Source organism: Pseudochrobactrum saccharolyticum, assembly GCF_008801715.1.
Taxonomy (GTDB): Bacteria; Pseudomonadota; Alphaproteobacteria; order Rhizobiales; family Rhizobiaceae; genus Pseudochrobactrum; species Pseudochrobactrum saccharolyticum.
Window position 1 is genome coordinate 632,105 of record NZ_VZPG01000001.1, and the last position, 57,671, is coordinate 689,775.

Annotated in this window: 49 protein-coding genes (2 of these 49 running past the window's edge); 33 read left to right on the forward strand and 16 right to left on the reverse strand. The window is 52.6% G+C overall.

The genetic code is table 11. From position 1 onward, the window contains the following. Nucleotides 1–561, reverse strand: partial view of a GntR family transcriptional regulator gene (locus tag F7P81_RS02875; RefSeq protein ID WP_246722464.1) — the 5' portion only. The gene continues 150 nt to the left of window position 1, outside the view; the window shows 561 of its 711 coding nt (coding positions 1–561); it begins with the start codon at nt 559–561; its stop codon lies beyond the left edge, outside the window. Nucleotides 562–794: 233 nt separating this feature from the next. Here F7P81_RS02875 and uxaC point away from each other — a divergent pair, with 233 nt between their 5' ends. From uxaC to F7P81_RS02905, 6 genes are all read left to right on the forward strand, one after another. Beyond that, nucleotides 795–2,195 (forward strand): glucuronate isomerase, encoded by a 1,401-nt coding sequence (uxaC, locus tag F7P81_RS02880; protein WP_151158500.1) that lies wholly within the window; start codon nt 795–797, stop codon nt 2,193–2,195. After that, nucleotides 2,192–3,688 carry a mannitol dehydrogenase family protein gene (locus tag F7P81_RS02885; protein WP_151158501.1) on the forward strand — a complete coding sequence of 499 codons (1,497 nt, stop codon included), beginning with the start codon at nt 2,192–2,194 and terminating at the stop codon, nt 3,686–3,688. The genes uxaC and F7P81_RS02885 overlap by 4 nt, the downstream gene beginning before the upstream one ends. A 119-nt stretch (nt 3,689–3,807) precedes the next feature. Then, on the forward strand, nt 3,808–4,986 hold the full coding sequence (locus tag F7P81_RS02890; RefSeq protein ID WP_151158502.1) for an ABC transporter substrate-binding protein: 1,179 nt from the start codon (nt 3,808–3,810) through the stop codon (nt 4,984–4,986). A gap of 59 nt (nt 4,987–5,045) precedes the next feature. After that, nucleotides 5,046–6,125, forward strand: a complete 1,080-nt coding sequence (locus F7P81_RS02895; protein WP_151158503.1) for an ABC transporter ATP-binding protein — start codon at nt 5,046–5,048, stop codon at nt 6,123–6,125. An 8-nt stretch (nt 6,126–6,133) separates the two neighbouring features. Beyond that, nucleotides 6,134–7,033, forward strand: a complete 900-nt coding sequence (locus F7P81_RS02900) for an ABC transporter permease (protein WP_151158504.1) — start codon at nt 6,134–6,136, stop codon at nt 7,031–7,033. A gap of 1 nt (nt 7,034) precedes the next feature. After that, nucleotides 7,035–7,874 carry an ABC transporter permease gene (locus tag F7P81_RS02905; protein ID WP_022710252.1) on the forward strand — a complete coding sequence of 280 codons (840 nt, stop codon included), beginning with the start codon at nt 7,035–7,037 and terminating at the stop codon, nt 7,872–7,874. A 186-nt stretch (nt 7,875–8,060) separates the two neighbouring features. On the opposite strand, the gene F7P81_RS02910 is transcribed toward F7P81_RS02905, so the two are convergent. Next, nucleotides 8,061–9,248 carry an ROK family transcriptional regulator gene (locus tag F7P81_RS02910; RefSeq protein ID WP_151158505.1) on the reverse strand — a complete coding sequence of 396 codons (1,188 nt, stop codon included), beginning with the start codon at nt 9,246–9,248 and terminating at the stop codon, nt 8,061–8,063. Nucleotides 9,249–9,461: 213 nt separating this feature from the next. Between F7P81_RS02910 and F7P81_RS02915 the strand changes: the two genes are divergently transcribed. The 5 genes from F7P81_RS02915 (at nt 9,462) to F7P81_RS02935 (ending at nt 16,631) form a co-directional block, all read left to right on the forward strand. Continuing rightward, nucleotides 9,462–10,211: a glucosamine-6-phosphate deaminase gene (locus F7P81_RS02915; RefSeq protein WP_151158506.1), complete on the forward strand. Its 750-nt coding sequence runs from the start codon at nt 9,462–9,464 to the stop codon at nt 10,209–10,211. Continuing rightward, entirely contained in the window at nt 10,193–11,203 is a 1,011-nt protein-coding gene (locus tag F7P81_RS02920) for an N-acetylglucosamine-6-phosphate deacetylase (protein WP_151158507.1), read from the forward strand. Before F7P81_RS02915 ends, F7P81_RS02920 begins: the two co-directional genes overlap by 19 nt. A gap of 58 nt (nt 11,204–11,261) precedes the next feature. Next, on the forward strand, nt 11,262–12,443 hold the full coding sequence (locus F7P81_RS02925) for an ABC transporter substrate-binding protein (protein ID WP_151158954.1): 1,182 nt from the start codon (nt 11,262–11,264) through the stop codon (nt 12,441–12,443). 106 nt (nt 12,444–12,549) lie between these two features. Beyond that, the gene (locus tag F7P81_RS02930; RefSeq protein WP_151158508.1) at nt 12,550–13,782 is read left to right on the forward strand and encodes a Gfo/Idh/MocA family protein; all 1,233 of its coding nucleotides are present in this window, start codon (nt 12,550–12,552) and stop codon (nt 13,780–13,782) included. A gap of 275 nt (nt 13,783–14,057) precedes the next feature. Continuing rightward, the gene (locus F7P81_RS02935; RefSeq protein ID WP_151158509.1) at nt 14,058–16,631 is read left to right on the forward strand and encodes a sel1 repeat family protein; all 2,574 of its coding nucleotides are present in this window, start codon (nt 14,058–14,060) and stop codon (nt 16,629–16,631) included. Between the two features lie 45 nt (nt 16,632–16,676). Here the strand turns inward: F7P81_RS02935 and F7P81_RS02940 are convergent, their stop codons facing one another. The 3 genes from F7P81_RS02940 to F7P81_RS02950 form a co-directional block, all read right to left on the reverse strand. Next, nucleotides 16,677–17,609 (reverse strand): glutaminase, encoded by a 933-nt coding sequence (locus tag F7P81_RS02940; RefSeq protein ID WP_116086730.1) that lies wholly within the window; start codon nt 17,607–17,609, stop codon nt 16,677–16,679. A gap of 147 nt (nt 17,610–17,756) precedes the next feature. Further along, nucleotides 17,757–19,067, reverse strand: coding sequence for an MFS transporter (locus F7P81_RS02945; protein ID WP_151158510.1), 1,311 nt, complete (start codon nt 19,065–19,067; stop codon nt 17,757–17,759). Between the two features lie 27 nt (nt 19,068–19,094). After that, on the reverse strand, nt 19,095–20,297 hold the full coding sequence (locus F7P81_RS02950) for a M20 aminoacylase family protein (RefSeq protein WP_151158511.1): 1,203 nt from the start codon (nt 20,295–20,297) through the stop codon (nt 19,095–19,097). A gap of 123 nt (nt 20,298–20,420) precedes the next feature. Here F7P81_RS02950 and F7P81_RS02955 point away from each other — a divergent pair, with 123 nt between their 5' ends. Both F7P81_RS02955 and F7P81_RS02960 read left to right on the forward strand, forming a co-directional pair. After that, nucleotides 20,421–21,329, forward strand: a complete 909-nt coding sequence (locus F7P81_RS02955) for a LysR family transcriptional regulator (RefSeq protein WP_151158512.1) — start codon at nt 20,421–20,423, stop codon at nt 21,327–21,329. 89 nt (nt 21,330–21,418) lie between these two features. Further along, the gene (locus F7P81_RS02960; RefSeq protein WP_151158513.1) at nt 21,419–22,009 is read left to right on the forward strand and encodes a 3'-5' exonuclease; all 591 of its coding nucleotides are present in this window, start codon (nt 21,419–21,421) and stop codon (nt 22,007–22,009) included. A gap of 163 nt (nt 22,010–22,172) precedes the next feature. Here the strand turns inward: F7P81_RS02960 and F7P81_RS02965 are convergent, their stop codons facing one another. From F7P81_RS02965 to F7P81_RS02985, 5 genes are all read right to left on the reverse strand, one after another. Next, on the reverse strand, nt 22,173–23,366 hold the full coding sequence (locus tag F7P81_RS02965; RefSeq protein WP_151158514.1) for a M20 aminoacylase family protein: 1,194 nt from the start codon (nt 23,364–23,366) through the stop codon (nt 22,173–22,175). A 134-nt stretch (nt 23,367–23,500) separates the two neighbouring features. Further along, the gene (locus F7P81_RS02970; RefSeq protein ID WP_374828050.1) at nt 23,501–24,286 is read right to left on the reverse strand and encodes an amino acid ABC transporter ATP-binding protein; all 786 of its coding nucleotides are present in this window, start codon (nt 24,284–24,286) and stop codon (nt 23,501–23,503) included. Further along, on the reverse strand, nt 24,283–25,203 hold the full coding sequence (locus tag F7P81_RS02975) for an amino acid ABC transporter permease (RefSeq protein ID WP_151158515.1): 921 nt from the start codon (nt 25,201–25,203) through the stop codon (nt 24,283–24,285). Before F7P81_RS02975 ends, F7P81_RS02970 begins: the two co-directional genes overlap by 4 nt. Continuing rightward, a complete protein-coding gene (locus F7P81_RS02980) occupies nt 25,200–26,084 on the reverse strand; it encodes an ABC transporter substrate-binding protein (RefSeq protein ID WP_075654301.1) in 885 nt (294 codons plus the stop codon). The genes F7P81_RS02975 and F7P81_RS02980 overlap by 4 nt, the downstream gene beginning before the upstream one ends. Before the next feature lie 132 nt (nt 26,085–26,216). Then, the gene (locus F7P81_RS02985; protein ID WP_151158516.1) at nt 26,217–27,179 is read right to left on the reverse strand and encodes a substrate-binding domain-containing protein; all 963 of its coding nucleotides are present in this window, start codon (nt 27,177–27,179) and stop codon (nt 26,217–26,219) included. 102 nt (nt 27,180–27,281) lie between these two features. On the opposite strand from F7P81_RS02985, the gene F7P81_RS02990 reads away from it, so the two are divergent. The 6 genes from F7P81_RS02990 to F7P81_RS03015 all read left to right on the forward strand — a co-directional run bounded on the left by F7P81_RS02990 (nt 27,282) and on the right by F7P81_RS03015 (nt 36,634). Then, on the forward strand, nt 27,282–28,613 hold the full coding sequence (locus F7P81_RS02990; RefSeq protein ID WP_183956622.1) for an aminotransferase-like domain-containing protein: 1,332 nt from the start codon (nt 27,282–27,284) through the stop codon (nt 28,611–28,613). Between the two features lie 205 nt (nt 28,614–28,818). Beyond that, nucleotides 28,819–31,005 (forward strand): OmpA family protein, encoded by a 2,187-nt coding sequence (locus F7P81_RS02995; protein ID WP_151158517.1) that lies wholly within the window; start codon nt 28,819–28,821, stop codon nt 31,003–31,005. A gap of 153 nt (nt 31,006–31,158) precedes the next feature. Continuing rightward, a complete protein-coding gene (locus tag F7P81_RS03000) occupies nt 31,159–32,280 on the forward strand; it encodes a porin (protein ID WP_151158518.1) in 1,122 nt (373 codons plus the stop codon). A 305-nt stretch (nt 32,281–32,585) separates the two neighbouring features. Next, complete coding sequence (locus F7P81_RS03005) at nt 32,586–33,116, forward strand: RNA polymerase sigma factor (RefSeq protein WP_151158519.1); 531 nt, start codon at nt 32,586–32,588, stop codon at nt 33,114–33,116. Then, complete coding sequence (locus F7P81_RS03010) at nt 33,113–34,072, forward strand: FecR family protein (protein WP_151158520.1); 960 nt, start codon at nt 33,113–33,115, stop codon at nt 34,070–34,072. The genes F7P81_RS03005 and F7P81_RS03010 overlap by 4 nt, the downstream gene beginning before the upstream one ends. Nucleotides 34,073–34,237: 165 nt before the next feature. Then, a complete protein-coding gene (locus tag F7P81_RS03015) occupies nt 34,238–36,634 on the forward strand; it encodes a TonB-dependent receptor (RefSeq protein ID WP_151158521.1) in 2,397 nt (798 codons plus the stop codon). A gap of 117 nt (nt 36,635–36,751) precedes the next feature. On the opposite strand, the gene F7P81_RS03020 is transcribed toward F7P81_RS03015, so the two are convergent. After that, a complete protein-coding gene (locus F7P81_RS03020) occupies nt 36,752–37,432 on the reverse strand; it encodes a lysozyme inhibitor LprI family protein (RefSeq protein ID WP_151158522.1) in 681 nt (226 codons plus the stop codon). Nucleotides 37,433–37,702: 270 nt separating this feature from the next. On the opposite strand from F7P81_RS03020, the gene F7P81_RS03025 reads away from it, so the two are divergent. Then, a complete protein-coding gene (locus tag F7P81_RS03025; RefSeq protein WP_151158523.1) occupies nt 37,703–38,446 on the forward strand; it encodes a hypothetical protein in 744 nt (247 codons plus the stop codon). Nucleotides 38,447–38,578: 132 nt separating this feature from the next. Continuing rightward, a complete protein-coding gene (locus F7P81_RS03030) occupies nt 38,579–40,366 on the forward strand; it encodes a monovalent cation:proton antiporter-2 (CPA2) family protein (protein ID WP_151158524.1) in 1,788 nt (595 codons plus the stop codon). Nucleotides 40,367–40,386: 20 nt separating this feature from the next. Here F7P81_RS03030 and F7P81_RS03035 read toward each other — a convergent pair whose 3' ends face one another. Further along, nucleotides 40,387–41,100: a DUF6683 family protein gene (locus tag F7P81_RS03035; protein WP_151158525.1), complete on the reverse strand. Its 714-nt coding sequence runs from the start codon at nt 41,098–41,100 to the stop codon at nt 40,387–40,389. Between the two features lie 224 nt (nt 41,101–41,324). On the opposite strand from F7P81_RS03035, the gene F7P81_RS03040 reads away from it, so the two are divergent. Then, complete coding sequence (locus F7P81_RS03040) at nt 41,325–41,888, forward strand: hypothetical protein (RefSeq protein ID WP_151158526.1); 564 nt, start codon at nt 41,325–41,327, stop codon at nt 41,886–41,888. 99 nt (nt 41,889–41,987) lie between these two features. Further along, complete coding sequence (locus F7P81_RS03045; RefSeq protein ID WP_151158527.1) at nt 41,988–42,800, forward strand: arginase family protein; 813 nt, start codon at nt 41,988–41,990, stop codon at nt 42,798–42,800. Between the two features lie 31 nt (nt 42,801–42,831). Here F7P81_RS03045 and F7P81_RS03050 read toward each other — a convergent pair whose 3' ends face one another. Genes F7P81_RS03050 through F7P81_RS03065 form a run of 4 tightly spaced genes read right to left on the reverse strand, consistent with a single transcriptional unit; the run spans nt 42,832 to nt 46,958 of the window. Further along, on the reverse strand, nt 42,832–44,106 hold the full coding sequence (locus tag F7P81_RS03050) for a F390 synthetase-related protein (RefSeq protein ID WP_151158528.1): 1,275 nt from the start codon (nt 44,104–44,106) through the stop codon (nt 42,832–42,834). Then, nucleotides 44,103–44,963: an MBL fold metallo-hydrolase gene (locus F7P81_RS03055; protein ID WP_170265205.1), complete on the reverse strand. Its 861-nt coding sequence runs from the start codon at nt 44,961–44,963 to the stop codon at nt 44,103–44,105. The genes F7P81_RS03050 and F7P81_RS03055 overlap by 4 nt, the downstream gene beginning before the upstream one ends. Then, a complete protein-coding gene (locus F7P81_RS03060) occupies nt 44,947–45,924 on the reverse strand; it encodes an NAD-dependent epimerase/dehydratase family protein (protein WP_151158530.1) in 978 nt (325 codons plus the stop codon). Before F7P81_RS03060 ends, F7P81_RS03055 begins: the two co-directional genes overlap by 17 nt. Next, nucleotides 45,924–46,958 carry a 3-oxoacyl-[acyl-carrier-protein] synthase III C-terminal domain-containing protein gene (locus tag F7P81_RS03065; RefSeq protein ID WP_210246197.1) on the reverse strand — a complete coding sequence of 345 codons (1,035 nt, stop codon included), beginning with the start codon at nt 46,956–46,958 and terminating at the stop codon, nt 45,924–45,926. The genes F7P81_RS03060 and F7P81_RS03065 overlap by 1 nt, the downstream gene beginning before the upstream one ends. 164 nt (nt 46,959–47,122) lie before the next feature. Here F7P81_RS03065 and F7P81_RS03070 point away from each other — a divergent pair, with 164 nt between their 5' ends. The 10 genes from F7P81_RS03070 to F7P81_RS03115 form a co-directional block, all read left to right on the forward strand. Continuing rightward, on the forward strand, nt 47,123–47,743 hold the full coding sequence (locus tag F7P81_RS03070; RefSeq protein WP_151158531.1) for a phosphatase PAP2 family protein: 621 nt from the start codon (nt 47,123–47,125) through the stop codon (nt 47,741–47,743). After that, a complete protein-coding gene (locus F7P81_RS03075; RefSeq protein WP_151158532.1) occupies nt 47,740–48,873 on the forward strand; it encodes a sterol desaturase family protein in 1,134 nt (377 codons plus the stop codon). The genes F7P81_RS03070 and F7P81_RS03075 overlap by 4 nt, the downstream gene beginning before the upstream one ends. Nucleotides 48,874–48,974: 101 nt before the next feature. Next, nucleotides 48,975–50,030, forward strand: a complete 1,056-nt coding sequence (locus F7P81_RS03080) for a LacI family DNA-binding transcriptional regulator (RefSeq protein WP_151158533.1) — start codon at nt 48,975–48,977, stop codon at nt 50,028–50,030. Between the two features lie 109 nt (nt 50,031–50,139). Next, a complete protein-coding gene (locus F7P81_RS03085; RefSeq protein WP_075654766.1) occupies nt 50,140–51,156 on the forward strand; it encodes an ABC transporter substrate-binding protein in 1,017 nt (338 codons plus the stop codon). 210 nt (nt 51,157–51,366) lie between these two features. Further along, entirely contained in the window at nt 51,367–52,194 is an 828-nt protein-coding gene (locus F7P81_RS03090; RefSeq protein ID WP_022709509.1) for an ABC transporter permease, read from the forward strand. Next, nucleotides 52,191–52,988 carry an ABC transporter permease gene (locus F7P81_RS03095; protein ID WP_151158534.1) on the forward strand — a complete coding sequence of 266 codons (798 nt, stop codon included), beginning with the start codon at nt 52,191–52,193 and terminating at the stop codon, nt 52,986–52,988. The genes F7P81_RS03090 and F7P81_RS03095 overlap by 4 nt, the downstream gene beginning before the upstream one ends. Continuing rightward, nucleotides 52,981–54,003, forward strand: a complete 1,023-nt coding sequence (locus F7P81_RS03100; protein WP_151158535.1) for an ABC transporter ATP-binding protein — start codon at nt 52,981–52,983, stop codon at nt 54,001–54,003. Before F7P81_RS03095 ends, F7P81_RS03100 begins: the two co-directional genes overlap by 8 nt. 8 nt (nt 54,004–54,011) lie before the next feature. Further along, nucleotides 54,012–54,938 carry a nucleoside hydrolase gene (locus F7P81_RS03105; protein ID WP_151158536.1) on the forward strand — a complete coding sequence of 309 codons (927 nt, stop codon included), beginning with the start codon at nt 54,012–54,014 and terminating at the stop codon, nt 54,936–54,938. After that, nucleotides 54,935–56,716, forward strand: coding sequence for an adenine deaminase (locus tag F7P81_RS03110; RefSeq protein ID WP_151158537.1), 1,782 nt, complete (start codon nt 54,935–54,937; stop codon nt 56,714–56,716). Before F7P81_RS03105 ends, F7P81_RS03110 begins: the two co-directional genes overlap by 4 nt. Nucleotides 56,717–56,721: 5 nt before the next feature. Next, nucleotides 56,722–57,671, forward strand: the 5' portion of a protein-coding gene (locus F7P81_RS03115; protein ID WP_151158538.1) for an amidohydrolase. Its footprint extends 232 nt past the window's final position; only the first 950 of its 1,182 coding nucleotides appear in the window; its start codon is at nt 56,722–56,724; its stop codon lies beyond the right edge, outside the window.

Here is a 57,671-nt window from a genome sequence, read left to right on the forward strand (position 1 = left end):
CATACGCCCCAGCACCGGAACGGTCATGCGCCGTGCACGGTCGATCTGGATTTTCACAAGCTTCAGATGCTGCCAGATGCCGGGATAACCGGCGATTTCCGCAACCGCCTCATGGAAAGCATCGTCTGCTTCATGAAACAATCCGAGCTTTTCACGGCTGGCATGGAATTGCTGCATATCAATCAGCTCATCCAGCTTAGCGACTGCTTCCGGTGTTGATGATAATGCCGCGTGTTCCGCCGTCGCTCCTTCCAGCGCCTGACGGATCACCACAGATTCCGGTATCAGATCAACCGGAATGCGCGCCACGAAAGTGCCGGACTGCGGGAAAATATCGACCAGCCCTTCTTCAGCCAGACGAATAAGCGCCTCACGCACCGGCGTTCGACTCACACCGAATTGCTCAATAAAAGTTTTCTCGTTCAGCGCCGTGCCAGGCAGCAGCTTCATTGCAACAATATCCGCCTGTAATGCGCGGTAAATCAGCTTTGCTGCGGTTTCACGTCCTGCGGCAGGCCGCCGTCCTGAGGATATCTGCCCGAATGTCGGCTGCGTGTTCAATCTTGTTCTCCTGCCTGAATCTCAAGTCTTCAGGTCTTGTTTATCCGCTCGCAACTGCGATCCGAAACAAAAAATCCATGCGCTGTTGACATACTAATATATTATTATTTACTGTTCGCCAAGCGCCGGATGCAAATTCTGTACAAGACGGATCAAAAACCGCGGACAGAAAAAGCCGGACGGCAATGACGGAAAACAGACCTCAAAGTCTGTCAGGGAGGAAAAGACCAGCAATGGCACTCAATCCGGATCGCCTTCTGCCTGCGGAGGCAGACAGCCGCGCCATAGCGCGACGCTTGTTCGCATCGGTCGAAAAACTGCCGATCATCTCCCCGCACGGGCATACCGAACCGTCATGGTATGCGACAGATGCCGCTTTTCCCGATCCGGCAACCCTGTTTGTCAAACCCGATCATTATATCTGCCGTATGCTCTACTCACAGGGCATTCCGCTGGAGCAATTAGGCATTGCCCGTCTGGATGGCACAGCGGTGGAAACTGACAGCCGTACCATCTGGCGATTATTTGCAAAACACTGGCCTCTGTTTCGCGGCACACCGTCCCGCCTCTGGTTTGAACATTCTCTGGAGAGCGTTTTCGGCATCACAGAACGTCTCAGCGAGAACAATGCCGACCGGCTTTATGATCTGATTTCCGAGAAGTTGGCGACACCGGAAATGCGTCCGCGTGCGCTATATGACCGCTTCAATATTGAGGTGATCTCCACTACGGATTCCGCCAATGACCCGCTAACACATCATGATGCGATCCTTAGCTCAGGCTGGCACGGACGCGTTGTCCCCGCCTACCGGCCGGATGCAGTGGTTGATGCATCCCGTCCTGATTTTCAGAGTGAACTGGAAAAATTTATAGAACTGACAAATAATCCTATGACCTATCAGGGGTATTTGCAGGCGCACCGCAACCGCCGCGCCTATTTCAAGGCACGCGGCGCGACATCCACCGATCACGGTCACCCGACTGCACAGACAGCCAACCTTTCGGCAGGGGAAGCGGAAGCGCTGTTTGAACGCATCATCAAACAACCGGTCAAACCGGAAGATGCAGAACTGTTTCGCGCGCAGATGCTGACCGAAATGGCGCGCATGAGCATTGATGACGGGCTGGTCATGCAGATCCATCCTGGCTCATACCGCAATCATAATCCGAAGATTTTTTCCGCTTTCGGTTTTGACAAAGGTGCGGATATTCCGAACCAGACCGGCTATGTGAAAGAACTCAAACCATTGCTTGATGCGCATGGTAATGATCCACGCCTGACGCTTATTCTGTTCACGCTGGATGAGACGGCTTACAGCCGCGAACTCGCACCGCTGGCAGGGCATTACCCTGCCCTCAAGCTCGGCCCCGCATGGTGGTTTCATGACAGTCCGGAGGGGATCAGACGCTATCGTGAACTGACAACGGAAAGCGCCGGTTTCTACAATACTGTCGGCTTCAATGACGACACCCGCGCTTATCTCTCCATTCCCGCCCGCCATGATATGGCACGCCGTGTGGATTGCGCTTTCCTTGCCCGTCTTGTTGCTGAGCACCGCCTTGATGAGGAAGAAGCCTATGAAGTCGCTCATGACCTCAGCTACCGGCTGGCGAAACAGGCTTATAAATTATGACCGGAATACTCAATTCTCTATCCGATAAAACCCTGGCCGATCTGCCTGCAACTGTGGGCAAACCTGCCTATGACCGTTCTGATCTGAAAACAGGGATTATCCATTTAGGTATCGGTGCATTTCACCGTGCGCATCAGGCGGTGTATACAGAAAATATTCTGCAGGATGACCCGAGTTGGGGCATTACCGGTGTTTCTCTGCGTAGTCCCGACACCAGAGATGCGCTCGCCCCGCAGGAGTATCTCTACAGTGTTGCCGTGCGTGATGGTGCCGGTGAAAAACTGCATGTTATCGGCTGTCTCACCGATATTCTGGTCGCACCGGAAAATCCGGAAGCCGTGCTTCAAGCCATGTGTCAGCCGGATATCCGCATTGTCACGCTGACTGTGACCGAAAAAGGCTATTGCTACGCCCCCGCCAGTCGCACGCTGGATGAGAGCAACAGCGATATTATCCATGACCTGAAACACCCGCATGCACCACGCTCTGCACCCGGCTTTCTGGTCGAGGCTATCAGGAGAAGACACGCATCAGGACTACAGCCTTTCACAGTTCTCTCCTGCGATAATCTGCCAGCCAATGGTGAAACACTGAAGCGTGTGACTGTCCGGCTTGCCGAACTGACCAATCCGGAACTTGGCAGCTTTATCGCGGAACATGTTGCATTCCCGTCCAGTATGATTGACCGCATTGTACCGGCAACCACCAATCAGGATCGTGAAAGTGTCAGCCGTGCTTTGAACATGAAAGATCAATGGCCGGTCTGCACAGAACCGTTCAGCCAATGGGTGGTTGAAGATCATTTCCCTTCCGGTCGCCCTTCATGGGAAAAATCCGGCGCAAGTTTTGTCCGCGATGTCGCCGCTTTTGAGCTGATGAAGCTGCGTCTGCTCAACGGCAGTCACTCCACACTTGCCTATCTTGGCTTTCTCGCCGGTCATGAAACCGTATCCGCAACCATGGCTGCTGCCGGTTTTAAAATATTCATCCGCGCCATGATGGATGAAGAAATTACGCCGACACTACCCGCTCTGCCGGATTTTGATCTTTCAACCTATAAAGACCAGCTGATTGAACGGTTTTGCAATCCGGCCCTGCATCACCGGACTGCACAGATTGCTATGGACGGTTCGCAGAAACTGCCGCAACGCCTGCTGAATACAATTCAGAACCGTCTTCTGGCCGGTCAGTCTTTTGACCGCCTCGCACTTGGTGTCGCCGCATGGATGCGCTTTGTGACCGGTAAAGATGAACACGGACAAGCTATCGACATTCGCGATCCGCTGCGTGATCAACTCTTGCAGGCAACGGCGGGGCTCACCACTGCGCAGGATATACTGAATGCATTGCTGGCTTTTGACAGTATTTTCGCGCCCGAACTCGCCCAAAATGCACATTTCAAAGCCGTCACTTTACAGCAACTTGAAACATTACTGACAAACGGCGCGGCTAAAACAGTTCAGGATTTCAAGTCCGTAAATACCAAGGCGTAAAAACGGGATATTTTTTGCTTGCCCTGCAAAATTGATAGACTAATATATTAAAATAAAAGAGCGGCCTTTCTGAGGAGGCAGGCCGCACTACCAATAAAAAACAACGGGGAGGAACAGTCATGCATTTCACACGCAGACAGACATTGGGTGGTCTGGCAGCTCTTGCTACACTTCCGGCAACAAAGCTCTGGGCACAGAGCAAACTGGCACTGCCGACATCGCCGGTCGCAATCAACATTGTTGACGTCGCCGGCAATCTGGCGCTGACCCAGAAAGCAATTGAAAATTATGCTGCAGCTAAACCGGAACTGGTTTCAAAAATTACTTTCACCAAAGCACCGGCACCCGAACTTCCGGGCAAGCTGAAAGCGCAGCAGGCCGCCAAGCGCCTCGATATTGATCTGGTTTTGACCGGCGCGGATGCGCTGGCTGCCGGACTGGAAATGGACCTGTGGGTCAAGCTGTTTCCTGACCACACCGCAGCCTTACCTGACCTGCAATCCATTTATCTGGAACCGGCATGGCGCATGCAGGCCTTTGCCAAAGATCACGGCGTTGCAGTCGTCTATTATCCGTCGGGCCCGCTGCTCGAATATATGCCTGAGCATGTGAAAAAAGTACCTGCCAATGCGGAAGAATTGCTCGCATGGGCAAAAGAAAATCCGAATAAATTTGCCTATGCCCGTCCGGCCAATTCCGGCCCCGGCCGCACATTTCTGATGGGACTGCCATATCTGCTCGGCGATACAGACCCGCGCGATCCGGTCAAAGGCTGGGATAAGACATGGGCTTATCTGAAAGAGCTGCATAAATATGTTGAATATTACCCGACCGGCACCGGCGCTCTGATGAAAGAGCTCGGCGAAGGCACCCGTCATATGACTGTGACCACAACCGGCTGGGACATCAATCCGCGCGTGCTTGGCGTGGTGCCGAAAGAAGCAGCCGTTGCCAAACTGGATGGCTTCCATTGGGTTGCCGATGCGCAGTTCATGAGCGTGCCGAAGGGTGTCAGCGATGAAAAACTCGCTGTTCTGCTCGATCTGATGAGCTTCCTGCTCACCCCTGAGCAGCAAGCCTATACCTATGATGAAGGCTATTTCTATCCGGGTCCTGCGGTCAAAGATGTGCCGCTCTCCATGGCGCCGCAATCCAGTCAGGATGCCATCGCGGAATATGGCCGCGCAGAATATGCCGACTGGATCGCCAATAATCCGGTGGAGCTGCCGCTTGATCCGGATGCCATGGTCGTCGCGTTCCGCCGCTGGGACGAAGAAGTCGCCAGCCAGCCAAAATAAAACCGGTAAACGACGGATGTCATCTGCCTGTCAGGTGACATCCGGCAATGAGGTATTTCATGCAACTTGCGTCACTACCCTTTGAGGAAATCCGGCTTGAAAAGCTCAGCCGGTCTTTCGGAGCTCATCAGGCATTAAAAGGCATCTCCCTTTCGATCAGGAAAGGCGAATTTATTGCCCTGCTCGGCCCGTCCGGCTGCGGAAAATCCACAGCATTGAACTGTATCGCCGGACTGCTCGCGACAACGGGTGGTGGTATTTTTATTGATAAAACCCGTATCGACACTCTGAAGCCGGAAGATCGCGGTTTCGGCATGGTGTTTCAGAATTATGCGCTGTTTCCGCATATGACTGTACGCCAGAATGTCGGTTTCGGTCTGAAAATGCGCGGCACCCCCAAAGCGGAAATGAACAGTCGTGTGGAAGCCGCCATTGCCATGGTGCGCCTGCATGGTCAGGAGGACAAATTACCGGGGCAGCTATCGGGCGGCCAGCAGCAGCGTGTTGCCATTGCCCGCGCCATCGTGATTGAACCGCCTCTGGTTCTGATGGACGAACCATTGTCCAATCTTGATGCCAAGCTGCGTCTGGAAATGCGCGCTGAAATTCGCCGCATTCATAATCAGCTTGGTGCAACAACGATTTATGTGACCCACGATCAGGATGAAGCGCTGTCGCTGGCCGACAGGATTGTGGTGCTTCGCGATGGTGAAATCCGTCAGGTCGGTTCACCGGTCGAGCTTTATGAACATCCGGATCATCTGGATGTGGCCGAATTCATGGGCTACCGCAACCGACTTTCCGGTAAAATCATCGCCGAACAGAACGGCAAGGTGACACTCGATATCGGCAATGCCCATGTTTCCGGTACCGCACGGGTGCCGCTGGCCGTCGGGCAAAATGCTGTTCTTGCAGTGCGACCGGATGATGTGAGCACCACAGCTGCAAATGCATCAACCATCCAATCAAATATTCTGGCTAAAGTTGAGACAATTGAATATCGCGGCCGCGATTTTGTCGGCACTGCCAGTACCGATAATGCACATGAGCTGGTGTTTCACGCTTCAGCGAATGCAGCACCCGGCAGCGCTATCGCGCTGGCTATCGACCCTGCCCGTGCCCTTGTGTTTCCGGCGTGAGGTGACACATGAACACCTCTTCCGATCTTGAAAAACTGTCACTGCGACAAAGGCTCGCTGTCAAAGGGATCGACGGCACAACCATGCTGGTTCTGCCTGCGGTCATCTTCCTGCTGGGGGTCTTTATCTATCCGTTCATCTATGGCTTGCTGCTCTCCTTCACCCCGCAAGAGGGGGAAGGTATGCTAGCCAATTATATCAAATTCTTCTCCGATCCGTTTTTGTATAAAACCATCGGAACGACTTTGTGGCTGGCCATTCCTGTCACGCTGATCAGCCTGCTGATTGCTGTGCCGGTGGCATTCCGTGTCCGGTTGATGCGCCGTCAACGCCTGCTCACCACCATTCTTGTTCTGCCGGTCACATTAGGCACGGTGCTGGTGGCCGAAGGTTTGCTCAATTACCTTGGGCCTCAGGGCTGGTTCAGCCGCACGCTGATGTTTATCGGCCTTGTCGACAGCCCGTTAAAGCTGACCAATAATTACTGGGGCGTCTTTGCTTCCTTGATTATTACCGGCTTTCCTTTCACCTTTTTGCTCACTTTGTCTTATGTCACCGGTATTGATCCGGCACTGGAACAGGCTGCAGCAACCCATGGTGCTAAAAGCTGGCAGCGCTTCCGCCACGTCCTTCTGCCGCTGCTGATGCCGGGACTGGCAATTACCTTCTGCCTGTCTTTTGTGCTGGCTTTCGCAGTCTTCCCGTCCGCCGTATTGCTTGGCGCTCCGGCAGGGCCGACACGCGTCATTTCCATTGCCGCCTATCAGGCAGCCTTTGAGCAATATGATTATTCAATGGCATCCGCCGTTGCCATGATTATGGCCACTGTGCAGTTGGCGATTGTTGCGGCAGTCCTTGGCATACGCAGTCTGTTTTATCGCGGCGCGACCAGCGGAGGTAAAGGCTAATATGATCAGAGATACCTCTATCGGATCCAAATTATGGATCACCGCCGTATGGGTCATTGTTGCCTTTTTTGTCATCAACCTGCTGGCAATGATTGCAACAGTCGTGCTCTCGTCTTTTTCAACGCGATGGCTCGGCACATGGCTGCCGCAGGCACTGACGACGCGCTGGTACTTCACCGCTTGGCGGGAGTTCCAGCTCGGTGATGTGCTGATTGTCACCTTCCAGATCGTCTTCACAGTTGTGGCTCTATCCGGTCTGCTCGGCGTTACAGCAGCCTATGCCATGGCGCGCCGCAATTTCCCCGGTCGCAATCTGGTGATGCTGTTGTTTTTGCTGCCATTGCTGGTGCCACCGATCACCTTCGGTATTCCGTTGGCCACTGTGCTCTATCAGGCGGGTGTCGGGGGGACATTCTGGGGCGTTGTACTGGCCAATTTGGTGCCGACCGTTCCCTTTGTTATTCTGGTGATGATCCCGTTTATCGAGCAGATTGACCCGAAAGTGGAAGCAGCTGCCCATGTCTTTGGTGCGAATAAATTCCAGCTGTTTCGCTATGTGCTGATGCCTATGCTGCTGCCCGGCATTCTGGCTGCATTGCTGCTGGTGCTTGTCCGCACAGTTGCCATGTTTGAGCTAACATTCCTCACCGCAGGACCAACCAGTCAGACCCTTGTTGTGGCGCTCTACTATTCCGTTTTTGCCTCGGGTGTACGCTCAGTCCAGTCTATTGATGCCATGGCAGTGATCTATATGATTACAACTCTGGTATGGCTGCTGCTGGCACTGCGCTTTGTTAATCCGACACAGATTGTCGCCCGCGCCAAACAGTCTAACAATTAAAAATACACCCGCCGTCAGAGCATATGATCTGACGGCGGGTTTAGAGCGGTTCCCGTTAAAATTAAATCGGTAAAATCGCTCTAAATCTTTGTTTCAACGCGTATCTTATCTGATCGAAGCGGGATTTAGAAATCAGTCCGGTGGACTGATTTCCCCGCGAAGGCGCTTCACACTTTTCGGGATACGCTATAATTCTCCCGCTGCAATGGCGGGTAAGTTTCCGAGAGCGCTCTCAATCAACGGACGAATAGCGCTGTGCAAAATGTCCTGATTTTCGGTTTGCACCATAATCACATCAGGCAGTTTTAAAGCACCAACCAGCCCTTCTGCCTGAAACTGACTGCATAACTGAGTAAAAACAGCCTGATTAGAAGTAAACGGCCCTGTCAGATAGACTCTGTCAGGAAACAAAATGCGGCACATATTGCCCAGTGCCCGCGCCACAAGACGGGTTGCCAGCTGCATATCAGCATGATCTGCAAGTGATGCATCCTGCAAATATCCGCCGATATCCTGCTCTTGGCCCAAACATGTCAGCTCATCCAGCCCCAATTGCTGCAACAAGACCGGCAGGGCAACGGCTGTTTCCAGACAACCTCGGTTTCCGCAACCGCAGGGGCGATCCTGTAATGTATCGAATCGCCAATGGCCGATCTCACCAAAAGGCCCCTGATGGGCAATGCTGGCGACATCGCGGGAACAATAAGCAAGCCCGATCCCCCAGCCCCAATGCAACAATGCGGCGGTATTGACCGGCGCAGTCTCTGCTTTGAAATGCACATCCAGCTCAATATCCAGCTGACGGAACAAACAGACAAGCGGCGTAACAGGGTTCAAGGCTTCAGCGAGATTAAAGTCCCGCACCTGCGGCCAGCGGGATGTAATCAGCCAAACCCTTTTTTTAACATCGACAATACCCGCCACGAGAATTGTCGTGCCGACATGCACCATCATATCCGGTTGTGAAGCCCGCAATGTCTGTATCATTTGCTGCAGAAAAACCGTCATCTGCTGATTATCCGCATCATCATTCAAACGCTTGGTCTGCGAGGTAATAATATTCCTCTGCAAGTCCAGCAAAGCGCCTTCCACCACATAGCTGGTCATTTTAATAACAGTGAAACCGATCCGCTGTGCGTTCAACCGTACAAGTGTTCCGGGGCGCCCGCGTCCGCGCCTTTCCGCCACGTCTTCCGTTACAAAACCATTATCCAGCAAATCCGCAATAATGCGGGAAGTAGTCATCGACGTCAGATCAAGCGTAGCCGCAAGGCTGGCGCGGGACTGCCCGTCCGCCTCCAGCAGACTGCTGACAACACGGGCACAATCACGTTCATGCGCATCGGAAAAGCGGAGATTCTGAAAATTCTGCATAGCAACTCATCCCATATTATTATTTTGAATAATATTATTCAAAAATAACTTGCAAGCCTAAAATGAAGGTGTATTCTTTTAGTTGGGAGGAGGCAGAGGTCATTGTCAGCTTAAAAAAGCGACCCGACCGGTCAGCCTTAACAATCAGAGCTTTGCAGCCTGCGTCATGCGCGGGAATGCTGATGCTTTGTCTTTTAAAACGGGGAGAGTGGCGTGGAAATACGTGTTTTCGACACGAAACAACAATTGGGAGAGGCTGCAGCAAAACGTGGTGCGGAAGCCATCAGATCGGCTCTGCGCAACAAGGGGAAAGCCTCAATTATTGTTGCTACCGGTGCCAGCCAGTTTGAAATGCTGGAAGTACTGATCCGCGAACCGGATATTGACTGGTCCAAAGTCACCGCTTTTCATCTGGATGAATATGTCGGCATGAAAAAGAGCCATCCGGCAAGCTTCCGCCGCTATCTGATTGAGCGCTTTGTTAAACCGCTCGGCGGTAAAGTCACACTCCACGAAATCAATGCCGAAGATAATCCGGAAGCAGAAGCCGGCAGGCTCAGCAAGCTGATTGTCGATGAGACCATTGATGTTTGCTTTGCAGGTATCGGGGAAAATTGCCATCTGGCTTTTAATGACCCGCCGGCCGATTTCGATACCGACAAACCTTATATTATTGTTGATCTGGATGAAGCCTGCCGCCGCCAGCAAATGGGTGAAGGCTGGTTTGCCACGCTGGAAGATGTGCCTGCTCAGGCTATCTCCATGAGCATTAAACAGATTATGAAATCATCCCTGATCATTCTATCCGTGCCGGATCAACGCAAGGCGCAGGCTGTTAAAAATGCCCTTGAAGGATCAGTAACGCCGCTTCACCCGGCATCCATTTTGCAGAACCACAACAACACTGTGGCTTTGCTCGACACACAATCAGCGTCGCTTTTGTCATGCGCACCAAAGGCTTAACTGATCTTCAGGTCAACGGCTTTGCCGGTGTTGATTTCAACTCCGGCAAGCTTACCGCATCTGAACTCGACCATGCATTAGAAGCTATGCTCGCGACAGGTGTCACAGCCTGTTTGCCGACGCTGATCACCGCTGCACCGGATGTGTTGCTGCAGCGTATTCAAGTGCTGGATAATGCCATTCAGCATAGCATACTTGGCGGCCTGATGTGCTTAGGCCTGCATATTGAAGGGCCGTTTCTCAACCCGCAACAGGGTTTTGCCGGATGCCATCCGGCTGGCGTTATGACACCACCATATGCCAGCCTGATTGATGATTTGCAGGCGCGGATCACCACGCCGATCCTGCTGGTGACATTGGCACCGGAGCTGTCCGGTTCTGAAGCGTTTATTACAGCAATGAAGGCTCGCAATATTCTCACGGCCATCGGCCATTCTGATTGTAACTTTGAGACTGCAGCTCATGCAGCCTCGGCCGGAGCCAGCCTTTCCACCCATCTCGGCAATGGCCTGCCGCAGCATATGCCAAAGCTGGATAATCCGCTGTTTGCCCAGCTGGCAGAAGACCGCCTTACCGCCTGCTTCATTGCCGACGGATTTCATATTCCGCCGCAAGCGCTCAAAGTCATGATACGGGCGAAGGGGATTTCGCGTTCCGTTTTGGTAACCGATGCGGTTTCCGCAGCAGCGGCTGAGACAGGCTTTTATCATTTCGCGGATATGCGGATTGAGCGCCATGACAATGGCATGGTCAAAAATCCGAATGGTGCCGGTCTCGCCGGTTCAACGCTGTGTCTCGATCAGGCTGTACGCAATCTTGTGGCATGGGGCATTGCCTCTTTTGAAGAAGCAGTGCGCATGGCATCCGCTAATGTTGAGGCACTTCTGGCACCTGTCCTCGCTGCTCGCGGCGTAAAACATCCTGTGAGTTTCATCGAATGGACATCTGATCTGTTTATACGGAAAGCAACCTTTCCGGAGCATGACGCATAAGCATCAAAACCGCTCAACCTATAAAAATAAAAAAGGGAACAGGATGAAAATCAATGATCTGAGAATGAACCGGCGCGTGCTGATTACAGGTGCATCCGCCACCGCATTTCTGGCCGGCAGCGGCTTAAGTTTTGCCCGCAAAATGCCGCTGCCGGCCAAGCCGGTCGAAGTGAAGCTGATGGATGTCGGCGGGGCTTTGTCGCTCGTACAGCCTGCCCTTGAGCTTTATGCCGAGCGCAATCCGGATAAGGTTTCCCGTATTGTGTTCCTGAAAGCACCGGTGACGGAGCTCGCCGGTAAACTCAAAGTGCAGCAAAAGAGTAACCGCGTTGATATTGATCTTGTGCTGACCGGCAGTGACGGACTGGCAGCCGGTCTGGTAGAAGATACATGGATGCAAATCCTGCCGGAATTTAACGAAACTTTCCCTGATATTGAGGCCAATTACGAGCCTGCAGCCCTGAACCTGCATAAAATTCAGGGTGCCGGTTACGGTGTGGTTGTCACCTATTACCCTTCGGGGCCCCTGCTCGAATATGCACCGGAGCGTGTGGCAAAAGCACCGGAAAGCGCTGAAGAACTGCTGGCCTGGGCAAAAGAAAATCCGGGACGTTTCCTCTATGCCCGTCCGACAAATTCAGGCCCTGCCCGCACCTTCATGATGGGGCTGCCTTATATTCTCGGTGATAAAGACCCGACCGATCCGATCAACGGCTGGGAGAAGACATGGAACTATCTCGCGGAACTCGGCGATTATATTGATTATTATCCGGCGGGTACCGGCGCAACGATGAAAGAATTCGGCGAAGGTTCACGCGATATTATCGTGACCACCACCGGCTGGGACATTAATCCGCGCGCAGTCGGCATTGTGCCGGAAACAGCCAAAATCTCCACACTGAAAGGCTTCCACTGGGTTTCCGATGCCTTCTTCATGTGCATTCCGAAAGGCGTGAAAGAGGATGTTCTGGCGGTGACGCTGGATATCATGGCGTTCCTGCTCACACCGGAAGCACAGGCCTTTGCCTATAATGAAGGCTCGCTCTATCCGGGCCCTGCAGTGAAAAATGTACCGCTATCCATGGCCCCGCAGCATAGTCAGGATATTATCAAGCAATTCGGACGTCCTGAATATGATGACCTGATTGCCAATAATCCGATTGAGCTGCCGCTGAAACCGGAAAAAATGGTGCAGGCTTTCCGAAAGTGGGATGAGCTGGTCGGCGCACGCAAATCATAACCATTACACCTTCACCCCCAGACTGCGGAGCCTGCAGCCTTGTGTGTCTATTCGATATACAGCGCTCTAAAGCTCCGCATTTTTTCCCGTTACAGCGGATAGCATTATGACACAGATCCCGCAGATTGCTCTTATCGGTGCCGGTTATCGCGGCAATGCCTATGGCGATATTGCCCTGAAAAACCCGCATCTTATGAAATTTGCCGCTGTCTGCGATATCAGACCTGATGCGGTTGCTGCATTTGCCAACAAGCATGGCATTGCACCGGAGAACTGCTTTTCAGACAGCATCACCATGCTCAATACGCTCAAAAATATTGATGCTGTTGTCGTGGCCAATCTCGACAAGGATCATGAAGCTGTTGCCGTTGCCGCTCTTGATCGAAAATTCAACGTGCTGCTGGAAAAGCCGATGGCTTCCACAGTTGAAGCCTGTCAGCGCATGGCGGAAGCCTCGGAACGCAACCAGCGCTTTTTGATGATCTGTCATGTGCTACGCTACACACCGTTCTTTGCCAAAATCAAAGAGCTGATTGAGAACCGGACTTTCGGGACTGTGCAAAGTATTCGTGCTTCCGAAAATATCGGCTATTACCATCACTCGCACAGTTATGTGCGCGGCAATTTCCGGCGCTTAGAAAACGGCAGTCCGCTGATTTTGGCGAAATGCAGCCATGATATGGATATTCTGCACTGGCTGACGGATGAAACGCCGTTACGTATTTCCAGTTTCGGCAGCCTGAAACAATTTACACCTAAAAATGCTCCACAAGGCGCTACTGAGCGTTGTCTCGACGGCTGTCTGGTGGAAATGACATGCCCCTATTCCGCACGCCGGATTTATCTGGGAGACCATACCGGCTGGCCGGTATCGATGATTTCCGTTGATACCAGCATTGAAGCACGCACAAAGGCGATCCGTAACGGGCCTTATGGCCGCTGCGTTTATCACAGCGACAATACAGTGGTTGACCGGCAGATTGTCGGCATTGAATTTACCAATAATATTACCGCCAGTTTTGAAGTTCATGCCTTCAACAAGCGCACCGAACGCCACATCCATATCGGAGGCAGCGAGGGAGAACTGACCGGTTGCTTTGAAGACGGCTGGCTGGTGATTAAATTCTTTGATGACCGGCCGGATATCACAATTCAGATTGAAACACTTGCCGGTGATCATATGGGCGGCGATCTGCGATTGATGGAAGATTTCGCCACTGCGCTACGTGCTCCTTATGGACATGAAATCAGAACCGCCGCTCAAAAATCAGTCACAAGTCATCTGATGGCGCTGACTGCAGAACAGGCCAGAGTGAGCAAACAGGTTATTGAGTTGTGAACTCCGCATGTGCTTGATCGCGCGAGGATAATATATTCAGATCATAATTATCTATGTTACATGAAGCATGTATTCCGGCATTGTATTGTCGGAATTATTGCGGAGGAAGCATGATGATTTGCAGAGTGATCAGTATAAGCCGGATCAAAAAAGAAGCTGCGCGCTTATCGGTGCTGCTACTGTCGGTTTTCACAGTCACTCATTCTGCTCTATCCCAAAATTTACCTCCCTATCAGGAACTGAGTACCAGACACATATGTGAAGCCACACCCGTGATGGCTGCTCCGGGAAAATCCCCTGCCCATATGTTGAAATCGGGCGAAGAGGTTCGGATAAAGGACGTCACTTTCGGGGCAGATAATCTACCCTATTTTGCAATCGACTATGCAACCGGAACAGGCCTGCAACGTGCAACAGGTTTTGTGCCTGTAGAAAAAATCAGTCATTTTTGCGATTTCACCAAGCGTTCTGACAGCGGTCACAGTTTTCAGGCTCCTCCCAATACCTGCCATCTGATCGCGGTTAAAACAGACACGCTAACAGCTTTGAACAAGCAAGCCGTCCCTCTGAAAGAATATCGCCCGTCCATGGCCGCTTACCGATTGGCTGACGGTCAATATGCGCTTTCACTTGGCCTGCTGAATATTCGGGCAAGCGGGAATATTTTGGGGCGCGCCAGTGATCTTCCCGAAAACAGCGAATGCTCAACAGGCACCGAATTCATTGAAGCATTAGTAAAAAATGAAAAGGAATTTTCAGAGGGAGAGAATGATCGCTTTGCCTCTGTCTCCGACCGTCTTGCTGCTGCCCGCAACTTGATGGAGCAGACAGGAGATGCAGCTAATCTTAAGAAAGCCTGCGATCTGGGATTGAACGAAGCCTGCAGCAGCTATGCTGAAGCGATCTACAATATAGAAGATCCGGACGGCACTTTACCCGCAAAGGTTACACATTACGCTCTGATGGGCTGTATGGGCGGAGACATACGCGGCTGTCAGCTGGCGATCAACCGCACAGACAATACATTGGAGAATGCGCAGTTTCGCGCGGTCGAGGGCGGCACCGGCAATGCTGAAGATCTTGTACTGCCTGAACTTGCCAAGCCGGGCTGCGACGCACGTCAGGCTGTGAGCTGCATTCTGCTTGCCCGCGGCACCGCAACTTATACAAAGCCTACGCTTGCAGAGGCCGCATCGAATTTTACCGCGAAACTCACAGCATGCAGATCCGGTATTGCATGGGCTTGTGAAGAAGTTCCTGATGCCTTCGGATATGTTGTGCAAGCCCGTAGTGAATATACATCTGCAACAGCCGACGAGAATTATTCACTCGGATCATTGACCGAAGAAATTTGTACGCCCGGCCCGAAACAACCCAATATTGTGCACTGTAAACCCGCTTATTATAAATATCGGGATTTTCTGCAGGCAAACAAAACGCCGCCACTCACGGATACAAGAATTGCAAAAGCAAAAGGTTTGCTTGAACGCGGCTGTATCGCGGGTGATCCGGCAGCCTGTGCGGTACAATCCAAACTAACTGATCACTGGTCTGCTGAAGACCGGAATGCGGCAGCTGCCAGAGCAATCAAGTTGTGCGCCGGACAGTCTGACAAGGACAGCATTTGTGACAATCTTGGTGTTGCGCTTGATCCAAATCTCGAAACGGCAAAACCTGCCCAGCGCACACTCTACGACACGCTTGTTATGACATGCATGACAGACAAAACGTCCAACGGTCCGCAGGCGTGCAGCGCTGCGGTATCCGCCTATGCTTCTCTGGAAAGCACGGATCAGGTACACAATATTGAAACAATGCTGGCGAATGCGTGTAATAATGAAAATATCAATGGCTGTCAGACATTAGCATCGCTTATCGCTACAAAAGCGCAAAATAATCCGGAGACAAATCAGTCACCTGAGGAAAACAAAAGCGTCACTCTGTTATCCGTGCTGCGTACCGGTTGTCGCTTTGATGACAACCCCGCCAGTACCTGCCTTTCCTTAGCAGATAGTTTGAGCTCTGCCGGTGAAGTTAACGCCGCGATGGATGTCTACACCAAGACGTGCGGATATCAGGTTACTCACGCCAACGAAAGACTTGCGGATGTGCGTATTTGCTATGATGCAGCCAAATTCGCACTAAGTCAGAAGACCCGCTATGCCAGTGCACTGCAATGGTCGGAATTTGCCTGCAATTCTGCCGATCTGGGGCTGTCTCCCTATGCATGCAAACTGGCCGGAAATATCTATGCCTCAGGACTTGGTATAGAAGCAGATTTACAAAAAGCCGCTATAGCCTATCGGAACGGATGTTTTCATCCTTACATGAAGACGACAGATGGCGAGGCCTGCCTCAAATACGGAAATATGTTGCTGGAGGCGCATGATAACCCCGACAGCGCAGCCTCTGTAACACCTGACGATCTGCAAAATTCAGGTGACATGATATCAGAAGCTTCCAGAGCCTATGACATGGGCTGCATGGACAATATTGAGCAGGCTTGTCAGGCAAACCGGAAATTGCTGACCGACTGGAGCAAGGGACTATATTCCCATAACCGCGTGCAGTGCCGCGTTGAGGATGACCGTGGGTCTGTCTATTCCGACAAGATATGCCGTGAATTTTCATTCTACCAAGCTGACGGGCAACTCAAAGAAGAACGCCGTCAGATCAGGCTCGAAGTCTATGTATGGCCCGACGGTGACCGCAGCGTCGTCTATCAAAGAGATGGTACGTGGTTACTCAACGAGGTAACAACAGCCGGACTTCGCCATGTCGATGCAACAAAATGCTGGCGCAATCCGGTTTCAAAACGAAGCTTCTGTGTCAGTCCCCTTCAGGAGTAAGGTTTTTCGTTTTTGCCCGATGCAAATCTCACAGAGAATGTCGCTTCAGCTCCCGAACACAGACCAGCCCATGCGGCGGCACAGGATTTCCAAAGCCCGTGTGCCAAGCAGCGAGTTGCCGTGCTGGTTCAAGCCCGGTGACCACACAGCAATGGATGAAATACCGGGAACGATAGCGAGTATACCGCCACCGACACCGCTTTTGGCTGGCACGCCGACACGAAATGCAAAATCGCCGGAGCCGTCATAGTGACCACAGGTCATCATCAGCGCATTGATACGCAAGGCCCGTTCCACACTGACAATACGATGATTACTGACAGGATTGCGGCCGGATGCAGAAAGAAACAGCCCTGCCCGCGCCAGTTGCTCACAGGACATCGCCAAAGCACATTGGTGGTGATACACGCCCAGTACATGAGGCGGCAGATTGTCGAGATTTTTATTAGCTTTCAATAAATTGGCCAGCGCCGCATTATTGAAGCCGGTGCGGTCTTCTGCTTTTGCCACCACTTCATCAATATAAATATCGTCGTCTTCAGCGATGGATTGCACAAAACGTACAATCTCGCCGATCGTTTCACGCGGCTGATGCGAACTCAGCAAAATGTCCGAGATAACAATGGCACCGGCATTGATGAACGGGTTGCGCGGCAGTCCTTTTTCCAGCTCAAGCAAGACACTGGAGTTAAAAGGATCGCCCGAAGGCTCGCGGCCGACACGCTGCCAAATGCCATCCCCTCTTTTGCCCAGAGCCAGCGCCAGAGCAAACACTTTGGAAATACTTTGGATAGAGAATTTTTCCTGAGCGTCACCGGCAGAAATCAATGTGCCGTCATGAAGCATAATGGATATGCCGAATTTCGCGGGATCAACCTGTGCAAGAGGCGGAATATAATCAGCGACTTTGCCACGGATACCGGTATCTTTGATTTCAGCCTCGATTTCATCGAGTACGGCGCGCAAACGCTGTTTCAACTATTTTACACCTTTGAGATACCGCTATTGCGTAACCAACAGTCATAAAAGCAGCGGTGACCGGTTTACACCGCATCACCGCCTGCTTGTGAGCCAGAATGGCTAAACAATGCCAGCCATTCTGTCCATTCTCAAATGCGCGATCTTTTAACGTTTAACGTCAAAATTACGGGTTTCCGGCATCATAAACATCGCCACAAGCGAAATCACACTGGTTGCAACCACATAATAAGCCGGTGCCACAGCACCAAAAATGCCGATCAGCCATGTGATGATAAACTGTGTGGTGCCGCCAAACAATGTCGCACCGATCGCATAGATCAGGGAAACACCGGTGGCACGCAGAGCAATCGGCATCATCTCAGGGATTGCCACAAGGCTTGCAGCGCCTGTCATCGAGGTGAGCAGTGTAATCGCAGCGGTTACAATCAGCAGCACTGTCGCATCTTTGGATTCCGACAGCCAGAAAAACAGCGGGATAATAACAATCATCAACACGATACGCGGCCAGATCATCACACCTTTACGGCCGTATTTATCAGCAAGATAACCGGCAACGAGGGCGAAAATGAAAGTCATCGTACCGCCAAGCACTGTACCGGCCTGCGCCAGTGTTGCCGGCAGTTTCAGGGTCTGAATGGCATAGGTGGTCATGTAGTTGCCTACCTGTGTCGACACGGTGGTCGAAATCATCACCAGAATACCCAGCACCAGAAAACGGGTGTGATCGGAGAAAACCGAAGTCACAATCTGCGTGCCGGTTTTATCGCTCGGCTTTTCCAGAGTTTCCGGCAAAGCGCGGCGGATATAAAGCGCGATCGGAATAAGTGCCAGCGAGACGAGGAACGGAATACGCCAGCCCCATGACACCAGATCTTCATGCGGCAGATACCATGACACCAGCACGCCCATCAGACCACCGGCAACAACGGCGATACCCTGACTGGCAATCTGCCAGCTGGCATAAAGGCCGCGCTTGTCACGCGGTGCAGCTTCGATAAGCATAGCAGATGCCGGCCCGACTTCACCGCCCAGTGCCAGCCCCTGCAACAGGCGGCACAGCAGAACGATAATCGGCGCGGCAATACCAATGGTTTCATAGCTTGGTGTTGCGGCAAGACCCAATGTACCGACGGTAATCAGCGTCACGGTCAGGATCATTGCAGCACGACGCCCTGCTTTATCCGCGAAAGCACCAATCAGAACGCCGCCAAGCGGACGGGTGAAAAAGCCCACACCAAAAACCGCAACCGAGGCCAGAAGGCTTGCTGTTTCACTGCCCAGCGGGAAAAATGTCTGCCCGATATAAACCGCGAAAAACGAATAGACGATGAAATCGTAAAATTCGAGGGCGTTACCGGCAACGGCCGCGGCAATTGCCTTGACCGGTGGTTTTTCAGACTGGCCGGACAGATCGTCCGAAGCCGTATTCGGCGCGTGCATAACAGAAGCGCTCATGGTTATCCTCCAACAGATATAATAGTTTTAGTCTTTACGGCCTCTGGTGCCGTTCAGGAATTCCTCCGTCAAGGCTACCCAATAAGCGGCTCCCTCAACGATATTCGCATCATTAAAATCGAAGCCGTCATTATGCAGCGCACGGCTCACAGGGCCTGGCTGATCGCCGTTCCCGAGAAAAACATAAGAACCGGGGCGCTTTTCGAGCATGAATGCGAAATCTTCACTGCCGGTCATCGGCGTGGTCTGGGCAACAAAATTACCTTCAGCGGCAAAGCGCTGACCGACCTCACGTGCAAACTCAGTTTCTTCAGTGGAATTCTGCAAGGCAGGATAGCCGCGAACATAATCAATATCGGCTTTGACGCCGAAACTCTGTGCCTGCGTGGCGACCAGATCACGAATACGGTCTTCAAGCAGATCGCGGACTTCCGGTTTGAAACAGCGCACTGTCAGTTCGATCTGGGCAGCCTCAGGGATGACATTATTCGCCATACCTGCCTGCATAACACCGACGGTAACGACAGCGGCATCCAGCGGATTAATATTGCGGGCAACTACAGTCTGCAAGGCCACGACGATAGCAGCAGTAGCAACAATCGGATCGGCCGTTGTGTGCGGCTGCGCACCATGACCGCCACGACCGGTGATCTTGATGGAAACACTGTCGGACGATGCCATCATTGCACCATCATAAAATTGCAACTGGCCTTGCGGCGATCCCGGCATATTGTGGATGCCAAAAACGGCATCGCACGGGAATTTTTCAAACAAGCCGTCAGCAACCATACGGGCTGCACCGCTATCAGGGCGGCCATATTCTTCAGCAGGCTGGAAGATCAGATTAACAGTGCCGTTGAAATTGCGGCGCTCGGCCAGCGCTTTTGCAGCAGCGAGCAACATTGTTGTGTGACCGTCATGTCCGCAGGCATGCATCACACCACTATTGACGCTGGCATAAGGCAGACCGGTTGCTTCCAAAATCGGCAGCGCATCCATATCCGCACGCAGACCAATGGCCGCTGAGCCGTCTCCGCTGCGCAACTGGCCGACAATACCGGTTGTGCCGATATTGCGCTCAACCTTATAGCCCCATTTTTCCAGCAAATCAGCGACAATGCCACCGGTTCTGATTTCGTTAAATGCCAGTTCAGGGTGCTGGTGCAGATCACGCCTCAGCGCAACAAACTCCTCAACATCGCGCTCAATCAGCGTTCTGATGTTTTTCATGACTCCACCCTCCTAGACTTAAAAACCATTACCGATGTTAGCTACGAGGTGCATTTTCATTTGTCCAATGCATAGTAAATTTGATAATCATGCATAATAGGCATACCAGTTTAGGAAAGTTTCATGAACATTCAGCAATTACGACATTTTATTGCGCTTGCTGAGAAAGGCTCTTTCACACGGGCAGCGGAACATGCGCATCTCACCCAACCGGCACTGTCGCGCAGCATTGCGCAACTGGAAGCCGAGCTGGGGATGAAGCTGGTTGATAGAATCGGCAAGCGCTGTGAAGTCACGGCTTTTGGCGATGTGGTGCTCGACCATGCACGCCGCGTATTATTCGAGACAGAAGAGCTTTATCGTGTGGTCAAACAGCAGCATGAAGGCAGTGCGGGAAGAATCAGGATCGGGCTTGGATCAACACCAAGCGCCCTGCTCACAGCGCCGCTTCTGAGCCGGTTTTCCACCACCAATCCGTCTTTGCATATTCTGCTGATGCGCGGTTCCATTCCGTTGCAGGTGCAGGCATTGCGGGAGAGAACGCTGGACATGCTGGTCGTCGAGATCAGAGGTGTGACGATAACCGCAGACCTGCATATTGAAATGCTGCCCGCATTGCGCACAGGTTTTCTGGTCAGTCAGGGGCATCCCTTGCTGCAAAATCAACAGGTCAAGTTTTCTGATCTGCGGCCATGGCCATTGGCAACCACCATCCTCGCACCGGAGCAGATACGCAATATGGTCGCGATCTACGGACCGGAAGCCCATCCGGATGAGAGCGTAACTTTCCACTCCGACGCGATTGACGGGTTGCTTCAGACTACATTGAGCAGTCAAACCATTTATTACGGCGTTATCGCACCGGCACATGAGCTGATAACATCAGGACAATTGGTGGAAGTTCCTGTGCGTCCGGTTTCAGACACGTCGCAATTCGCCATCATTCGCCTGTCCGGTCGTTCCCAGCCGCCAATGTTCCCCATTCTGCGTAATCTCATTCGCGAGAGAATGGAGGAATGGAGTGCGATTTGACGGCTTTACCGCCATCAGCAGCTCCGGTTCTTGACCATGCGCGCATTATTCTCCAGTAACAACACATACAGACAGTGCCGGAGCATCCCTTGAAAACCATTGCAATTGATTTTGAAACTGCCAATGAACAACGCAGCAGCGCCTGTTCTGTCGGTCTGGCATGGATTGAAGATGGTCAGGTCGTGCGTGTTGTAGAGCGCTTTATCCGGCCGAAAACTATGCGCTTTTCCTCTTTCAACATTGCCATCCACGGTATCCGTCCGGAGCATGTGGAAGATGCTGGAGAATTTCCGGAAGTGATGGATGAATTCGCTGATGACTTTATGGGAGCCACAATGATTGCCCATAATGCAGCTTTTGATTTCAGTGTCTGGCGCGCTTCGCTGGATCAGTATCAGCAGAGCTATCCTGAACTGCATTATCTGTGTTCCGTCAAAATGGCACAAAAAGTCTGGCCGCAATTGCCGTCACACAAGCTGAATATTCTGGCTGATTATCTTGGCCTGAGCTTTCATCATCATAATGCTGCGGAAGATGCTGCGATCTGTGCTCAGGCAACAATCGCTATGGCACATTCTGTGGGGGCTGCCACATTGGCGGACATGCCGCGCATAATCGGTATGCGAGCCGGTCGTCTCTTTGCCAACGGATATGAGGCCTGCACCAGCCGCAAAAAATAATGATAGGAGTGCAGATAAAAAGGTGGCGAACCACCTTTTTATCTCTCAGATGCGTTTCACAAGAGCGTGCTGCATGTAATCTGATCCACTGCACTCGCTCTATTTCTTTGTTTTAACGCATGTCTTTATCCCAAAACCGGTGCCCACTTTTGGGAGACATGCTTTAGCTATTACCACCGGCAGCCAGATAACGTTCAGCCAGTCGTGCCCAGAGGGCAGAACCAACCGGCAGATTTGCATCATTGAAGTTATATTTCGGATTATGCAGCACGGCTGAATCCATGCCATTGCCAAGACGCAAGAAACTGCCCGGCTTGTGCTGGAGGAAATAAGAGAAATCCTCGCTGCCCGGGATCAACGGACAGGTTGAAACCTTGGCATCACCGATCAGCTCACGCGCAACTTCCGTCGCAAAAGCGGTTTCCGCATCGGAATTGACCACCACCGGATAACCCAGTTCATATTTGATCTCAGCTGTTGCGCCATAGGCTGCCACATGCTGCTCAGTCAGTTCACAAACGCGCTTTTGCAGCAGCTCACGTACAACCGGTGAGAAAGAGCGGATGCTCACAGCCAGATCAACATCATCAGGAATAACATTGGATGCTTCGCCGCCGTGAATTGTGCCGACAGTGATCACCGCTGTTTCAGTCGGATCAACATTGCGGGCAACCACAGTTTGCAGAGCCATCACCAGACTGCAGGCAACCATCACCGGATCAACGGTCAGATGCGGGCGGGAGGCGTGGCCGCCTTTGCCGATAACTTTGATATAGGCTGTGTCAGCCGCTGCCATCATCGGGCCGGAACGGGTGAGAATAGTGCCTTCCGGCGCACCCGGATGATTGTGCAGGCCAAAAATCGCATCGCACGGGAAACGCTCGAACAGACCATCTGCGATCATTGCCTGCGCGCCGCTGATTTCACCGGCTTCTTCAGCAGGCTGGAACACCAGTGTCACAGTGCCGTTGAAATTCTTTGTCCGTGCCAGATGTTCAGCCGCGCCAAGCAGCATGGTTGTATGGCCGTCATGACCGCAGGCATGCATTTTACCGGCCACTGTACTTGCATAAGGCAGGCCGGTTTTCTCCAGAATTGGCAGCGCATCCATATCGGCACGGATCGCAACGCTGCGACCGCCGGTACCAACTGTCAGGCAACCGACAACGCCATGACCGCCGACATTGCGGGTAACGTCATAGCCCCAGCCTTCCAGCTTTTCAGCGACATAGGCTGCGGTCTTTTCTTCTTCGAAAGACAATTCAGGATTGGCATGGAGATGATGGCGGATTTCTTCCAATGCGCTGCGGCGTGGTTCAAGATCGGCGATACGGGCGAAATTATCGGACTGTGTCATGGTCTGCTCCCGTCCTCATAACGGGATCTCCTGTAATATTTATCGGCAGGCATGCTGCATTGCGGTCAGAGACTCAAACTACTGTATCATATATACAAAACACGCCGGTTTTGTCTCCGGCGTGTTGTTTTTTATCAGATAAAACGGCTGAGGAAGCTGCGGGTACGCGGATGCTGAGGATTTTCGATCACCTCTTCCGGTGTGCCCTCTTCAACCACCTTGCCACCGTCCATGAAGATCACACGGTCTGCGGCTTCACGGGCAAAACCGATTTCGTGGGTGACCACGATCATCGTCTGCCCCTGATCGGCGAGGCTGCGCATGGTTGTCAGCACCTCACCCACCAGTTCCGGATCAAGTGCGGAAGTCGGCTCATCAAACAGGATGAGTTTCGGCTTTACGGCCAGTGCACGAGCAATCGCTACACGCTGTTGCTGCCCGCCGGAAAGCTGGCGCGGATAGGCGTTGATCTTGTGGGACATACCGACTTTCGCCAGCAATTCCTTGGCCGTTTCAACAGCTTCGCTTTTGCTGCGACCATGAACACCGACGGGAGCTTCAATCACATTCTGCAAAACAGTCATATGCGGATAGAGATTGAACTGCTGGAACACCATGCCGATCTGGCTACGCTGTTTGGCGATAGCACGGTCTGACAATGGCAGCAGGCGGTCGTTTTTATATTTATAACCGATCTGCTGCTCATCGACAAAAATCGAACCTTTGTCGATGGTTTCAAGCCTGTTGATGCAACGCAGGAAGGTGGATTTGCCCGAACCGGAAGGCCCGAGAATAACCACGACCTCACCGGAGCGCACTTCCAGATCAATGCCGCGCAGCACTTCAATACCGTGAAAGGCCTTGTGCACATTATGGGCATGAACAAGAGGTTTTTGCATATTGGTGGTCTTATCCATCATGCATTCTCCTGTATCTGAACCGGTGCTTCGTCTTTGACCGCATCGCCGCGTTCACCACGGTTATAATGACGTTCAATTGCACTCTGTCCGACATTCAGCACGGATGTAATCAGCAGATACCACACAACCGCCACCAGCAGCATCGGGATAACCTCGAATGTGCGGTTATAGATCGACTGAACGGAATAAAGCAGATCGGCCATGGCGATAACACTGACGAGTGATGTCGCTTTAATCATACTGATCAGCTGGTTCCCTGTCGGCGGCACGATAGAACGCATGGCCTGCGGGATAATGATACGGCGCAAAGCGCGTGCCCGTGTCATACCAAAAGCGGCTGCGGTTTCGCCCTGTCCTTTATCAACAGACAACAGGCCGCCACGGATAATCTCCGCCATATAGGCCGCTTCATTCAGCGCCAGACCAACAATCGCAGCGGTCAGCGGTGTGATGAGGTCGTTGGTATTCCAGCTGACAAGTGTCGGGCCGAACGGGATAGCCAGCGAGATTTTCGGAAACAATGTTGAAAGATTGTACCAAAAGATCAACTGCACCAGCAGCGGCGTACCGCGGAAAAACCAGATGAACAGATTGGACAGCGAGCTTGCCAGCCTGTCCTGCGACATACGGGCAATTGCCAGAATGAGACCAAGCGCGACACCGATAATCATCGCCACAACGGTCAGGCTGAGGGTGATATACAGCCCTTCCATCACGGTTGAATCAAAGAAATAAGCGGCGACGACCGGCCAGCCGAAATTCGGATTATTGGCGACAATAATACCGAAATCGAGTGCCACACCCAGAACAACAGCCCACAGGATCACACGTTTCAGCGGAAAGGGTGCGCGCGCACGGGCGACGTCGAAACGTTCGACATCACCCACGGCTGCGCCTGAACCACGCAACTCACTCATTGCGCGGTCTTTCCGGCGAGATTGATACCGGCCTTGTCAATCATGTTCTTTTCCAGACCCCATTTTTTCATGATCGTGGCATAGGTGCCGTTGTCGATCAGCATCTGGATACCGTCACGGAACACTTCGCTCAGCGGCGAGTCTTTTGGCAGAACTGCGCCCTGATACAGGTCATCAAAGCCGTTTTTCTGACCGGTTGCAGCCAGTTCCAGCTGGCCATTGGACTGCTGAACAAAATAGGTCAGAGGAGCCTGTGATGAGAAGAACGCATCGGCGCGGTTTGAGCGCACAGCCAGAATAGAGCTTGGCTGGTCATTATAAGACTGCACTTCAATCGGCTTGCCGTCTGCTGTGCATTTCTCATTCTGCTCCTTGATCACTTTTTCAGCCGAACCGCCTGCCATTACAGCAATGCGCTTACCGCAGGCTGTATCCAGCGATGTGATGCCTTCCGGATTGCCGTGTTTCACCGCGAAAACCACATATTCACGCACCCAGTCGACAAAATCATTGGCGCCCTGACGGGACGGGAAGTCACCGTTCGGCCCAAAGCCAAGCTGGTAACGTCCGGCAGAAATACCGCTCAGAACCGATGGCAGACCGCTGACTGTCGAATGGGTGATTTTGATACCGAGCAGCTGACCGAGTGCATCGGTCATGTCCGTCGCAGCGCCGTTCACGTCCTTACCATTGATGATCTGGTAAGGAGGGAAGGAACCGGAATTCACATCATTAATAACACCGGCCTTGATGATGTCTTCCGGCAGACGGGCGCGCAGCGCCTCATTCAATGCCTGTTCCGGAATTTTCACATCCTCGGCCAAAGCCTGTTGTGCAAAAACGCTGCCAAATACAGCAGCTGCCAGTATAGTTTTTTTCATCTCACTCTCCCAATAGTTCAGAGCATTTCCAGCTTATCTTCCATGACAGGAAATGCTCTGTCTGTTTGTTTTTACGCGTATCTTATCCGAAAACCGCTTCGCACTTTTCGGGATACGCTTTGGCTGGCGCAATCACGCCTTGTTGGCATAAAACGGAAATAGTTCTTCAACGCTCAGTTTGCGCTGCAAAATACCCTGCAAATGCAATTCCTCAGCGAAATCATTGATCATCGCCTCATTGGCGGCGATACCGCTGACATTCCAGTTTTCCGGCAAATCCTGTGCGCATTTCAGCAATTCATCGAGCATCCACGGCGTGGTTTCCGCATATTTGCGGCGCTTTGCTGTCCACACACGCTGGCTTTCATCCAGAAGATCGCTCAGTTCCTGCGCCACCCACGGATGTTCTGCCAGAATTTCCGGCTTGATACCCATCAGATGCATGCCCGGCACGTAACCGACATCATTATAATAGGCCAGCTCCGCACTGCGGAAATCGGTCAACACCTGACGGAAACCGGAGTTTTTGCCAAAATAACCATCCGGCATAAAGGGCGTAAATACCGCATCCAGCACACCTTCGCGCAGGGCATCCATCATCGGCTGCTCGCCCGGCATGGCTTCAATCCGGCCTGCACGGCCAAAACCGTCCAGACGATCTGTAACCGGATGTGCTTCTGTCAGGCGGCCTGCGTACCAATAGGCATCCTCAACCCCGATGCCATGACGGCGCAGCGCAGCACGTGTCCATGTATTGCCGGAATCACGCCAGCCGGTGACGCCGATCTTCTTGTCTTTCAGCTGTTCAAAACCGGTAATACCGCTGTCTGTACTGGTGATGATGCAACGATGACGGAAACCGCGCATGATGAAATTCGGAATGCCGGTAATGCTGGTATCACCCTCATCACGCAAAGAAACGTAGCGGCTGAATGACATTTCGGACGCTTCATGAGCCTCATCTTCTCCCGGATGAGAAACCAGCGTGCCCACACGATCAACAATCACATCAAGTTTTTCAGAACGCACATCGCCCAAAGCCAGCGGTGTCAGATAATCCCAGTCACGCACAGCGATACGCAATTTAACCGGCATAAATATTCCCTCAAAATTTCCTCTGTACAAATGAAGTTAAATGTTCAAATTGAACCGATCAAACGTTATTATGTTACTGAACATTAAATCGGATAAATAGTTATGGTGCCTGATTTCTCCAGCGAGTGGTTTGCCCGCCACCTTGAAGACCGCACGATGCGCGGCATTGCCCGCGACATGGCAGGATTAATCAGACGCGGCGCCTTGCCGGTCGGCACTAAATTACCGCCGATCCGCGATCTGGCTTATGTTCTGGGGATCAGCCCCGCCACCATCTCCGAGGCCTTGAGCGAATTGCGTAAGCTCAAGATTATCAATGGCAAAGGCCGCAACGGCACATGGGTCAGCGGCGATCATTTTGCAGCAAAACCGGCACGATTGATGAGCTTCGGCAATTACGGCGATGATGTGCTGGATCTTTCAATGGCCATACCGGACACAGCTCTACTGCCATCACTGGAACAGGCTTTGCGCCATGGTGCGCAGGCGGAGGGTCTCAACAGCTATCAGCGTGTGCGCATATTACCTGAGCTTGAAGAGGCTGTGCGCCGCGACTGGCCTTATGAGCCGGAAGCCTTTCTGGCCACCAATGGCGGCTATAATGCCACTTATACGCTTATTCATGCCCTTGTAACGCCCGGATCATCCATCGCCATTGAAGATCCGACTGCGATGCGCCTTCTTGATATTCTTGAAGATTTCGGCGCTAAAATCATTCCCGTCACCTGTGATGATCAGGGCCCGCTACCCTCTTCTCTCGCATCTGCTCTGGAGCAGAAACCTGCCGCGTTTCTGTTTCAGCCACGGGTTCATTCCGTGACCAGCCATTGCATGAGCAAAGAACGGTTGATGGCATTGGGTGATGTTCTGGAAGGGCATGATACACTCATCATTGAAGATGACGGTGTTGCCGATATTGCTATGGCTCCACGGCAGACACTCGGCGCACGTTTTCCTGATCGGGTGGTCCATATTCTGTCTTATTCCAAGACTTTAGGTCCTGATTTGCGTCTGGCAGTTCTCTCCGGCTCAACCAGCCTTGTTGAACAAATCCAGTCTTACCGTAGTTTCAGTTCCGGCTGGACAAGCCGCATTCTGCAATCGGCAGTTGCATGGCTGCTCAAAGATGAGGCAACGCAACATAATCTGGAGCAGGCAAAACAGATTTACCGGCAGCGTGCCAGCCATTTTCAGCAGGCACTGGCCGCTCACGGCAAAAACATTCCGGACAATCATGGTCTGTGCTGTCTGATGCCGGTAGAATCCGAACAATTTGCACTGATTACGCTGGCCGCCCGCAATATTGCCGTGGCACCGGGTTCCAAATTCTCCGTCCGCCCGCTGGCAGCCGTGCGTATTGCAACCAGCACATTACAGGATCATCAGGTAGAGGATGTCGCGCGAGCTGCATTTCTCGCCAGCAAACCGGCTTAGTAACGGCCGGATTTTACTATACTCATAAGACCTCTGCTCTCTGACATTCAGCAAAGGTTCATAAAACGTGAACTAACCATTTCCTCATATCGCCGAAATTTGCCATAAATCAGCAAATAATAAGCACCGGCAATTAAGTGTTATTTCGATCGGGAATTGACGAAATGCAACCTATGCAATTTCTGCCTTCCTAAGGAGAGGGATTATGAGTTTTCGTTCTAAACTGCTCGCAACAGTTGTTTTTCCGGCTTTCTCGGCTTCCATCATGATGCAGCCTGTTCAGGCCGGCACATCAGAAGCCCCGATCATCCTCGCACAGGAAAACAGCGAACAGCCGGCTGACGATCAGATGCTGCGTCAGCAACAGGCTGAGGAACAACAACGCGCAGCCGAAGAGGAAGCGCGACGGGCAGCTGAAGAGCAGCAAAGAGCTGCTCAGGAAGAAGCTGAACGACAGGCTGCAGAACAGCAACGTGCCGCCGAGCAACAACGTGCGGCCGAAGAAGAGGCAAAACGCGCAGCCGAACAGCAGCAGAAAGCCGCTCAGGAAGAAGCTGAACGACAGGCTGCAGAACAGCAACGTGCCGCCGAGCAACAACGTGCGGCCGAAGAAGAGGCAAAACGTGTAGCCGAACAGCAGCAGAAAGCCGCTCAGGAAGAAGCTGAACGACAGGCAGAAGAACAAAAACAAGCTGCAGAACGGGCACAGCAGGACGCTGCGGAACAGCAGAAAAATGCTGACCAGCAAAAAGTTATAGACGAAGAAGCAGAAAAGCAGGCCACAGAGGCAGCAGAGCAACCCAAGCCCAAGGAAAGCCCGGAGCCGAAGCCAGCGCCAGAACCAAAGCCTGAACTTAAACCGGAACCTGCGCCTCAGCCTGCTCCATCCGAAGAAACACCTCCTGCACCAACCGAACAGGAGCCTGTAAAGCAACCGGAAGAACAGCCTGTCCCTCAGACAACACCTGAGCAACCTGACCCTCTGCCGCCTGTGACGGATGAAAAGCCTCAGGAACAAGAGGCTGAACCGGCCAAACAGCCGGAGCAGCCGGTGCAGCAGCCACAGCCGGAGCAGGAAGTTCAGCAGCCTGAAAACACACAGCCTGCCGAACCGAAAGCTGAAATTATTGACGAGCGTACACCTGAGCAAAAGCAGGAGATTGCCAAAGATCCTGCCAGCACAGATGAAACCATTGTTCTGCCCGTTGAAAACGGAGCCGCCATTCTTGACAGTGATAAGGATGCGGATAATTTCGGCGGCAACCAATCCAGAGAAGAGCGCCGTAAACAGCGTGAACAACAGCGTGCAGCCGAGGAGCAGAATACGCCTCCGCCTGTGAATGATGCCGCTGCTCAGGTTGAAATTCCGGCCACGATCTCTGAAAACCTGCCGCAGCAGATTGAAGCCAATCTCAAAGAAGAAGGCACGCGCATCAAAGATGCACCAGCCTTTGTGGTTCCGGACACTACAAATATCATCAATAATACGGTTGTGAATAATACCGTTATTAACAACACGACAATCAACAATATCACCAATGTGAAAGTCGTTGAGGAAATCGATAACCGCATCATTCTGGAGACGGGCGACCGCATCTTCGTCCGTGGCGATGATCGTCCCCGCCTGCGTCGTGATGCCGAGCGTTCCTATTATGATGAATTGCCGCGCGGCCGCCTGCGTGAAACCATTGTGCGCCCCGGCGGCTATGAGATCGTAACCATCTATGACCGTTACGGTGATATTCTGCAGCGCTCACGTATCGACCGTGACGGCAATGAATATCTGATGATCTATGCACCTGAATATGATGACACTCCGCGTGCGGCGATCTTCGATGTCGGATATGATCTGCCGCCGATGCGGCTGACCATTCCTGTCAGTGACTATATTATTGATGTCGCTGCAGATCCGGAACGCGACTTCTATGACTTCCTTGCTCAGCCGCCTGTAGAACGGGTTGAACGTGTCTACACGATTGATGAGGTTCGTCACTCCGCGCGTCTGCGTGACAAGGTGCGCCGTATCGATCTGGATACAGTTCACTTTGCCACCGGCAGTGCCGAAGTTTCACTGTCGCAGGCCAAAACCCTGCGCAAAGTTGCAAGTGCAATGCAAAAAGTGCTCGCCAAAGACCCTGGTGAAACCTTCTTCATTGAAGGGCACACAGACGCTATCGGCTCTGACCGCTCAAATCTCGTGCTGTCCGACCAGCGCGCGGAATCCGTGGCCAGCCTGCTGACAGAAGTCTATGACATTCCGGCAGAAAACCTTGTAACGCAGGGATATGGCGAACGATTCCTGAAAATCCGCACGCAAGCTGCCGAGCAGGAAAACCGCCGCGTCACCATCAGACGCGTGACACCATTGGTCCGCCCAGTCGCACGCAAATAAAATGCAAAAACAAGCCGGTCAGGCGTCAATTCCTGACCGGCTTTCTGAAATTTACACCGCATCCTGCAAGATTCTACAGTAGTAAGAGCGAGCACAACCCGTAAACTTTAGCCAGTAGATTTCACACTGACAAAGCTAAGCGGGATAAACGCCATGACTATTAAGAGTCTTCTTCTTGGCTCTGCTGCTGCACTTATTGCGGCAACCGGAGCGCAGGCCGCCGACGCTGTTATTGCGCCGGAACCGGAAGCCGTGGAATATGTGCGCGTTTGCGATGCTTACGGCGCGGGCTATTTTTACATTCCCGGCACAGAAACCTGCTTACGCATCGGCGGCTATGTTCGTTATCAGGCAGCTGGCGGCGATGATCCCTACACCGGCAGCAAGCTCGGTTATGTTGATGCGAATGGCGACCATCAAGACACTTGGGATAAACTCGCACGTTTCACTCTGCGCACCTATACCACTTCGGAAACCGAACTGGGCACGCTCAAAACTTTTACTGAAAACCGCTTCAACTTCTCAAATGGTTCACAGGGCGCCCATACGCTGAATTATGCCTATATACAGCTTGGCGGTCTACGGATGGGGCTGGATGAATCCGCATTTCATACTTTCACCGGATATCTCGGCGACATCATCAATGATGACGTGGTTGCAGCCGGTTATTACCGCACCAATCTGATCAGCTACACTTTTGCCGGCGGCAATGGTTTCTCAGCTATCATATCGCTCGAACAAGGCGGCGATAAAGGGCAAGATAATTATTATGATGATGCCTCCGGTGTTTGGCTGCAGCGCGATTTCAACAACCGTATCGACAGCTATATGCCGCATATGGTTGGCGGCCTGAAATTTGAACAGGGTTGGGGTGCTATTGCAGGTACTGTCGCCTATGACTCCAATCTTGAAGAATGGGCCGGTAAAGTTCGCCTTGATGTGAATGTAACAGACACACTCTCCCTGTGGGTGCAGGGCGGTTACGCTTCTTATGAAGAAAATACCGGCATGTATGGAAACTGGGGTGGTGACTGGGCTGTCTGGGGTGGTGCGCAGTACAAAGCAACCGACAATGCGACTTTCAACATTCAGGCTGCTTATGAAGATTGGGGCAAAACTGCTTTTGCTGCGAATGTCGCCTATCAGCTGGTTCCGGGTTTCACCATCACTCCGGAATTCAACTACACCACATGGAAAAAAGACCATCCTGTTCGTATTCTCAGTGGTGAAAAAGATGCTGTCGGCGGTGTGGTTCGTTTCCAGCGCTCCTTCTGATGAATAGTATTAAGGAGATTTTTCAACGACAAGTCTCTTTAACAAACGTGGATATTTAATAGTTCTTCTGACCTCCAGTCTTTGAAAAACTAATAATGAAAGCCACGTTGGGAAGACACGGTGAAAAGGAGACTTTTCACCGTGTTTTTTTGTATCTGCCCCCTGCCGATCATTTATCTCCGGCGAGGCATTTATTAGCTGGATACAAATACATAGATTAACTTGATTATTTAAGTCATATTTACTACACACATAAAATTCCTGACAGAATCCTTTATGCGGCAGCGGTAGTTTTTGACCTGATAATGTGGAACTTCACCTCCCTTTTTAGAAATTACAGCGCAGAACTGCAACGTTTCCTGCGTCGCCGCGGTGCTGCGCAGGATGTGGCGGCAGACCTGACTCAGGAGACTTTTCTGCGCCTGATGACAGCAGCGCGTAAAAATAAATTTGCAACCCTGCCCGATAATCACAAAGCCTATCTTTTCCGCGTAGCTGCTAACTTGCAGACCGACCATGCCCGCAGCCAGAAACTGAACCCGCTGGCAGGCCACACCGCCGCATTAAGCGAAACATTTGCCGATCCCGCGCCGCTGGCCGATGAAATTTTGATCAGTGCTGAATTCATGCGCATACTCGAACAGGCTTTGTCGGAAGTGCCGGATATTCCGCGTCGGGTTTATCTCATGCGGCTTGACGGCAAGACATTTGCTGACATTGCCCGTGAATTGCATCTGCCGCTGCAAACTGCCTATAGCCAGATGAACCGCGTGATGATCCATCTGCAATATCGCATCAGTCAGGCGGAAAACGGCCCGACAGGTAAACGCGCATGACCACCAAACCAGATATCAGCGACAATGAACACTGGAGCGCTGAGGCCGAACAGGCACTCGATCCGGTGATGCGCAGGGCAATCGACTGGTTTACAGTGCTGAGTGACGGACAAGCCGGTGCAGAGACAATAGCCGCGCATCGGCGCTGGATTGCAGCCGATCCGCACCATGCCGAGGCCTATAGAAAAGCAGAAATACTCTGGGCAGGTACAGCGCAGATGCACCGGATGCAAAAGCGCAAGACAACGCGCCGCATGAACCGGCGCAATTTCGGCAAGCTATTGTTGCTCGCCGCTTTTGGTGCAGGCAGCTATGGCGTGATGAAAACAACCGCACCGGATTTTCAAACTGCCAGCGGTGAGCGCCGTCTTGTGGCTTTAGCGGACGGTTCGCAAATTCATATGTCCGGCGGCACTGCTCTGTCCGTCAAAATAACAGAGACGCAGCGCAATATTATCCTGCATCACGGCGAAGCCTATTTCAGCGTTGCACGCGGTCAGGCGCCTTTCACTGTTCAGGCAGCTTCCGGCCGTGTGACAGCGCTTGGCACAAAATTCAATATCGCTTTGCTCAATGATCTGGCTGAAGTTCTGGTGACAGAACATGCTGTTCGCATTGATTATGCTGCACAATCCGTCACGTTGCAGCGGGGACAAAAACTCACTTATGAAAAGCAGCAGATCAGCGCCCCGCTACCTGCGGACGACCAGATTGATTTGTCATGGCTGGAAGGACGGCTGGTTTTCATCGACAAGCCTTTGAGTGATATTGTTCAGGTGCTCAATCGCTGGTCGGCAGAGCAGCTGATATTAATGGATAGCAGCCTTGCACAACGTCCGGTGACACTGGTTGTCAATATTCAGGATATTGATACGGTTTTGACACAACTCACCCAAACATTGCCGATTAAGGCCCGCCATATACCACTATGGGGCACGCTGATTTATAGCGCCTAGAGCGCCGTGTGCCAGACTTGGCACACATAGGTCGCTCTAACACTTTCAAATTAGCGGAAAACTGCGCTTTCAAATTATTTTTAAAAATATGATAATTTTTATCAGAAAATCACAAAAGCTTTCCGTCTTACAGTCAGAACCTGTTTGCTGATCTGGAGAAACGGAATGCCATTGCCGGTAAAAAGCGGAAACCTCAAAAAGCGTATGATTTTGCGTCCGCAAATCTGGGCCTGTTCTGTGGCGATTGCTGCACTCATGATGCCTGCGGCTCATGCACAGCAGCCTGAAGCAACTGCGACGGCTGCCGCAGAAGCAAAACGTGACTTTTCGCTTGCTGCACAACCACTGTCTTCAGCGATTGTGCGCTTTGCAGCGCAAACCGGCACGAATATTCTTGTTGACGGCACCCTGCCCGCCAATATCCGCACCGCACCCGTGCGAGGCAAGCTGAGTATCGATGCGGCGCTTGCACAAATGCTCAGCGGCACAGGCTATTCCTATCGCCGCAATGATGCGCGCTCTTTCACCCTGATCCGCCCCGGCGCACAGAATGCGGCAAAGGCAGGTGATGCGGATGTGCAGCTGAATGTGATTACCGTCAGCACCGGCACGCCGAGTGTCAGCGGTCTGGTTGCCGGTAAAGATGCTCCTTATGAAACAACTGCGGCGGTAACCTCCATTGATGCGGCTACACTTCAGGAGAAGAATGCCGGTAATATTGATAATGCCCTGCGCGCATCTGCAGGCACATTTACCCGCAAGGCAATGTCCGGTGCCGGTGTTGCGGTCAATATACGCGGCATGGAAGGCTATGGCCGTGTGAATATGATGATTGACGGTGCCCGCCAGAATATCCGCGTGATGGGACATGGCGTGTCCGGCGGCTCTGCCTTTGTCGACAGTGATCTGCTGGCCGGAATGGATATGGGGCGCGGTTCTCTGGGTGGTGCTGCCGGTGTCGGCACGCTGGGCGGGGCGGCCAATTTCCGCACTTTGGGTATTGATGATGTGATCTTGCCCGGCAATTCCTATGGTGCCATGTCGACCATTAAATTCGGCAATAATGCCTATGACTGGTCAAGAATGGCTGCAGCCGGTGCTCGCACGCAAAACGGCATCGGTATTATGGGCGCTTTCAACCGTCGCGACTCCGGTGCACCGAAAAGCGGGGTGGATGAAAAAGGCCGCCGCCTGATCAATCCCAACCAGCAGGAAGATCTGAAATCCGGCCTTGCCAAACTGGAATTTGGCAATGGTGAGGATCACAAGCTGCTGCTGGGCGGTGTCTGGTATAATAATAAATCCACAATACGCAGTGAACCGCAGACCTACCGCAATCAGACTTATACGGCGCGTTATGATTTCACGCCCGATAATGACCTGATCGATCTGACCGCTAACGCCTATTATAATGATGCGCAGGTCAGATTTACGGAAGGAAATTATGCAGGGCAGTTCACCCGCGATAAGGGTATGGGGATTGATGTCACCAATCGCAGCCATCTGGATCTGACCAATGATGTTGCGCTGAAACTGACCTATGGCGGTGCATACTATCATGATGATGTGACCAATGGTCAGTCCTGGGGCACAGGCGGCCCCGGAGACGGCAAAATCGGCATTGGCAGCCTGTTTACCGATGCGACTTTCTCCTATGGCATGTTCGATCTGACAACCGGCTTCCACTATGACACATTCCGGCTGCAGGGTGATGTTGCCAGAAAACGCGGCAGCGAAACCGTGCTTGAAGCGATCGATCGGTCTGACAGCAGCCTCAACCCGCGGGTAACACTGGCTGTAACACCTGTGAACGGCATCCAGCTCTACAGCACCTATGCGAAAACCTTCCGTCCGCCGACTGTGACTGAAACTTTCTTCCCTGGCGCACATGGCAAGACACCAAACCCGACCAGTCCTAATCCTGATCTCGAAGGCGAGACCAGCAAGGGTTGGGAATTCGGTGTGAATGTGCTGGAAAAGAATGTGTTGGCCTCCGGCGATGCCCTGCGCATGAAAGCCAATTATTTCAGCAATGATGTCGAAAATTACATCACATCGGGCCCTTACTCGATGAAGAATATGCCGATGCTGAAATTCATCAATATACCGGGTAAAACCCGTATCAAAGGTTTTGAACTGGAAGCCAATTATGACAGCGGTTTTGCTTTTGCCGGTATTTCCTACTCAAAAACCAAAACAGATCTGCCTTATGGCATGTGGTCAGACGGTTTTGGTATTGGCGAGCTGAATGGTCTGCCGGACTATACTGTGACCATTAATGCCGGTTTCCGCGCATTGGATGAAAAACTGACAATCGGTGGACAAATCCGCCGTGTCGGCAAGACCAAAGCGGTGAAACCGCCGATGGGACCTCAGCTGATTGATGTTGAAGGCTATATGCTTGCAGATGCCTATGCATCCTACAAATATAATGAAAATGCGACCTTCTTCCTCAATATTGAGAATATCACCAATCAGGCTTACAAGCCTGCGCAATATATGGATGCACAAAAACTCGGCCGTGGCCGCACGGTTATCGGCGGCATGACACTGCGTTTCTGATCCGCATAAAAATGATCGGAGCGCTGATGATACTTCAGCGCTCCGCTTAGAGCATAATTTTAAAGTGCCAGAGCGAGTTTTGTGCGCCCCTTGTGCGTCCAACGGGGGCACGAAGCTTTAGTGTGCAGCACCGACATAGAAATATGTACCGGCCATTGCACCGTTCAATCCGCAATAAGGCACAGTGCCGGAAGGCCCGTTTTCCGTGAGCTTCAAGACTGAACCTGCACGGATCAGCTCTATCGTCCAGCCATTATCGACCGCAACTTTCCCTTTTGCTTCGCCGTCAGGCTCTACAACACCTTCAGCATTGCATGTCCAATAGCCTGTGACCTGTTCAGTACCATTACCGTCGAATGTAAGCTTGCCTGCTTTATCGGCAGAGATTGTGAGCAGCGCATTATTGTTACGCCATGTACCCTGCAATCCCGCCGGAGGCGTTGGCTCAACAGTACCGAGGATTTTCTCCCTGTTGGTCAAAGTGAACTCAAGCCGCTCAGTCAGCCTCTCCTGCGTTTGTGTGGTCAGAGTGAAAAGTTCATCTCTGTCTGCAATGAACTGCCGCTGATCATTCCTCAGGGCTGCGGCCGCTTCATTATCCAGCTTCTTCAGCAATTCCGCATAGGTTTCAGCAAGTTTCTTATCAGCTGCAGCAATCTCCGCAGATGCACAAATAGCCTTCTCGACATCACCGGATGCTTTTGCGCAATCAAAGGAAGGTGCAGCCTGAGCCGTCATCAAACCTGCGGTTAAAGCCGCCAGCGCCCAGCCGGATTTATGCATAAAAGAAATCAGCATTATGAAAGCCTTTCAGTGCAAATATGAACCGGTCGTCAGACCGAATATCAACAAGCTATACAAAAATGAATTTCCATAAAACCGCATCAGCGCATCACAATAGATTACACAATTTCATCAGCAACAATTTTGACATCGAAACAATAATTGCAAAATTATATCTTCCAGCAGTTTTTGTTGTTTCCTGTTGCGCCAGATATAAAAACAATGCTCTTTATGAGCCCCGTAAAGTTTACGCCAACACAATAACATTATTGGAGTCGCGGTTATATGAGATATCGCAATATTACCCTCATTTGCGGCCTAGCCACTTTCCTGACCGTTCCGGCAGTTGCAGTCTCTGCTCAACCCTTGTTTGAAATAACAGCCGTAAACCGCGATGTCGTTCCCGCCGGTGTGCCCGCAGCCTTTGAAGTTGCATTCCCGAAAGCTGCGCGCAGTGAGGCCAAAGTCACAGTCGGCGATGATAATTTCCTTTTTGTGCCTTTAGCATTCATCCCGCTATCTGATACCCGTGTTGCCCTTGTGAGCACCGGTGCCAATGAATGCACCAGTCAGGCCTGTTCAGGTCTCAATGCTGTCCATTATCTGGATCATGATGCAGGCGAACCGCGATATCCCTATACATCTCAGGGTGAATGGCTGAATGTCGGCATGACAGGCGTTGTCGGTAATCCCGCAGACAGTTGGGGATGGAGCGCAGATATTGCTGACGCGCCGGTTCTCTACACAGAAGGCGGTGGCGGCGGACAGGGACTTTTCTGCTCATTCGGCGTTCTGACCGAACTTGGCGCATCCGGTCCTGTTGAAATCGCACGCATCCCAGTCGCTTTCTCCGATGCCCGTGATGAAGCAACAGCCAAAGAAATTACCGGCATGATTACTGCCGCTGAAAAGGGCAAAAGCATTACGGTTTCCTACAAGAGCGGATCAGAGAATTTTCAGGAAGTCTATAAGCGCGGCGCAGACGGGCGCTTCACCCTTGAAGGTCAGAGCCGCGTTCCTTCCTGCTGAACTACCGGATGAAAACACCCGCAAACCGGCCGGAGGGGATTTCCCCTTCGGCAATTATATTGACCGCAATAGAAAAATAATGTCTTTTTATATAAGCAATACTTAAAATCCAACATTCGGAACGGAGCGTCTATGGCAGCAGAAGGGCTTGGACAAACACTCGGACCGGCAGTGGTACTTCTCGCAGCAGGTGTGGCGGCTGTACCGCTTTTTCGCAGACTTGGTCTGGGCTCTGTACTTGGCTATTTCGCTGCCGGTGCTCTTGTCGGACCATCCATTCTGGGGCTGTTTACCGACCCTGCCACAATTCTGCATTTCTCCGAGCTCGGCGTTGTCATGTTTCTCTTTGTCATCGGACTGGAGATGCGCCCGAGTAAACTCTGGACGATGCGGCATCAGATTTTTGGCCTTGGCTTGGCGCAGGTGCTTGGCTGTATCGCCCTGCTCAGCGGTGTCGGAATGCTTCTCGGGCTTGCGCCCGTCACAGCCCTGATTGCCGGAGCGGGTTTTGTCCTCTCTTCGACAGCCGTCATCATGTCCATGCTGCAGGAACGCGGTGAGATCGCGACGCCTGAAGGACAAAAAGCCGTTTCCATTCTGCTGCTTGAAGATCTGATGATCGTACCTCTGCTGGCACTGGTGGCTTTTCTTGCACCCCAGCAGCAGGAGGCCAGCGGCCTGACCGGTATCGCAATTGCCGTCGGTGCCATTCTGCTGCTGATCGCCGTCGGGCGATGGTTGCTTGATCCGTTTTTTGCCTTGCTGGCGCGCGCCCGTGCCCGCGAAGTTCTGACGGCCGGTGCCCTGATTGTCGTGCTCGGAGCCGCATTGCTGATGGAAGCCAGCGGCCTTTCCATGGCAATGGGTGCCTTTCTGGCCGGTGTAATGCTTTCCGGATCGAGTTATCGCCACCAGATTGAAAGCGACATTGAGCCTTTTAAAGGGCTTTTAATGGGACTGTTTTTTCTTGCCGTCGGCATGTCGCTCGATCTCGGCATTGTCGCAACCGACTGGCCGACGATCCTCTTATTTCTGATTGCCTATATTCTTACCAAAGCCGTCGGAATTTACAGTGTTGCACGGCTTTTCGGCTCAAGTCACCATCATTCACTGGAACGTACCCTGCTCTTTGCGCAGGGCGGTGAATTCGCTTTCGTGCTCTACACTTCAGCTTTCGGCAACGGCCTTATCGATGCCCGCGACAATGCTTTGTTTTCAACGGTGATTATTCTGTCCATGGCCGTCACGCCGCTGATCCTGCTGGCAGGCGCAAGATTTATGAAACAGGAAACCGTTTCCCTCGACGGCGTGGAGCCGGTTTGCAATCTGAAAGGCAGGGTTTTGCTGATCGGCTTCGGGCGTTTCGGACAGATTGCGTCACAATTGTTGCTGGCACATCAGACAGAAGTCGCCATCATTGAATCCGACCCGAACCGTATCCGTGAAGCGCAGAAATTCGGTTTCAGGATTTTCTATGGCGACGGTTCACGGCTCGACATTTTGCATCATTCCGGCGCAGATGAAGCTGAAATCATTATGATCTGTATTGATGATCCCAAAGTGACCAATCACATTGTTGATCTGATTAAACAGCATTTTCCCGTTGCAAAACTTCTTGTACGATCGTTTGACCGAACCCATTCCATTGAATTGCGCAAGGCCGGTGTTGATTTCGAATTGCGCGAAACCTTTGAATCCGCACTGCTCTTCGGTATGGAAGGGCTGCGCCAGCTCGGTCTTGATGATGAAAGCGCGGTTGATACGCTTTATGATATCCGCAGCCGCGATGCCAAACGTCTGACGGAACAGGTTCAGGGTGACATTTTTTCCGGACGCGAACAATTGCTCACCGGCACTCCTGTGCCGGAACCGCTGACCCAACCGGCAAGGACCAGCACCGCAGAAGATACGCCTCAATAACCGTCAGCATGCATCAGACTTTACCGGAAGCCCGTTGCGGTTATTTTCACTTCCCGCAGGTTCATATTCATCTGGTTTTGAAAACGGGCAACCGCCGCATCACTAAGACGGCGGATCATCACTTTGTCACCGCGTTTGAGCGCATCAATATAGGCCGCATGCTGGACAAGAAAATTCAGCATTGAGGTTTCTGCGAGCGCCTGACGCTCATCATTACCCAAGCGGGAAAATCCCGGATTATTGCTCAAGGCCTGCCGGATTTGCTGCCGCACAGCACTCGCTTGCTGCTGGTTATTATCGCTGCCATTGGCCATCATCCAGTTCAGGATCAGATAGGCAGCAACGGCATCAACCACATCGCCGGAGCGAAATCCGTCCGCCTTAACAATACTGACCCAGCTGGCGACCGGATTACGTTTGCGGAAGATTTCCCGCACTTGCTGTCCGGCCTGACGTCCCGATGTTTTTTCCACGAAATCCGTAAATTGTCTTTGCACCCGTAATGATACAGCCGGAGATACCCGATAGGTTGTGGAAACCGCTCTTTGCTTGCTTTTCCTCTGCGGTGCAGGGCGCTCCCGCGCAGAGGGCATCATATTATCACGCATGGACTGATGCATCTGTCCGAGCGCATCACTTGCCGCAAAATTCTGGAACAGATAATCCTGCGCCATGCCGGAATTCGGCACTCCGAGGAACAGGATAACCGCCCAGCAGAGGCGTTTGCTACTCACGCAATCTCTCCGTATCACGTTGAGGAAAGCTCAGAATATTCAGATCATGGTAGCAGATGATTTTTCTGTGTCCATAAAGTGGCCAAAGCTTCATAAAAATCTGAGGACGCGTCTTTGATTGACCACAGTTGAAACAATAAGTGTAATGTCACCACCGGAAAGCGCTGATATTGAATATTTCAGTCAATGGAACAATTTCACCTATTTCATGAGTTGAAACAGCTATGACAATCATTCGCAAAATACCGGTACTGAAAATCATTATTACAATTGCAACATTGTATAGTGCGCCGGTTTTTGCGGCCAATATCACATTGGACAGTTTCATCGGTGCAACAACCGATATCGATGCCGCAAAGCTTGAAAAACTGGCCGTTGCGGTTGAGGCAAATCTGCCAGAAACAGCCAATCATTTGCAGAGCAATATTGGTGGGCGCAAAGCCCTGCAACAATACGCATCTGCTATGCTGACACATGGGCAGGCAGAGCGTTTAGGCAAGCAATGGGCGGGGCTTATTGCGAATAGTGCTATGCTGGACAAGGCTGAGAAGAAAGACGGCAGCATCTGGTTTCCCCATGCAAAAGATGCCGGTTTCTTTGCCGGTGGCATTGCCGCAGCGCTCAGCCAATACCCTCAGACGACCGGAAATTTCAGCACCGGAGCCGGTCTGACTGCACCGGCAGCAGGGCAGGATATTGCGGAATGGTTCTCCCAATCTGTATCTGCGCTGTCGCGTCCGGCGCGTGCTGCATTCGACCAATCCCTGCGTGCCGCTGCCGTGCACTGAATATGTTGTTCGGGGAAAAGTTTAAAGATGACAAATATTTATCCCGCTTATAGAAGTGCGTAACAGCAAATTCCGTTACCATGAAAAGCGAGACCGGATATGGCCTTCGACATCATTCTTTCTCAGGGCCGTATTGCCGACCGTACATCGGGCGCAATTCCCGGTGCCGCCCTCACCGCCGCTATGGTTGGGGAGCTCATCCCCGCAACGGTCACCACGGTCGGAACACCTTCACCGGCCAAAGAGGATGACTGGTCAGAGAGCCTGCCTCAGGCGCATGACACATTAACCGCGATCAGCAATGCTGTAGCAAACAGCCTTCGCCAAAACCGGATACCGGTTTTGCTTGCCAATACCTGTTCAGCAAGTCTCGCCAGTCTGCCTGTAGCTGCCCGCGAACGACCGGACAGTGTGGTTTTGTGGATCGACGCTCATGGCGATTTCAACACCCCTGCCACAACCGGCTCCGGCTATCTTGGCGGTATGGTTGTCGCTGCGGCCTGCGGCCTCTGGGACAGCGGTTCAGGAAGCGGCTTGCGGCCGGAACAGGTGATTATTGTCGGCGGTCGGGACATTGATGATGAAGAGGCTGCATTGCTGCAAAAAGCCGGTGTCCGCGTTATTCCGCCATCAGAAGTAACACCGGAAGCCATTATGAAAGCCACCGGCGATGCACCGGTCTGGATTCATGTTGACTGGGATGCGCTTGAACCGGGCTTTGTGCCTGCCGCTTATAAAGTGCAGCACGGCTTGCTGCCGGAACAACTCCGCGCATTATTTGCAGCACTGCCGCGTGAGAAAATTGCAGGGATTGAACTTGCGGAATTTGAAGCATCGGATGACGATCAGGCCAATGCTGCGGCTCTGGGCATTCTGAAAGAGATTGTCACTCCTTTATTCACAAAAGGGTAATGTCCAACCTGCTGACTACTCACAGGCAATCTCAGGGCTTAGCGATGACGCGCCGTCGCTTCTGATCGTGCTGCATATGAATACCTGTATGAAAGCGCAGTTCCGGCAATTGCGCTTTCACTGACACAGCCTGTGCCGCCAAATTACGTGTTACTTCTGCACAGGCCTGTTCATAATCAGCCGCTTCCAGCCATATTTCCAGAAGTTGCTGCCCGTGCTGTACAGTCCGGTAATCGCTGATACCGGTCTTGGCTGTTGCCATCGCCTGCCGGATAAGATCAGACGGAATCATACGCAATGTGCCGTCTGCTGTGCGCCAATAGAGAATATCATCGCAGCGCCCCTCAATCCGCTTAAGACGAAGACTGGCGCAACCGCACGGACAAGGTTCATTATCGGGGATTAATATATCGTCGAGACGATATTTCAGCACCGGCTGTGTCTCGCGCGTCAGATCCGTGATGATTGGAGCAAATGCGCCGCTGGCTTCATCAATTATATCACGCTCAATATGCATATAGGCTTCGTTAAGATGCAGATTACCTGCGCGGCAGGTCATGCCCAATACACCTTCCGTGCATTGATAGACCTGATCGACCCGTATGCCAAACACCGTTTCAATCGCGTTTTTGTCCTCCGGTGACAGCACTTCTGCCACGGAGATAATACAGCGCGGGGCGATATTGATTATCCGCTCCTTCTGCGCCTGTGCCAGCAGACCAAGAATTTGTGCCGGTGCAATCAGCACTGTGGGCTGCTGATCCGCAAGCCTTTGCAAATGGCTGTTAAATGATTGTAACAGATCATAAAATTCAAAACTGATCAGCGCATTGCCCAGCCGCTCATAGAGCATATTATTGGCGCGCAGAAACAGAGACACACGCTGTCGCTGCAGGAATGACGGTGAAAAGCGCCCCAGCATCAGCGCCGCCCATAATGCACGTTCGCGCTTGTTCGAGGCAAAAAGCCCGCGTTGTCCTGATGTGCCGGTGGAAAGCCCCACAGCAATATTGCGGATCATCGGTGCGAAATCACGCTCCTGCTCAGAGGTCAGCGCAATATGCAGTGCTTCTTCCTTCGAGATACCAGCGGTGTTGATATCGGTAAAATGCTCCATCATCAGAGCTTTATTCATCAACGGCCAGTCAGATAACGGCTTACCGGCATAAGGCGCATAAAAAGGAGAGCGTGGCATGATATTGCGGCGTAAATGCTGAAACGCCTTTTGCTGATGCTGCGCAATCGCCTCACGGGATGCAAAACCCTTGCCATATCGGGCACGGAGAAAGACGGTAAGCGGGTTCATCCTCTCTCCCCGTGGCTGTTCAAAGGATAGGCTTCCATGCAATGCGAAGCCATAATCCGCACCTGCGGATTGGCCAGATGGAATGCGCGCAGCTTTGCAAAAATCTCAAGAAAAGCATTGCGGTCGCCAAGACGGCGCAAAGTCATATCGGGCGGCAACCGGTTTTGTCTCAGTGCTTCAAGGCTCCAGATTGCATCCGCCACCAGAAAAATTGCGCCTTGTGTTGTGGCAGGCAGAAACAAACCTGTCTGACCAAAGCCATGCCCCGGAAGTTCCACGACCAGCGCCGACTGATCGCCCAGAAGATCATAGCCATTGCCGAAAGCCTCAAGCCCGTAAGTTGCAAGGCTGACGCAAGGCAATGACTCGACGGCCTGCAAATTCAGAGACTGTAGCTTATCGCGGATGAGCGCCGGACATCCCGCCTTTAAAGTCGCAAGACGGGTTGCGGTCAGTTTCTCAATCGCCTGACGCGATGTTATAACCGGCGGTATTGCATGCAGATCGAACAGGCCCGACACATGATCGGCATGAAGATGCGAAAGAAAAACAAGATCGGGCTGAGCAATGCCACGCTTTTGTAACTGTTTTGGCAGGCTGTCATCAGCATCAAAGGTTACGGGTGTCAGCCAACGGTAAATCCGCTCAGGGAAAGCTGCAGTTGCCTCTCCGAACAGCTTACCGTACCCCGTATCAAACAGAATTGTGCCGCGTACCGGATGGCGCAGCACTGCAATACCGGCAGGAAAACGCCCGATACGCCACGGTGCACCGCGCTGCGTCATCGCCAGCGGCCCGCTGCAATAGCCGACATGAAAAGATGTAAAATCCAGAATGGTTTCAGAGATTGCCGGCATAATCTTTAATACCATCCTCAATCGCCACGGCTGGTCTGTATCCCAATTTTACCTGCGCTTTACTGATATCCAGTGTCAGACTGCGACCGAGCGATGCCACCGCCTGACAGGTCAGCACCGGCTCGCGGTCAGGTGCGAAAATGCGATGCAAAAATTCCAGCCCTTTGGCCAGCCGCATGGCATTACCATAGGAAATATGAATTTCACGCGGATGAGCATCATTTAATGCACAGACCGCTGCCAGCAATTCCGAGAAACGGTAAGCCTTGCCGGACGTGATATTGAAAACCTCACCGCAGGCATTTTCACTGAAACCGGCCAGCGCCATAGCCTGTGCTGCATCGGACACATGAGTAATATCGATCCGGCTTTGCCCGCCGCCGATCATTGGCACCCGCCCGCGGCGGATTGCCTGCAACAAACGCGGCATCAGTGAGCGGTCACCGGTGCCGTAAATCGCTCTGGGACGTAACGCACTGGTGCGCATAGCTCCCTGCCGGTCTGCGACAAGCACCAGACATTCCGCTTCATATTTGGTACGGGCATAATGACTGGGAAAAATTGCAGGCAATTCCGCATCTTCTGCCAGATTAAACCGGTCTTCTCCGTTGGCATAAATACTCGGTGAAGATGCGAAGACAAACCGCGCCACATCCGCTTTGCGTGCAGCATCCAGCAGGCGCTGTGTCGCGGTTACATTGATCGCCTGAAATTCCTCCGCTTTACCCCAAGCTGTTGAAAGAGCGGCGCAATGAAAGACAATATCAACCTGCTGAAAGGCTTGCACCGGATAATCGGCGCGCAGGTCAAAAGGAATAAACTCAATCCCCTGCGCTTGCAGCAATTGACCGGCATACGCATCACGCCCCTGTGCCAGAACCTGATGTCCCTGCGCAGACAGATATTTTGCCAGAGTGTTGCCGAGGCATCCTGTTGCCCCTGTCACAAGTATCTTTGCCATTAATACCGCAATATTGTTCCGCCGATAGAAATCCCTGCCGAAGTACCGGCAAGCAAGACCAGATCATTGCGCTTAAGCCGTTGTTCCGTCACCGCCATATGCAGTGCCATCGGAATGGATGTGGCGATCTGATTGCCGAAACGCGAAAATGTCTGAATAACCTTATCCGGATGAAGTCCGATCCGTGCCAGCCCGTGTGTCAATGACGGGCCGCTCGCCTGATGAGGAATGATACAGTCAATATCAGCAATATTCAGCGCACCTTGCGCGAATAAACGCTTCAAAAATCGTGGCAGATAACGCGCTGTTACACGGAAAGCCGCCTGCCCGTTCATGCGAAAATAAGAAGCATCCGCTGCCGCCACCGGATCAACCGCGGCTGATATTCGTGTGCCGCCACCAGCGAGAACACAGGCATCGCGCCCTTCCGAATAGGTTTCAAATCGGCTGGCAAGCAGACCTTCCCCGTCGGCTGTCAGCACAACGGCTGCTGCACCATCGCCAAAAATGGCGGCAACATCCGGCTCATTCCAGTCCAGACCGACTGAGGCAATATCTGCGGAAAAGATCAGTACATTGCGAGCAAGCCCCAGTTGAATTTTCATAGCGGCAAGATCAAGCGCCTGAATAAAACTGAGACAGGTTGCATTCACATCATAAGCTGCAATACCGGATTTCCCCAAACCCAGCCGGTGCTGAACCAATGTGGCCGTTGAAGGAATAACCTGCTCCATAACCCCGCAGGCGCCAAGGATAAGATCAAGCTCCTGCGGCGCAATACCGGCAGCATCCAGTGCCTGCAATGCGGCCTGCTCAGCCATGAAAGAACTGGTTTCCGCACCTTGCGCCACATAGCGGGCATTGAGGCCAAAGCGGTTTTCCACAGTACCGGACGGCCAGTCCAGCATCGCATCAATTTCCGTGGAGAGAACACATTTTTCAGGCAGATAAGCGCCGGTTCCTGCGATTTTCAACCCTGGTTTCAATCCGGGATTTCCCGCACCATTTTCAACGATGGCCATTGATACTCGCATTTAAATTATGGTGTTCCTTAACGGGGTCGCATGATAGCCGGCCTCCGTCAAGAGACGTTTTGTAACGGAGTTTAGTGACAATGACGGCAAAGTCAGGCTATTTAACGGGTCTGTGTTTCAGCGAAAGAGCATGTTTCGCAGACGGGAAATGAGCGGGAGACCGGATGAATTCGCTGTATTTGCGCCTTTGGGCTATGCTGACCGGCTGGGGTGCTGTCGGGCTGATTTACAGCCTGACCAGCAGTCAGGATCAGGCATCGGCCATCATGCTGCAACCGTCAGCGATTGATTTGTGGTTTGATTTCGACCCGAATGCTATCTGGCTATACTTGTCATTTTTCCCGCTGGTGGCGCTGGCATATCTGTTTTGCCCGCAAACACGGCTGATCTGGCTGGCGAGATCCATGCAGCTTTCTGCCTTAGGCGCAGGGATCATTTTCACTTTCTGGCCGACAACAATGCAGTTTCCGCCGGTTACACAGGATACATTCAGCGCCTCGGTTCTGAAATTGCTGATCCAATATGATTCATTGCAGAACTGCCTGCCGTCCCTGCATGTGACGCTCACAATACTGGCAGTCTGTGCGCTCTGGCAAAAAACGCATATTCTGCGCAGCTCCGTTATAGCGCTGTGGGGCGCAGCGATTACAGTGTCTATTCTGCAATTACATCGCCACCAATTCGTAGACCTGCTCGGCGGTGCGGCTCTGGCTATCTGCGCAGGCCTGCTCACGCAACGGGTGCTGAATATCAGAGCGGAAATGGCTGTGAGGCGCGCCACATGATCGCTATTACCTTTCCGATTTTTCTGCTGATTATCCTTGTGCTCAGTGAAATGATTATCCTGAGCAAAACAGGCAAGGAAAAAGTCGACTGGCATGATGTGGTGTTCAACCTCAATTCCGGCCATCTGATGCTCTGGCTGTTTCGTGGTCTGGAACTTGCCTGTTATGGTTTTATTGTTGCAAATTTCAGCCTGAATATTGTGTCGGAGTGGTCACCGGTCTGGCTGTGGTTGTTTGCTATTCTGATGTGGGATTTCTGCTTTTACTGGCTGCATCGTCTGCATCATAAATTCGCGCTGCTCTGGGCCGTGCATGTGGTGCATCATCAGGGAGAGCATTTCAATCTGTCGCTGGCCGTGCGTAATTCATGGTATTCCTCCCTCGCCTCCATTCCTTTCTTTATTCCCATGGCACTGCTGGGCGTTCCGCTATCCGTCTTCATTACGGTTTCGGTGCTGCATTATGCAATCCAGCTGATGAACCACAGCGCTCTCACGCCAAGGCTTGGTTTTCTGGAATATATTCTGGTCACACCGGCACATCACCGCATCCATCATGTGGATGACAGAGCCTATTCGGACTCGAATTATGCAGGAAGTTTTGTGTTCTGGGACAGGCTGTTCGACACCTATCGTCCGGATCTGCCCGAAACAGATTTCGCCTATGGCGTAAAAGGTAACAAGTCTTCACAAAACCCGTTCGTTGCCAGCAATGAGCCTTTCCGCCAATATTTGCAGGCACGCAGAGAAAAGAAACAACAGAAAGCGCCGGATTTTGTCAGTTCCGGTTTTATTATTTTAAGCGGCGCGGTCATCCTGTTTGCGCTCGTTACCGGCTATATCTGGCTCTATGGCTATCAGCTCAGCCAATCTGTCACAGAACAGGCTTTGCTGTTTATTTTCCTCGCAACCGGCTCCATTGCTTTAGGCGGTATCAGTGAGGGCAGACAATGGGCAGTGCTAAGCTGGTTTGCGATTACATGGCTGATGCTGCTCAGTTTTGCGCTGTATTTTCAATGGCACGGCCTGTTCTGGATGATTTTTATGGCTGCCTTAGCCGCACACAGTACCGCAGTATTATTCGGCTGGGGGCGCACTACCGTAATCCACAGCGCTGACACCCTGAAATAATCTCTGCAACCTATCCGGTAAAACATCCGTCTTAGTCGCATTGACTCTCCGGCGAAGAAGCCGTATCGAAAGATGATTAATCGTTTAATCAAGATCGTCTTATGTCCGATTCCCTGCAACCAAAACAAACGGTCAATCTTAGCGATGTCGCTAAGGCTCTTGGCGTGTCAGTTGCAACGGTGTCCAATGCCCTGTCCGGCAAAGGACGCGTATCGGCCAGTCTTATCTCCCGCATTAAAACTAAAGCTGTCCAGATGGGTTATATCCCGAGCCATACAGGGCGGGCTTTACGTACAGGGCGCAACAGCGTGCTCGGTCTGGTTTTGCCGGATATTGCCAATCCGCTGTTTCCGCAGATTGCGCAGGCGATTGAAGCAGCGGCTGCGGCTGCCGGTTATGGTATTCTGATTGCAGACTCGCGCGGCGATGTCAGTCTGCAGACTGAGGCGATCAACCGCTTGATTGAATATGGTGTCGATGGTCTGGTGATTGTACCGCGTCTTGGCACCCGCATTGCGGATCTGGATATTCCTGTCGCGGTGATCGACAGCCCTTCAACCCCCGGCAATACTGTTGCGGCGGATCACTGGCAGGGCGGCGAACTGGTAGGACAACATCTGCTGTCCGGCGGACACCGTAAAGTGCTGCTGATCGGTAAAAATCCGGCCTCTATCGTGCAAAATGACCGCTTAGGCGGTATTCGCGCAGGATTAGGCAGACAAACAGACATTGATGTTCTGTGGATCGAACATCACGAGGCTGAATTCGGCAAAGGTGCCCATCTCGGCCTGAATGAGAAAATTGCATCCGGCACAACGGCCATTGCCGCCGTGTCCGATGTGCATGCCCTGCGTGCGATGACAGAGCTGTATCACAGCGGTTACCGTGTGCCGGATGATGTCAGTGTTATTGGTTTTGATGACTTGTTCTGGGCGTCAGGTATTACGCCTGCGCTTTCCACCGTGCGTATGGATTTGCCGCGCATCGGTGAAATTGCCATTGCCTCACTGGTACAGGTGATTGAGAGCAAAAGTGAAAACCGCAAAGGACCGGTGCCGACTTTCGGCACCTCCCGCGTACCGATGACACTGATTGCCCGCCAAACATGCCGTTCTATTCTGTCTGATCACTCATCAGAGCATTTCCAGTATCAATGAAAATATCAGAAATGCTCTGTCTCTTTGTTCTTATCGCATTATCCGGACGAAAAACCGGTTCCCACTTTTTCTGGAAATGCTCCAACTCCGCAAAAGGACTTTAAAAGTGCTGAAGAAACTCATCGCCGCATCCACCATGGCGCTTCTGACCACAGCGTCTTATGCCGCTGACAAGACCCTGACCATCTCGGTTTACGCTTTTGCGCAGGATGACTTCAAAGAAATCCTCTACAAGCCGTTTGAAGAAAAATGCGGCTGCAAACTGGTTGTTGAAACCGGCAACAGCGTAGAGCGTCTGGCTAAAATGGAAGCCAACAAAGCCAGCCCAGTTGTGGATATGGCTGTTGTTTCCATGGCGGATGCGCTGCAAGCCTCCCGTGCCGGTCTGATCGACAAGATCGACACAGCCAAACTGTCCAACTTTGACAAGCTCTACGACATTGCCAAAGACCCGAACAAAGACGGCATGAGCGTTGGCTACACCTTCTACGCGACATCCATCGTCTACCGCACCGACAAGATGAAAATCGAGTCCTGGGCAGATCTGCTGAAGCCTGAATATGCACCGCATATTGCTTTCCCGAATGTGACCACCAATCAGGGCCCGACAGCACTCTATATGCTGGAAAAATCCCTCGGCCATAATGAAGCTGATCTGAAAAACGCCATTGCTGCGGTTGGTGAGAAATCCAACGATATCGTAACTTTCTACGTTAAATCCTCGCAGCTCGTTCAGCTGATGCAGCAGGAAGAAATCTGGGCAGCGCCAATCGGCCGTTTCTCCTGGGCGCCTTTCACCAAGCTTGACCTGCCGCTCGGCTGGGCAACACCGAAAGAAGGCCAGACCGGCGGCATGAATGTGATGGTTGTTGCCAAGGATTCCAAGAACCGTGATCTGGCGCTCGAATTCATGGACTTCTGGCTCTCCACCGAAATTCAGACCAAGATTGCTGAAAAGCTGGTCGACAGTCCTGCCAATAAGGAAGTCAAGGTTTCCGACGAAATTGCCAATAATCTCACCTATGGCGAAGAAACCGCTAAAAGCCTTCAGCTCATTCCGTCCGATGTCGTTCTCGATAACCGTGACACATGGCTGAAAGAATGGAACGCCAAAATCGGCCAGTAATCCGGCCACAATAACAGCAGCTGCCCGTAACATTTTCAGTTCACGGGCAGCTTTCTTTTTTGATCTATGTCCCCGCCTCCAGCTAGAGCGCCGGGCGCCCTCTCGGGCGCACAAAGGTCGCTCTAACACATTATATTTACACCATAATTCCTTAAATTGTTTCAAATTTAAGGAATTATGGTGTAGGCCACCTGTCTTATAGGAAAGCTTATGTTCAACAACCGCACCGAAGCCATGTGGCTGGCCTTGCCGGCAGCGCTTTTCGCGGCACTTGTCTTCCTCGTCCCAGTTATTCTTCTGCTGTCTGAAGGTTTCAGATCGACAGAAGGATGGACAATTGCCCCATGGATTGATTTTTTCTCCGAGCCGATGAACCGAACCGTGTTCTGGCGTACCCTGCGGCTGGGGCTGGAAGTAACCGTTGTCGCTGCGATTATCGGCTATGCCACCGCATGGGCGATTGTCGGGCTGCCTGCCAATTCCAAAGGCCGGATGATCGGTCTGATCATGCTGCCTATGATGATCTCGCCGGTTGCCCGCACCTATGCGTGGATCGTTATTCTCGGCCGCACCGGTATTATCAATCAGGCCTTGCAGGCTGTGGGCTTAAGCGATGCGCCGCTGCGTATTCTGTTCACCGAAACCGCGATTTTTATCGGTCTTCTGCAGCTCTTCCTGCCGCTGATGGTGATCTCGCTGATCAGTGCGCTGGAAAACCTGCCGAAAGATGTGGTGCCTGCAGCCCGCGTGCTCGGTGCCAGCTGGTTTACCGTTTTCTGGAAAATCATTCTGCCGCTGACCAAAGAGGGTCTGGTTGTGGGCGGTACTCTGGTCTTCACCGGTTCGCTCACCGCCTATATCACACCGGCCATTCTTGGTGGCTCCAAGGTGCTGATGCTGGAAACACTGCTCTATCAGCACGTAACCGTATCCAATAATTTTGCTGCGGCCAGCGTTATCGCACTCATTCTCGTCGTGATGAGTTTCGCCGCTAATATTCTTCTGAAGCGTATTGCAACAGTGAAGGGCAAAAAATGAACTCGAATTTGCTTTCACGGCTGATTAATCCGGCCAATCTGGTTCTCTGGCTCGTTATTGTCTTTCTGATCGGCCCGTTCCTCATCATCGTTGCCGCCTCTTTCTCGGCAGGCGACACACTGGCATTCCCGCCGCAGGGCTTCTCGCTGAAATGGGTCTATAAGGTCTTTACCATCGAGAGTTTCCAGCAAAGCTTCGTCACCTCCATGGTTCTGGCGGTCGGTGGTACTCTGGTGACTTTGGCACTCGGCGTACCGGCAGCCTATGCGATGGCACGTTATGACATGCCGTTTTCTGAAACCGTGCGCACGATCGTATCCTCACCAATCATCGTGCCGGGTATTATCGTCGGTCTGGCGCTTCTGCGCTATTTCGTGGTGCCGGTTGGTATGTCCATTACGCTGGCGCTGTTTCTGGCACATACGGCACTGGTGCTGCCTTATGCGGTGCGTGTGGTGTCTGCCAGCCTCAATAATCTGCGCTCCGATATGGAAGAAGCAGCTGTGCTGCTCGGTTGCTCGCGCGCCGGTGCGTTCTTCCGCGTGGTGATGCCGAATATCAAAGGCGGTATTCTTTCCGCTTTCATTCTCGGTTTTGTCACCAGCTTCAATCAGGTGCCGGTGTCGCTGTTCCTCTCCGGCCCCGGTGTACGCACCCTGCCAATCGATATGCTGGGCTATATGGAAATCGTTTTCGATCCTTCCATCGCCGCCCTCTCCTCTCTGCTTGCTTTTCTGTCCATGGGCATTGTCCTTCTCGCAGAACGTTTCCTAGGATTCTCCCGCTATGTCTGATCAAGCCTTTCTTACTCTCGACCAGCTGACACTGCGTTACGGCAACACCACGGCCGTGGATAAGCTCAATCTCACAATCAACAAAGGTGAGTTGCTGGCGCTGCTCGGCCCTTCAGGCTGCGGTAAAACCACCACCATGCGTGCGATTGCAGGCCTGATGGATGTGGCAGGCGGTACTATCCGTCTTGACGACAAAGACATTACCCGTGTTGCTGCCAATAAGCGCGAAATCGGGCTGGTGTTTCAGTCCTATGCGCTGTTCCCGCATCTGACCGTGTTCGACAATGTTGCCTTTGGTCTCAAACTCAAAGGTATCAAGGGCGATGAACTGCGCCAGAAGGTTGAAAGCGGCCTGAAATCTGTTGGTCTGGCCAAATTCGCTGACCGTAAGCCGCCGGAATTGTCCGGTGGTCAGCAACAGCGTGTTGCCCTTGCCCGCTCGATGGTGATGGAGCCGAAAGTGCTGCTGCTGGATGAGCCGCTGTCCAATCTGGATGCGCGTCTGCGTCTCGACATGCGCACCGAATTGCAGCGCGTGCAGCAGGAAACCGGCGTCACCATGATCTTCGTGACCCACGATCAGGCAGAAGCGCTGGCGCTCGCTGACCGTATCGTGGTGATGCGTGCCGGTGCGATTGAACAGATCGGCACACCTGAAGAAATCTATAACCATCCGGCATCGCGCTTTGTGGCTGACTTTGTCGGTTACGAGAATGTCTATGCGATCCGCGACGGCAAACTCTATTCCGAAACTGCTGAAGTGCCACTCAATGCAGTGTTGCCGAAAGCTGCCGGTCTGGCGTTCCGCCCGAAGATCGTCACGCTTGGTTCCGGCCCGCTCAAAGGTATTGTGCGCGGCGCGGCATTTGCCGGCAACACTCGTGAATATGTGCTGGAAACACCATTCGGCTCTGTCAAAGCGGATGTTGATGCCACATTGCCTGCCTATGCACTGGGCGATGAAGTTGCCTTTGATCTGCCAATTGATCAGGCGGCAATTCTGGAACGGGAGTAACTTTCAGCATGGGTGTCTGGATTGATACGGATATGGGCTTTGATGATATAGCCGCCATTCTGGTGGTGAAACATCTGGGGCTTGAAATCGACGGTGTGTCACTCATTTTCGGAAATACGGAACTTGGTCAGGTCTGCCGCAATGCGGCGGGCGCGACACAGGTTTTCGGTTGGAATTTTCCGATCTATCGCGGGCGGCACAAACCGGTTCTGGCGGAGATTGAAACTGCCGCCGGAATTCTCGGCGAAACCGGCATTCCGACACTCGGCCTGAACCTACCTGTCTGTGAAGATAATACACAGGGCTGTGCCTTCACCGCCCTGTGCAACTGGCTGGAAAATACCTGCGGCACCAAGCGCGTTCTTGCACTTGGCCCCCTCACCAATATTGCCGCACTGGCACTGGCGCGCCCCGATCTGGCAGCACGGATTGACGAACTGGTCTGGATGGGCGGCGGCATTGGCAAAGGCAATCACACGGCCTCAGCCGAGTTCAACGCTCTTGCCGATCCGGAAGCGCTGGCAATTGTGCTTGCCCATGAGCTGCCACTGAAAATGGTGGAACTTGATTTCTGCCGTAAAATTCTCGCCACGCCAGATGATGTGCATCCGATCCGTGCAGCCGGTGGTGCCAATGCCGCTTTAATCGCCGATATGACCGGCGGTTTTATCAATATTGCGATCTCGCGCGGCCGCACAGCTATGGCGCTCTATGATCCGGCGGCCGCTGTGGCCTTTGCCCGTCCTGATTTCGTACGTTTTGACAGGGCTTTTATAGGTGCGGAACTTTGCGGCTCGATGACACGCGGCCGCACTGTGGTGGAAACCCGCTCCAGCCATGCAACCTTCAACGCGGCCTATGCAGCTGACGGCGATGCGGAAGCCATTCTCGGCATTATTTTCGATGCCCTCAGAACAGAGGCAGCCAAATCATGACACGTGCAGAACCTTTTGATCTGAGTTCTCCTGAACTGCGCCTGCGGGCAGCCGCGGCGGCACGCGGTGCAGAAGCTTTTGATTGTCTGATTATCAACGGCACCGTCATTGATATGGTGACCGGCGAACATCGCCGTGTCGATATCGGCATCACCGGCGCTCTGATTGCCTCCGTTCATACACCGGACAGCCGCAAAGATGCGGCAAAAATCATTGACGCCAAAGGCGGTTATATCACACCGGGCCTGATCGATACGCATATGCATATTGAAAGCTCGATGATCACCCCTGCCACCTATGCACAAGCCGTGGTGCCGCGTGGTGTAACAACCATTGTCTGGGACCCGCATGAATTCGGCAATGTGCATGGCGTAGCCGGTGTCGACTGGGCAATTGCGGCAACCCGTGATTTGCCGCTGCGCACTATTATGCTGGCACCTTCTTGTGTGCCGTCCGCACCGGGACTGGAACTGGCCGGTGCAGATTTTGACGCTGATGTGCTGAATAACCTGCTGGCACGTCCTGAAATCGGCGGCATTGCCGAAGTCATGACCATGCGCAATGTCATTGACGGCGAACCGCGGATGAGTGCTATTGTCCATGCGGGGCTGGCAGCGGGCAAGCCGGTTTGCGGTCATGCACGCAGCCTCACCGGCTCTGATCTCGCGGCCTTTATGGCAGCGGGTGTGACTTCCGATCATGAGCTGGTTTCCGGTCAAGATCTGATGGAAAAACTGCGTGCCGGACTCACCATTGAGATGCGCGGCTCCCACGACCATCTGTTGCCGGAATTTGTGCAAGAACTAAACCGTCTCGGTCATCTGCCGCAGACGGTGACACTCTGCACGGATGATGTGTTCCCGGACGATCTGCTCAATGCCGGTGGTCTGGATGACGTAGTGCGCCGCTTGGTGCGCTATGGCATGAAACCGGAATGGGCTTTGCAGGCGGCAACACTCAATGCAGCACGCCGCTTTGGCCGTGATGACCTCGGATTGATTGCAGCAGGTCGCCGTGCTGATATTGTAATCTTCGACAACCTGTCCGATTTCACTGCGCAGACAGTGCTAACCAATGGTGCGGTAACTGCTTCAAATGGTATTCTCGCACAAAAGCTCACCAACACCAGCTCCGGTGATTTCCTGCAATCCATGAAGATCGGTGCTTTAAGCGCCGATGATTTCCGCATTCGCAGCGATGCCAAGCGCGTTGTGGTGGCAACCATTGATCGCCCGCGCTTTACCCAATGGGGACAAGCGGAAACGGACGTTGCCAATGGTTTTGTAGTGCCGCCGCAAGGTGCAACTATGATTGCCGTTGCCCATCGCCATGGCCGCGCAGCAGCGAAACCGCGCGTTGGCTTTCTGCGTGAATGGGGCAGCTGGCGCGGTGCTTTCGCCACTACAGTTTCCCATGACAGCCACAATCTCACAGTCTTTGGCGGCAATGAGGAAGATATGGCACTCGCAGCCAATGCGGTGATTGCTGCCGGTGGCGGCATGGCTGTTGCATTCAATGGCAAAGTCACCGCCCTGCTGCCATTGCCGGTCTCTGGTCTGGTGTCCGAGGCATCGCTGACCGATGTCGCCGCACAGTTTGCAGCTTTGCGCACAGCTATGGATGATGTGGTTGACTGGCAGCCGCCTTATCTCATTTTCAAAGCCTGTTTTGGTGCAACACTGGCCTGCAATGCCGGCCCGCACCAGACTGATCAGGGCATTGCCGATGTTAAAACCGGACAAGTGCTGGTCTCCCCTATCTTGCAAGTGACAGAGTAATACCCATGACTGATCCTATCCTCGACGATATTGCTTTTCTGACCGAGCTGCGCCGCGATCTGCATGCGCATCCTGAACTCGGTTTTGAAGAAGAGCGCACCTCGGATATTGTTGCCAAACTTCTGGAAGAGGCAGGTATCACCATTCATCGCGGTCTTGGCGGCACAGGTGTGGTCGGCACTTTGCAGATCGGTAACGGCACCCGCACCATTGGCCTGCGCGCAGATATGGATGCGCTGGCCATGCCGGAAATGGCAGATCGTCCTTATAAATCAAAATTCGCCGGTAAAATGCATGCCTGCGGCCATGATGGCCACACCACGCTTCTGCTGGGTGCAGCCCGTGCGCTTGCCAAAAGCCGTAATTTCTCCGGCACTGTGCATTTCATCTTCCAGCCTGCAGAAGAAGGTCGCGGTGGCGCCAAGCGCATGGTTGAAGAAGGACTGTTCAATCTGTTCCCGTGCGATGCGGTCTATGGCCTGCATAATATGCCGGGTCTTGATCCTGATGAAATCGCTGTGGTTGAAGGCCCGCAACTCGCCTCTTCTGACAGCTGGCGCGTCACCTTCCGCGGCACCGGCACCCATGGCGCAAAACCGCATCTCGGCAAAGATCCGGTCACGGCAGCGGCTACTTTCATCGCTTCATTACAGACGATTATTGGTCGCGTTGTTGACCCGCTGCAACCGGCTGTCGTCAGCGCTTGTTCCTTGCAGGCCGGTGACCCGAAGGCGCTTAATGTTATTCCGGATATTGTGGAAATCGGCGGCACAGCTCGCGCTTATACTCCGCATGTCCGTGACCAGCTTGAGCAGGAAATCGGCCGTCTCGCACAAGGCGCAGCGATGATGTATGGCATTGCTGCCGAATATGATTTTATCCGTCGCATTCCGCCGGTCGTCAACAATGCCGACGCTACAGCACGTGCATTGCGTGCCGCGCAGGATGTATTTGG

Excerpts from the sequence above, each read along its gene's own strand:
- uxaC (WP_151158500.1), top strand. The coding sequence starts at position 795 with ATGGCACTCAATCCGGATCGCCTTCTGCCTGCGGAGGCAGACAGCCGC.
- F7P81_RS02885 (WP_151158501.1), top strand. The coding sequence starts at position 2,192 with ATGACCGGAATACTCAATTCTCTATCCGATAAAACCCTGGCCGATCTG.
- F7P81_RS02890 (WP_151158502.1), top strand. The coding sequence starts at position 3,808 with ATGCATTTCACACGCAGACAGACATTGGGTGGTCTGGCAGCTCTTGCT.
- F7P81_RS02895 (WP_151158503.1), top strand. The coding sequence starts at position 5,046 with ATGCAACTTGCGTCACTACCCTTTGAGGAAATCCGGCTTGAAAAGCTC.
- F7P81_RS02900 (WP_151158504.1), top strand. The coding sequence starts at position 6,134 with ATGAACACCTCTTCCGATCTTGAAAAACTGTCACTGCGACAAAGGCTC.
- F7P81_RS02905 (WP_022710252.1), top strand. The coding sequence starts at position 7,035 with ATGATCAGAGATACCTCTATCGGATCCAAATTATGGATCACCGCCGTA.
- F7P81_RS02910 (WP_151158505.1), bottom strand. The coding sequence starts at position 9,248 with ATGCAGAATTTTCAGAATCTCCGCTTTTCCGATGCGCATGAACGTGAT.
- F7P81_RS02920 (WP_151158507.1), top strand. The coding sequence starts at position 10,193 with ATGCGCACCAAAGGCTTAACTGATCTTCAGGTCAACGGCTTTGCCGGT.
- F7P81_RS02930 (WP_151158508.1), top strand. The coding sequence starts at position 12,550 with ATGACACAGATCCCGCAGATTGCTCTTATCGGTGCCGGTTATCGCGGC.
- F7P81_RS02935 (WP_151158509.1), top strand. The coding sequence starts at position 14,058 with ATGGCTGCTCCGGGAAAATCCCCTGCCCATATGTTGAAATCGGGCGAA.
- F7P81_RS02945 (WP_151158510.1), bottom strand. The coding sequence starts at position 19,067 with ATGAGCGCTTCTGTTATGCACGCGCCGAATACGGCTTCGGACGATCTG.
- F7P81_RS02950 (WP_151158511.1), bottom strand. The coding sequence starts at position 20,297 with ATGAAAAACATCAGAACGCTGATTGAGCGCGATGTTGAGGAGTTTGTT.
- F7P81_RS02955 (WP_151158512.1), top strand. The coding sequence starts at position 20,421 with ATGAACATTCAGCAATTACGACATTTTATTGCGCTTGCTGAGAAAGGC.
- F7P81_RS02965 (WP_151158514.1), bottom strand. The coding sequence starts at position 23,366 with ATGACACAGTCCGATAATTTCGCCCGTATCGCCGATCTTGAACCACGC.
- F7P81_RS02970 (WP_374828050.1), bottom strand. The coding sequence starts at position 24,286 with ATGATGGATAAGACCACCAATATGCAAAAACCTCTTGTTCATGCCCAT.
- F7P81_RS02975 (WP_151158515.1), bottom strand. The coding sequence starts at position 25,203 with ATGAGTGAGTTGCGTGGTTCAGGCGCAGCCGTGGGTGATGTCGAACGT.
- F7P81_RS02980 (WP_075654301.1), bottom strand. The coding sequence starts at position 26,084 with ATGAAAAAAACTATACTGGCAGCTGCTGTATTTGGCAGCGTTTTTGCA.
- F7P81_RS02985 (WP_151158516.1), bottom strand. The coding sequence starts at position 27,179 with ATGCCGGTTAAATTGCGTATCGCTGTGCGTGACTGGGATTATCTGACA.
- F7P81_RS02990 (WP_183956622.1), top strand. The coding sequence starts at position 27,282 with ATGGTGCCTGATTTCTCCAGCGAGTGGTTTGCCCGCCACCTTGAAGAC.
- F7P81_RS02995 (WP_151158517.1), top strand. The coding sequence starts at position 28,819 with ATGAGTTTTCGTTCTAAACTGCTCGCAACAGTTGTTTTTCCGGCTTTC.
- F7P81_RS03000 (WP_151158518.1), top strand. The coding sequence starts at position 31,159 with ATGACTATTAAGAGTCTTCTTCTTGGCTCTGCTGCTGCACTTATTGCG.
- F7P81_RS03005 (WP_151158519.1), top strand. The coding sequence starts at position 32,586 with ATGTGGAACTTCACCTCCCTTTTTAGAAATTACAGCGCAGAACTGCAA.
- F7P81_RS03010 (WP_151158520.1), top strand. The coding sequence starts at position 33,113 with ATGACCACCAAACCAGATATCAGCGACAATGAACACTGGAGCGCTGAG.
- F7P81_RS03015 (WP_151158521.1), top strand. The coding sequence starts at position 34,238 with ATGCCATTGCCGGTAAAAAGCGGAAACCTCAAAAAGCGTATGATTTTG.
- F7P81_RS03020 (WP_151158522.1), bottom strand. The coding sequence starts at position 37,432 with ATGCTGATTTCTTTTATGCATAAATCCGGCTGGGCGCTGGCGGCTTTA.
- F7P81_RS03025 (WP_151158523.1), top strand. The coding sequence starts at position 37,703 with ATGAGATATCGCAATATTACCCTCATTTGCGGCCTAGCCACTTTCCTG.
- F7P81_RS03030 (WP_151158524.1), top strand. The coding sequence starts at position 38,579 with ATGGCAGCAGAAGGGCTTGGACAAACACTCGGACCGGCAGTGGTACTT.
- F7P81_RS03040 (WP_151158526.1), top strand. The coding sequence starts at position 41,325 with ATGACAATCATTCGCAAAATACCGGTACTGAAAATCATTATTACAATT.
- F7P81_RS03045 (WP_151158527.1), top strand. The coding sequence starts at position 41,988 with ATGGCCTTCGACATCATTCTTTCTCAGGGCCGTATTGCCGACCGTACA.
- F7P81_RS03050 (WP_151158528.1), bottom strand. The coding sequence starts at position 44,106 with ATGAACCCGCTTACCGTCTTTCTCCGTGCCCGATATGGCAAGGGTTTT.
- F7P81_RS03055 (WP_170265205.1), bottom strand. The coding sequence starts at position 44,963 with ATGCCGGCAATCTCTGAAACCATTCTGGATTTTACATCTTTTCATGTC.
- F7P81_RS03060 (WP_151158530.1), bottom strand. The coding sequence starts at position 45,924 with ATGGCAAAGATACTTGTGACAGGGGCAACAGGATGCCTCGGCAACACT.
- F7P81_RS03065 (WP_210246197.1), bottom strand. The coding sequence starts at position 46,958 with ATGCGAGTATCAATGGCCATCGTTGAAAATGGTGCGGGAAATCCCGGA.
- F7P81_RS03070 (WP_151158531.1), top strand. The coding sequence starts at position 47,123 with ATGAATTCGCTGTATTTGCGCCTTTGGGCTATGCTGACCGGCTGGGGT.
- F7P81_RS03075 (WP_151158532.1), top strand. The coding sequence starts at position 47,740 with ATGATCGCTATTACCTTTCCGATTTTTCTGCTGATTATCCTTGTGCTC.
- F7P81_RS03080 (WP_151158533.1), top strand. The coding sequence starts at position 48,975 with ATGTCCGATTCCCTGCAACCAAAACAAACGGTCAATCTTAGCGATGTC.
- F7P81_RS03090 (WP_022709509.1), top strand. The coding sequence starts at position 51,367 with ATGTTCAACAACCGCACCGAAGCCATGTGGCTGGCCTTGCCGGCAGCG.
- F7P81_RS03095 (WP_151158534.1), top strand. The coding sequence starts at position 52,191 with ATGAACTCGAATTTGCTTTCACGGCTGATTAATCCGGCCAATCTGGTT.
- F7P81_RS03100 (WP_151158535.1), top strand. The coding sequence starts at position 52,981 with ATGTCTGATCAAGCCTTTCTTACTCTCGACCAGCTGACACTGCGTTAC.
- F7P81_RS03105 (WP_151158536.1), top strand. The coding sequence starts at position 54,012 with ATGGGTGTCTGGATTGATACGGATATGGGCTTTGATGATATAGCCGCC.
- F7P81_RS03110 (WP_151158537.1), top strand. The coding sequence starts at position 54,935 with ATGACACGTGCAGAACCTTTTGATCTGAGTTCTCCTGAACTGCGCCTG.